General features: G+C 59.1%; 57 protein-coding genes (2 of these 57 running past the window's edge). 13 read left to right on the top strand and 44 right to left on the bottom strand.

The genetic code is table 11. The features are described 5' to 3' along the window. The 3 genes from AB3G35_RS07755 to cmoB all read left to right on the top strand — a co-directional run. On the top strand, positions 1-404 hold the 3' portion of the coding sequence (locus AB3G35_RS07755; protein WP_106116239.1) for a lysoplasmalogenase. 232 nt of this gene lie to the left of the window's left edge; only the last 404 of its 636 coding nucleotides appear in the window; the start codon falls outside the window, past its left edge; its stop codon occupies positions 402-404. A gap of 84 nt (positions 405-488) precedes the next feature. Next, positions 489-1,232 carry a carboxy-S-adenosyl-L-methionine synthase CmoA gene (cmoA, locus tag AB3G35_RS07750; protein ID WP_016779647.1) on the top strand — a complete coding sequence of 248 codons (744 nt, stop codon included), beginning with the start codon at positions 489-491 and terminating at the stop codon, positions 1,230-1,232. After that, entirely contained in the window at positions 1,229-2,185 is a 957-nt protein-coding gene (gene cmoB / locus AB3G35_RS07745; protein WP_016779646.1) for a tRNA 5-methoxyuridine(34)/uridine 5-oxyacetic acid(34) synthase CmoB, read from the top strand. Before cmoA ends, cmoB begins: the two co-directional genes overlap by 4 nt. A 107-nt stretch (positions 2,186-2,292) precedes the next feature. Here cmoB and tadA read toward each other — a convergent pair whose 3' ends face one another. From tadA to treP, 7 genes are all read right to left on the bottom strand, one after another. Then, complete coding sequence (gene tadA, locus AB3G35_RS07740) at positions 2,293-2,781, bottom strand: tRNA adenosine(34) deaminase TadA (RefSeq protein WP_203304641.1); 489 nt, start codon at positions 2,779-2,781, stop codon at positions 2,293-2,295. Beyond that, on the bottom strand, positions 2,781-4,157 hold the full coding sequence (locus tag AB3G35_RS07735; protein ID WP_106116241.1) for a multicopper oxidase family protein: 1,377 nt from the start codon (positions 4,155-4,157) through the stop codon (positions 2,781-2,783). The genes tadA and AB3G35_RS07735 overlap by 1 nt, the downstream gene beginning before the upstream one ends. 235 nt (positions 4,158-4,392) lie before the next feature. Further along, positions 4,393-4,668 (bottom strand): PTS transporter subunit EIIB, encoded by a 276-nt coding sequence (locus AB3G35_RS07730; RefSeq protein WP_016779643.1) that lies wholly within the window; start codon positions 4,666-4,668, stop codon positions 4,393-4,395. 2 nt (positions 4,669-4,670) lie between these two features. Next, a complete protein-coding gene (ptsP, locus tag AB3G35_RS07725; RefSeq protein WP_106116242.1) occupies positions 4,671-7,196 on the bottom strand; it encodes a phosphoenolpyruvate--protein phosphotransferase in 2,526 nt (841 codons plus the stop codon). Positions 7,197-7,255: 59 nt separating this feature from the next. Then, entirely contained in the window at positions 7,256-8,479 is a 1,224-nt protein-coding gene (locus AB3G35_RS07720) for a carbohydrate porin (protein WP_016779641.1), read from the bottom strand. A gap of 142 nt (positions 8,480-8,621) precedes the next feature. Next, the gene (treC, locus tag AB3G35_RS07715; protein WP_106116243.1) at positions 8,622-10,268 is read right to left on the bottom strand and encodes an alpha,alpha-phosphotrehalase; all 1,647 of its coding nucleotides are present in this window, start codon (positions 10,266-10,268) and stop codon (positions 8,622-8,624) included. Positions 10,269-10,332: 64 nt separating this feature from the next. Further along, positions 10,333-11,775: a PTS system trehalose-specific EIIBC component gene (treP, locus tag AB3G35_RS07710; protein ID WP_016779639.1), complete on the bottom strand. Its 1,443-nt coding sequence runs from the start codon at positions 11,773-11,775 to the stop codon at positions 10,333-10,335. A gap of 197 nt (positions 11,776-11,972) precedes the next feature. On the opposite strand from treP, the gene treR reads away from it, so the two are divergent. Next, entirely contained in the window at positions 11,973-12,677 is a 705-nt protein-coding gene (treR, locus tag AB3G35_RS07705; protein WP_106116244.1) for a trehalose operon repressor, read from the top strand. Between the two features lie 123 nt (positions 12,678-12,800). On the opposite strand, the gene AB3G35_RS07700 is transcribed toward treR, so the two are convergent. Together AB3G35_RS07700 and AB3G35_RS07695 are read right to left on the bottom strand one after the other, a co-directional pair. After that, positions 12,801-13,457, bottom strand: a complete 657-nt coding sequence (locus AB3G35_RS07700) for a trypsin-like peptidase domain-containing protein (RefSeq protein ID WP_106116245.1) — start codon at positions 13,455-13,457, stop codon at positions 12,801-12,803. A 302-nt stretch (positions 13,458-13,759) separates the two neighbouring features. Then, a complete protein-coding gene (locus AB3G35_RS07695) occupies positions 13,760-14,317 on the bottom strand; it encodes a hypothetical protein (protein WP_203304639.1) in 558 nt (185 codons plus the stop codon). Positions 14,318-14,433: 116 nt separating this feature from the next. Between AB3G35_RS07695 and AB3G35_RS07690 the strand changes: the two genes are divergently transcribed. The 4 genes from AB3G35_RS07690 (at position 14,434) to AB3G35_RS07675 (ending at position 16,081) form a co-directional block, all read left to right on the top strand. Further along, complete coding sequence (locus AB3G35_RS07690) at positions 14,434-14,745, top strand: hypothetical protein (protein WP_106116247.1); 312 nt, start codon at positions 14,434-14,436, stop codon at positions 14,743-14,745. 105 nt (positions 14,746-14,850) lie between these two features. Continuing rightward, the gene (locus tag AB3G35_RS07685) at positions 14,851-15,162 is read left to right on the top strand and encodes a hypothetical protein (protein WP_106116248.1); all 312 of its coding nucleotides are present in this window, start codon (positions 14,851-14,853) and stop codon (positions 15,160-15,162) included. 24 nt (positions 15,163-15,186) lie between these two features. Then, positions 15,187-15,513: a hypothetical protein gene (locus AB3G35_RS07680; RefSeq protein ID WP_016779633.1), complete on the top strand. Its 327-nt coding sequence runs from the start codon at positions 15,187-15,189 to the stop codon at positions 15,511-15,513. A 25-nt stretch (positions 15,514-15,538) separates the two neighbouring features. Then, the gene (locus tag AB3G35_RS07675) at positions 15,539-16,081 is read left to right on the top strand and encodes a hypothetical protein (protein WP_106116249.1); all 543 of its coding nucleotides are present in this window, start codon (positions 15,539-15,541) and stop codon (positions 16,079-16,081) included. Positions 16,082-16,241: 160 nt separating this feature from the next. On the opposite strand, the gene guaA is transcribed toward AB3G35_RS07675, so the two are convergent. The 4 genes from guaA to AB3G35_RS07655 form a co-directional block, all read right to left on the bottom strand. Further along, positions 16,242-17,819: a glutamine-hydrolyzing GMP synthase gene (gene guaA, locus AB3G35_RS07670; protein WP_016779631.1), complete on the bottom strand. Its 1,578-nt coding sequence runs from the start codon at positions 17,817-17,819 to the stop codon at positions 16,242-16,244. Positions 17,820-17,922: 103 nt separating this feature from the next. Beyond that, a complete protein-coding gene (guaB, locus tag AB3G35_RS07665; RefSeq protein WP_016779630.1) occupies positions 17,923-19,392 on the bottom strand; it encodes an IMP dehydrogenase in 1,470 nt (489 codons plus the stop codon). A 294-nt stretch (positions 19,393-19,686) separates the two neighbouring features. Further along, positions 19,687-20,235: a sugar ABC transporter ATPase gene (locus tag AB3G35_RS07660; protein ID WP_083369794.1), complete on the bottom strand. Its 549-nt coding sequence runs from the start codon at positions 20,233-20,235 to the stop codon at positions 19,687-19,689. 94 nt (positions 20,236-20,329) lie between these two features. Beyond that, positions 20,330-21,076: a sulfite exporter TauE/SafE family protein gene (locus AB3G35_RS07655; protein ID WP_016779628.1), complete on the bottom strand. Its 747-nt coding sequence runs from the start codon at positions 21,074-21,076 to the stop codon at positions 20,330-20,332. Positions 21,077-21,156: 80 nt separating this feature from the next. Between AB3G35_RS07655 and xseA the strand changes: the two genes are divergently transcribed. Then, positions 21,157-22,536 (top strand): exodeoxyribonuclease VII large subunit, encoded by a 1,380-nt coding sequence (gene xseA / locus AB3G35_RS07650; RefSeq protein ID WP_167380444.1) that lies wholly within the window; start codon positions 21,157-21,159, stop codon positions 22,534-22,536. Between the two features lie 3 nt (positions 22,537-22,539). Next, positions 22,540-23,364 (top strand): peptidoglycan DD-metalloendopeptidase family protein, encoded by an 825-nt coding sequence (locus AB3G35_RS07645; RefSeq protein ID WP_369782458.1) that lies wholly within the window; start codon positions 22,540-22,542, stop codon positions 23,362-23,364. Here the strand turns inward: AB3G35_RS07645 and AB3G35_RS07640 are convergent. The 7 genes from AB3G35_RS07640 to AB3G35_RS07610 all read right to left on the bottom strand — a co-directional run bounded on the left by AB3G35_RS07640 (position 23,361) and on the right by AB3G35_RS07610 (position 31,463). After that, a complete protein-coding gene (locus AB3G35_RS07640) occupies positions 23,361-23,882 on the bottom strand; it encodes a hypothetical protein (protein ID WP_016779625.1) in 522 nt (173 codons plus the stop codon). The genes AB3G35_RS07645 and AB3G35_RS07640 overlap by 4 nt on opposite strands. Beyond that, positions 23,882-24,700, bottom strand: coding sequence for a winged helix-turn-helix domain-containing protein (locus AB3G35_RS07635; protein WP_134049373.1), 819 nt, complete (start codon positions 24,698-24,700; stop codon positions 23,882-23,884). The genes AB3G35_RS07640 and AB3G35_RS07635 overlap by 1 nt, the downstream gene beginning before the upstream one ends. Positions 24,701-24,998: 298 nt before the next feature. Then, the gene (locus AB3G35_RS07630; RefSeq protein WP_369782457.1) at positions 24,999-26,189 is read right to left on the bottom strand and encodes a hypothetical protein; all 1,191 of its coding nucleotides are present in this window, start codon (positions 26,187-26,189) and stop codon (positions 24,999-25,001) included. Positions 26,190-26,365: 176 nt separating this feature from the next. Next, positions 26,366-27,424, bottom strand: coding sequence for a hypothetical protein (locus AB3G35_RS07625; RefSeq protein ID WP_369782456.1), 1,059 nt, complete (start codon positions 27,422-27,424; stop codon positions 26,366-26,368). Between the two features lie 304 nt (positions 27,425-27,728). Then, positions 27,729-30,236: a CS1-pili formation C-terminal domain-containing protein gene (locus AB3G35_RS07620; protein WP_369782455.1), complete on the bottom strand. Its 2,508-nt coding sequence runs from the start codon at positions 30,234-30,236 to the stop codon at positions 27,729-27,731. A gap of 145 nt (positions 30,237-30,381) precedes the next feature. Beyond that, entirely contained in the window at positions 30,382-30,912 is a 531-nt protein-coding gene (locus AB3G35_RS07615) for a CS1 type fimbrial major subunit (protein WP_369782454.1), read from the bottom strand. Between the two features lie 59 nt (positions 30,913-30,971). Continuing rightward, on the bottom strand, positions 30,972-31,463 hold the full coding sequence (locus tag AB3G35_RS07610; RefSeq protein WP_139803905.1) for a hypothetical protein: 492 nt from the start codon (positions 31,461-31,463) through the stop codon (positions 30,972-30,974). Between AB3G35_RS07610 and AB3G35_RS07605 the strand changes: the two genes are divergently transcribed. Beyond that, positions 31,445-31,543: an MYXO-CTERM sorting domain-containing protein gene (locus tag AB3G35_RS07605; RefSeq protein ID WP_081481018.1), complete on the top strand. Its 99-nt coding sequence runs from the start codon at positions 31,445-31,447 to the stop codon at positions 31,541-31,543. The two genes, AB3G35_RS07610 and AB3G35_RS07605, sit on opposite strands and share 19 nt — an antisense overlap. Before the next feature lie 757 nt (positions 31,544-32,300). Then, complete coding sequence (leuA, locus tag AB3G35_RS07600) at positions 32,301-33,980, top strand: 2-isopropylmalate synthase (RefSeq protein ID WP_016779618.1); 1,680 nt, start codon at positions 32,301-32,303, stop codon at positions 33,978-33,980. Positions 33,981-34,176: 196 nt separating this feature from the next. On the opposite strand, the gene AB3G35_RS07595 is transcribed toward leuA, so the two are convergent. The 21 genes from AB3G35_RS07595 to trmJ all read right to left on the bottom strand — a co-directional run bounded on the left by AB3G35_RS07595 (position 34,177) and on the right by trmJ (position 52,984). Beyond that, positions 34,177-34,968 carry an amidohydrolase gene (locus AB3G35_RS07595; protein WP_095039938.1) on the bottom strand — a complete coding sequence of 264 codons (792 nt, stop codon included), beginning with the start codon at positions 34,966-34,968 and terminating at the stop codon, positions 34,177-34,179. After that, the gene (locus tag AB3G35_RS07590; protein WP_369782452.1) at positions 34,956-36,104 is read right to left on the bottom strand and encodes a pyridoxal phosphate-dependent aminotransferase; all 1,149 of its coding nucleotides are present in this window, start codon (positions 36,102-36,104) and stop codon (positions 34,956-34,958) included. The genes AB3G35_RS07595 and AB3G35_RS07590 overlap by 13 nt, the downstream gene beginning before the upstream one ends. Positions 36,105-36,227: 123 nt before the next feature. Then, positions 36,228-37,697 carry a ribosome biogenesis GTPase Der gene (der, locus tag AB3G35_RS07585; RefSeq protein ID WP_016779615.1) on the bottom strand — a complete coding sequence of 490 codons (1,470 nt, stop codon included), beginning with the start codon at positions 37,695-37,697 and terminating at the stop codon, positions 36,228-36,230. 138 nt (positions 37,698-37,835) lie between these two features. Then, a complete protein-coding gene (bamB, locus tag AB3G35_RS07580) occupies positions 37,836-38,987 on the bottom strand; it encodes an outer membrane protein assembly factor BamB (RefSeq protein ID WP_106117201.1) in 1,152 nt (383 codons plus the stop codon). Continuing rightward, positions 38,980-39,621 (bottom strand): tetratricopeptide repeat protein, encoded by a 642-nt coding sequence (locus AB3G35_RS07575; protein ID WP_016779613.1) that lies wholly within the window; start codon positions 39,619-39,621, stop codon positions 38,980-38,982. The genes bamB and AB3G35_RS07575 overlap by 8 nt, the downstream gene beginning before the upstream one ends. Before the next feature lie 40 nt (positions 39,622-39,661). Next, on the bottom strand, positions 39,662-40,951 hold the full coding sequence (hisS, locus tag AB3G35_RS07570; protein WP_016779612.1) for a histidine--tRNA ligase: 1,290 nt from the start codon (positions 40,949-40,951) through the stop codon (positions 39,662-39,664). Between the two features lie 22 nt (positions 40,952-40,973). Next, entirely contained in the window at positions 40,974-42,083 is a 1,110-nt protein-coding gene (ispG, locus tag AB3G35_RS07565) for a flavodoxin-dependent (E)-4-hydroxy-3-methylbut-2-enyl-diphosphate synthase (RefSeq protein WP_086795918.1), read from the bottom strand. A gap of 3 nt (positions 42,084-42,086) precedes the next feature. Next, positions 42,087-43,076: a RodZ family helix-turn-helix domain-containing protein gene (locus AB3G35_RS07560; RefSeq protein ID WP_106117202.1), complete on the bottom strand. Its 990-nt coding sequence runs from the start codon at positions 43,074-43,076 to the stop codon at positions 42,087-42,089. Further along, complete coding sequence (pilW, locus tag AB3G35_RS07555) at positions 43,076-43,834, bottom strand: type IV pilus biogenesis/stability protein PilW (RefSeq protein WP_106117203.1); 759 nt, start codon at positions 43,832-43,834, stop codon at positions 43,076-43,078. The genes AB3G35_RS07560 and pilW overlap by 1 nt, the downstream gene beginning before the upstream one ends. Before the next feature lie 12 nt (positions 43,835-43,846). Next, positions 43,847-44,995 (bottom strand): 23S rRNA (adenine(2503)-C(2))-methyltransferase RlmN, encoded by a 1,149-nt coding sequence (gene rlmN / locus AB3G35_RS07550; protein WP_016779609.1) that lies wholly within the window; start codon positions 44,993-44,995, stop codon positions 43,847-43,849. Positions 44,996-45,023: 28 nt separating this feature from the next. Further along, positions 45,024-45,449: a nucleoside-diphosphate kinase gene (gene ndk, locus AB3G35_RS07545; protein WP_016779608.1), complete on the bottom strand. Its 426-nt coding sequence runs from the start codon at positions 45,447-45,449 to the stop codon at positions 45,024-45,026. Between the two features lie 94 nt (positions 45,450-45,543). Beyond that, complete coding sequence (gene iscX / locus AB3G35_RS07540) at positions 45,544-45,744, bottom strand: Fe-S cluster assembly protein IscX (RefSeq protein WP_016779607.1); 201 nt, start codon at positions 45,742-45,744, stop codon at positions 45,544-45,546. A 12-nt stretch (positions 45,745-45,756) separates the two neighbouring features. Next, entirely contained in the window at positions 45,757-46,098 is a 342-nt protein-coding gene (gene fdx / locus AB3G35_RS07535) for an ISC system 2Fe-2S type ferredoxin (RefSeq protein ID WP_016779606.1), read from the bottom strand. A 3-nt stretch (positions 46,099-46,101) separates the two neighbouring features. After that, a complete protein-coding gene (hscA, locus tag AB3G35_RS07530; RefSeq protein ID WP_134049361.1) occupies positions 46,102-47,964 on the bottom strand; it encodes a Fe-S protein assembly chaperone HscA in 1,863 nt (620 codons plus the stop codon). Positions 47,965-48,014: 50 nt separating this feature from the next. Next, entirely contained in the window at positions 48,015-48,536 is a 522-nt protein-coding gene (hscB, locus tag AB3G35_RS07525) for a co-chaperone HscB (protein WP_029611258.1), read from the bottom strand. A gap of 8 nt (positions 48,537-48,544) precedes the next feature. Further along, positions 48,545-48,868: an iron-sulfur cluster assembly protein IscA gene (gene iscA, locus AB3G35_RS07520; RefSeq protein ID WP_016779604.1), complete on the bottom strand. Its 324-nt coding sequence runs from the start codon at positions 48,866-48,868 to the stop codon at positions 48,545-48,547. Between the two features lie 67 nt (positions 48,869-48,935). Next, the gene (iscU, locus tag AB3G35_RS07515) at positions 48,936-49,322 is read right to left on the bottom strand and encodes a Fe-S cluster assembly scaffold IscU (protein WP_007929523.1); all 387 of its coding nucleotides are present in this window, start codon (positions 49,320-49,322) and stop codon (positions 48,936-48,938) included. 96 nt (positions 49,323-49,418) lie between these two features. Further along, positions 49,419-50,633, bottom strand: coding sequence for an IscS subfamily cysteine desulfurase (locus AB3G35_RS07510; protein WP_016779603.1), 1,215 nt, complete (start codon positions 50,631-50,633; stop codon positions 49,419-49,421). 49 nt (positions 50,634-50,682) lie between these two features. After that, positions 50,683-51,174, bottom strand: coding sequence for a Fe-S cluster assembly transcriptional regulator IscR (gene iscR / locus AB3G35_RS07505; RefSeq protein ID WP_003443378.1), 492 nt, complete (start codon positions 51,172-51,174; stop codon positions 50,683-50,685). A gap of 260 nt (positions 51,175-51,434) precedes the next feature. After that, positions 51,435-52,211 carry a serine O-acetyltransferase gene (gene cysE, locus AB3G35_RS07500; protein ID WP_369782451.1) on the bottom strand — a complete coding sequence of 259 codons (777 nt, stop codon included), beginning with the start codon at positions 52,209-52,211 and terminating at the stop codon, positions 51,435-51,437. A gap of 2 nt (positions 52,212-52,213) precedes the next feature. Further along, positions 52,214-52,984: a tRNA (cytosine(32)/uridine(32)-2'-O)-methyltransferase TrmJ gene (gene trmJ / locus AB3G35_RS07495; RefSeq protein ID WP_203304440.1), complete on the bottom strand. Its 771-nt coding sequence runs from the start codon at positions 52,982-52,984 to the stop codon at positions 52,214-52,216. Positions 52,985-53,128: 144 nt separating this feature from the next. Here trmJ and suhB point away from each other — a divergent pair, with 144 nt between their 5' ends. Continuing rightward, a complete protein-coding gene (suhB, locus tag AB3G35_RS07490; protein ID WP_016779599.1) occupies positions 53,129-53,944 on the top strand; it encodes an inositol-phosphate phosphatase in 816 nt (271 codons plus the stop codon). A gap of 156 nt (positions 53,945-54,100) precedes the next feature. Here suhB and AB3G35_RS07485 read toward each other — a convergent pair whose 3' ends face one another. The 3 genes from AB3G35_RS07485 to secD form a co-directional block, all read right to left on the bottom strand. Further along, positions 54,101-54,628 carry a glycine zipper 2TM domain-containing protein gene (locus AB3G35_RS07485; RefSeq protein ID WP_016779598.1) on the bottom strand — a complete coding sequence of 176 codons (528 nt, stop codon included), beginning with the start codon at positions 54,626-54,628 and terminating at the stop codon, positions 54,101-54,103. 122 nt (positions 54,629-54,750) lie between these two features. Beyond that, positions 54,751-55,665: a protein translocase subunit SecF gene (gene secF, locus AB3G35_RS07480; RefSeq protein WP_016779597.1), complete on the bottom strand. Its 915-nt coding sequence runs from the start codon at positions 55,663-55,665 to the stop codon at positions 54,751-54,753. 9 nt (positions 55,666-55,674) lie between these two features. Continuing rightward, positions 55,675-56,925, bottom strand: partial view of a protein translocase subunit SecD gene (gene secD / locus AB3G35_RS07475; protein ID WP_369782450.1) — the 3' portion only. The gene runs 618 nt beyond the window's last position; 1,251 of the gene's 1,869 nt are visible here — the last part of the coding sequence; the start codon falls outside the window, past its right edge; its stop codon occupies positions 55,675-55,677.

Genomic DNA, 56,925 nt, shown 5'->3' with positions numbered 1-56,925 from the left:
TTGGGGCGTTTTTGTTCGCCCACCTGGCCTATCTCAAGGCCTACCTTGTGGACTGCCGCCGCCCTGCCGTGCCGGCCCTGATCCTGGCACTGCTTGCCGGTGGCAGCTTGTTGAGCGTCATGGCCAGTCAGGGCCTGGGCGATTTGCTGGTGCCGGTGAGTGTCTATGCCCTGGCCATCAGCGCCATGCTCTGGCGCGCCCTCGCCCGCCTGGGCAGCAGCGTGGCCAAACGTTCGGCCTGGCTGGCCGCGGCAGGCGCCTTGGCATTTGTGGTCTCGGACAGCCTGATTGGCATCGACCGCTTTGTGCAGCCGTTCGCCGCCGCGCCCTACCTGATCATCCTCAGTTACTGGCTGGGCCAATGGGGTATCGCCGCCTCGACGTTCAGCCAGGGCAGGCGCTGAACGGTTTATCAGACAGACCGCGCATCCCGGCGCCAACTTGGCTAAAATGCCGCCCCTTTTAAAATTTCCAGCGCCGGAACCGTCGTGAGCAAAGAACCTGACCGTATATTCGCCCAGCCCCTGGCCCAGGTGCCGGACTTCGCCTTTAACGAAGACGTGGTGCGGGTGTTCCCGGACATGATCAAGCGCTCGGTGCCCGGCTACCCGACCATCGTCGAGAACCTCGGCGTACTCGCCGCCCAGTTCGCCCGGCCCGACAGCGTGCTGTACGACCTTGGCTGCTCACTGGGCGCGGTGACCCAGGCCCTGCGCCGCCATGTGCGCACGGACGGCTGCAAGGTGATTGCCGTGGACAACTCGGCGGCGATGGTCGAGCGCTGCCGCGAGTACCTCAACGGGCAGAACTCGATGTTTCAGGAGCTGTTGCCGGTCGAGGTGATCGAGGGCGATATCCTGGCGCTGGAATTTGAACCCGCGTCGGTGGTGGCGCTGAATTTCACCCTGCAATTTATCGCCCCTGAACAGCGCCTGGCGCTGCTGGGCCGTATCCGTCAGTCGTTGCTGCCGGGCGGCGCCCTGATCCTCTCGGAAAAGCTGCGTTTCAGTGATCCCGAAGAGCACGGTCTGCTCACCGACCTGCATGTGGCCTTCAAGCGGGCCAACGGCTATAGCGAGCTGGAAATCGCACAAAAGCGCAGCGCCATTGAAAACGTCATGAAGCCCGACAGCCTCGAAGAACACCGCGAACGCCTGCTGGCGGCCGGGTTCTCGAAAGTCGTGCCGTGGTTCCAGTGTCTTAACTTTGCCTCGTTGATTGCCTTGCCATGATTGATCTGTCCCCTCTTGCCCGGCGTCTGGCCGGCACTCCACTGGCTGAATGGGCCAATACCCTGCAAGCCCAGCTCGACGTAAAAATGGAAAAAGGCCACGGCGACCTGGAGCGCTGGCAAAGCGCGCTGGATGCCTTGCCCGACGTTAAACCGAGCGAAATCGACCTGTTGAATGGCCTGACCCTGGACACCGACTGCGACGACGCCACCCGAGCGCAGATGCGCGAGGCACTGATGGGCCTGTCGCCGTGGCGCAAAGGCCCGTTCGACCTGTTTGGCGTACACGTCGACACCGAATGGCACTCGGACTGGAAGTGGTCACGGGTCGCGCCGCATATCGACCTCAAGGGCAAGCGCATCCTCGATGTGGGTTGCGGCAACGGCTACTACATGTGGCGCATGCTCGGCGCCGGCGCCCACAGCGTGATTGGCGTGGACCCCAACTGGCTGTTCTTCTGCCAGTTCCAGGCCGTGCAGCGCTTTTTGCAACAGGAAGCGGCATGGCACCTGCCGTTCCCGTTCGAAGACCTGCCGCCGAACCTGGAAGGCTTCGACACCGTGTTTTCCATGGGCGTGTTCTACCATCGCCGATCGCCCATCGAGCATCTGCTGGCGTTGAAAGACTGCCTGGTCAAGGGCGGCGAACTGGTGCTGGAAACCTTGGTGATCGAAGGCGACGTGAACCAGGTACTGGTACCGGAAGACCGCTACGCGCAGATGCGCAACGTGTGGTTCCTGCCCTCGATCCCGGCGCTGGAACGCTGGTTGCGCCGTGCCGGTTTCAGCGATGTGCGCTGCGTGGACGTGAGCGTCACCACGGTTGAAGAGCAGCGTGCCACCGAGTGGATGAAATACCAGTCGCTGAGCGACTACCTGGACCCGAACGACCACAGCAAAACCATCGAAGGCCTGCCGGCGCCGATGCGGGCGGTGATAGTGGCGAGGAAGTAACACACACCCTTTACCCCTGTGGGAGCGGGCTTGCTCGCGATGCAGACGCCTCGATATGTCTGATACACCGAGGTGATGCTATCGCGAGCAAGCCCGCTCCCACAGGTTCAGCGAGCTCTTCTGACCTTGAAGAACTCGCTGAGGATCGCCCCGCACTCGTCAGCCAACACCCCGCCTTCATACAGCACCCGGTGATTCAGAAAGCCCTGGGTAAAAAACTGCCCCTGGCTTTGTACAATCCCGGCCTTGGGTTCCAGCGCGCCGTATACCACCCGCGCCACCCGCGAATGCACGATCAGCCCCGCACACATGCTGCACGGCTCCAGCGTCACATACAGGGTACTGCCCGGCAGCCGGTAGTTGTTGACGGCCGTGGCGGCGGCCCGAATGGCCATCATCTCGGCATGGGCGCTGGGGTCGCTGCCGCTGATCGGGCAGTTGAAGCCACGGCCAATGATTTCACCGTCCTGCACCAGCACCGCGCCCACCGGCACTTCGCCCAGTGCCGCACCCTGGGCCGCCAGGGCCAGGGCTTCACGCATAAAGTCTTGATCGCGGCTGCGGTCGATGATCCGGGGTTGACGCCCTTGTCGCATCAGGAAACCTCAATAGCGGCCATCAGGCCGGTTTCCATGTGATCAATCACATGGCAGTGGAACATCCACACGCCGGGATTATCCGCCACCAGCGCCACGCGGGCACGTTCGTTTTTGCCCAGCAGGTAGGTGTCGGTGAAATACGGGATGATCTTTTTGCGGTTGGACGCCAGCACCTTGAAGCTCATGCCGTGCAAATGGATGGGGTGCTGGTACTGGGTCATGTTCTTCAACTCGAAGATATAGCTCTGCCCCAGCTTGAGTTTGGCAATCGGCCGGTCGGCGCAGGTCTTGTCCTTGATATCCCAGGCCACGCCGTTGATCTGCCACAGGCTCGGCGGCTGATCGGGGCCCAGGTCTTCGGACACCGAACCGACCCACTCGAAGTTGAAGTTGATCTTCTCGGCATTCGCCACGTCAGGCTCGGCAATCGGGTTGGCGGGCAACGCCGGTGGCCACTCAGCTGGCGCATCGGCGCTGGCGACCGAGCGCAGGGTACCCAGACGCACCGGGCCGTCACGCAACGACAGCTCCTCGCCTGCAGCCGGGGCCTTGATCCCCAGGCAAATGCGCATGCCCGGGCCCAGCCAGTAGTCCTTGCCCAGCGGCCGTGGCACGATGGGGTTGCCGTCCAGGGCGTAGATCATCGCTTCCACGCCGGGGATATTCAGGCGATAGGTCAGGGTGTTGTCGAGGTTGAGAATGCGCACGCGGGTGATCTGCTCGGCAGGCAGGTCAATGGTCGGCACATGCACGCCATTGATCGTCGACAGCCGCCCCGCCGTACCGCCGCGGGCCGCCTCGCGGGTGATGCTGAACGGCAGGAAGGCACCCTCTTCGTCCACATGCCAGTTCTTGATGCTCAGGGTACGCTCGTGCTTGAAACCGGTGGGCTCGCGCTCTTCGACAATCAGCGGGCCGACCAGGCCACGGCCCAGTTCTTCGCTGCTGTTGACGTGGGGGTGATACCAGTAGCTGCCCGCATCGGGTACGCGGAACTTGTAATCGAAGTATTCACCCGGCAATACCGGCAATTGCGAGACGTAGGGCACGCCGTCCATTTCCAGGGGCAGGCGGATACCGTGCCAGTGGATGGTGGTCGCCACCGGCAGGTGGTTGATAAAGCGTACCCGCAGCCACTCGCCCTGGCGCACCCGCAGCTCGGTGCCGGGCGCCGAAGGGCCAAAGGCCCAGGCCTGGGTGATATGACCAGGCACCAGCTCGACGTCCAGTGGCGCGCTGATCAGCTCGTAATCGTGGCCGGCGTTCTCGGCGGCCACCTTGCCCAGCCAGTAACGCGAAGCGCCTCCTGCGCCAACACCCACCACTACCAGGCCGGCCAGACCACCGAGTATTTGTCGACGGGTAAAGGACATGGATTCAACTACCTCTCGTATCCGGCGCGGGCGTTGGGCCCGCAAAAGGCGAATACGATACACCTGCAGTTGCGAAACAGTAAGGGCGGGGTGGCGAAGGGTCACAGTCGGCAGGCAAACACCCCCCCTGTGGGAGCGGGCTTGCTCGCGATGGGATCACTGCGGTGTTACAGGTACACCGCAGCGCTGTTATCGCGAGCAAGCCCGCTCCCACCCAAGGGCCGTTGGACTGGGTCTACACCCCCACCACCAGATGCACCACCCCGCCCGGCAGGCTCAAGATGCCCGGCACCCCCGCCACACGCAGGGCTTGCGGATCCAGACGGGTGATATCGGCCAGCTCCACACGGATCCGGGTCAAGGCCACCCGCTGTTCGGTCTTGATATTGCCGGCACCGCCCAGCGCGGCCAGCACTGTTTTATCCAGGGTCGACGCCGGTTTGCCCGGCTCATCCGCCACCAGATCGGGGGTCAGGGCCTTCCAGAAAGCTTTGAGCACTTTATCGAACATGTTCAATACTCCAACTCGGTCATGGGTTGCACCATTGACTGCAATGCAGCCCGCACCTGCCCTGCACACTCCAGGCCGAGCACGCGCTGCGTCAGGGCCTGGCATTCGGCATAATCCAGCTGCCGAACCCGCGCCTTGATACTCGGGACCAAGGGCACGCTCACCGATAACTCATCCACCCCCAGCCCCAGCAACACTGGCACCGCCAGCGTCTCGGAGGCCAGCGCGCCACATACCCCCACCCATTTGCCGTGGGCATGGGCGGCCTTGACGGTGCTGGCGATCAGGCGTAACACCGCCGGGTGCAAGCTATCGGCCTGGCTGGCCAGACGCGGATGGTCACGGTCCATCGCCAGGGTGTACTGGGTCAGGTCGTTGGTACCAATGGAGAAAAAGTCGACCTCGGGGGCAAACAGGTCCGCCATCAACGCCGCTGCCGGTACTTCGATCATGATCCCCAGCTTGGGCAGGGTCGTGATCCCCAGCACCAGCGTCTGCTCTTCGAGCAACTGGCGGGCCATGCGCAACTCGGACAACTGCGTGACCATCGGCAACATGATATGCAGGCGAGTCAGGTCGGCGCTGGCCAGAATCGCGCTGAACTGCTCACGCAACAGTTGCGGGCGATCCAGGCACAGGCGGATCCCGCGCAGGCCCAAAAACGGGTTGGCCTCATGCTCCATCGGCACATAGGCCAGGGGTTTGTCACCGCCCACATCCAGGGTGCGCACCACCAGGTTGTGCCCGGTACCCACGGCGCGGGCGATGGCACTGTAGGTGGCAACCTGCTCGGCATGGCCGGGGGCGCTGCTGCGCTCCAGATAGAGAAACTCGGAGCGCAGTAAACCAACCCCTTCTGCGCCCAGGTTCATCGCTTGTTCGGCTTCGGCCAGGGACGCGATATTGGCGCTGACTTCGATGCGCACCCCGTCCCGGGTACAGGCCGGCAATGCCGCCTGTTGCAAATCCTGCTGCTGGCGCTGGTGCTCAAAGGCACGCCGGGCTGTGAGCTGCTGGACCCGTTGCGGATCCGGTTGCAGATGCAACTGCCCCTGATCCGCATCAAGCAACACCGCCGTACCGTTGGCCAGCGCCAGCACCTGCGGTGACATACCGCAAAGCGCCGGCAAGCCCAGCGCCCGGGCCAGAATCGCCACGTGACTGGTGGCACCGCCACCGACCGTGGCAAAGCCTGCGACCTTGCGCGTATCCAGCGTTGCGGTTTGTGACGGGGTCAGTTGTTCGGCTATCAGAATCGCCTGTTCCGGCAACTCCAGCGCGCTGTCCTGCACCCCGAGGATCAGTTTGAGCACACGCTGGCCAACATCCTCCAGATCCAGCGCCCGCTCGGCCAACAGGCGGTTGCCCAGGCCCTTGAACAAGGTCGCCGTCTCATGGGTAGCGCTTTGCCAGGCGAAGGCTGCGCTCTTGCCCTGCGCGATCAACCCGAAGGCCTGTTCCAGCAAGCCCGGGTCTTCCAGCAATTCCTGGTGGGCCTTGAAAATCTCGCCTTGCGCCTTGCCCGCGGCGTTGTCACACAACACTTGCAACTGCGCCGAGGCACTTGCCAACGCCTGTTGCAACTGCTCGCGCTCGCGGGGCTGGTCGGTTGCCAGCTCGCTGATCTGCAACGCGCTTGCGGTCAGTTGCACCACATGCCCGAATGCCGAGCCAGGTGATGCACAAACCCCACGCAACTCGTCACTGGCTTCAGGTTCAGGCGCTGCCACCGGCGCGGTTTCGACCGCCACAACGGTGACCGTCTCACCGCAGCCGCTCGCCAGCAGTTCGCCCAGTACCTTGAGTGCTTGCCCGGCATCAGGGCCGGTGGCACTGAGGTGAACGCTGTCCCCGCACACCGTCTGCAGGGCCATGATCGCTACCAGCGACTTGGCATTGGCGCTCTCGCCCTGCTTGTTCAATTGGATGGTGGCCGCAAAGCCTTTCGCCGCCTGGGCCAATACTGCTGCAGGTCGGGCATGCAAGCCGTTGGGATTGGGCAGAAGCTGCGGCTGCGAGTGCTGTGCGCTGCCGGTTTGCACCTCGGCTTGCGCCCGGGCCTGCTGCAGTTGCAGGCGCAGCAGCGGCTGGCCGGTTTCGACCAGAACGTTACCCGCTGACGGGGCCACAAAGGGTTCGCCGCTCACCACCAGCATCAGGGTCAACAAACTGCGGGCATGCAGGGCGATGTAGTCTGCATCGAACTCGATCAACGCCTGCCCCGCGGTCACCTGCTGGCCCTCCTCGACCAGCGCCGTGAAGCCCTTGCCGCCCAAATTTACCGTATCCAGACCGATATGCAGCAACACCTGCACACCGTCGGCCGCCGTGATGCTGATGGCGTGGCCGGTGTGCTGCAGGTTGCTGACCACCCCGGCCAGCGGCGCGCAGAGCACCTGCGATGTCGGGTCGATACACAGGCCGTCGCCAATCAGGCGACTGGCAAACACCGGGTCGGGCACGTTATCCAGCGCCATCAACACACCGGACAACGGTGCCAGCAATTCCACTTGTGGGGATGTGACCATGACTTCACCTGCAGTTGATTCAGTTAAATGCCGATGGAGCGCGAGCCCCGACAGCTCGCTTACTTCCACCAGTACTCGACTTGCAAACCGGCGTTGGAACCGTGTCGGGCCGAGCCAAATGCACCGCTGTCGGACAGCGCCGAGCCGGCGTCGAACTCATTGGCCGCACGTTGCGCGGCAGCGTTCCAGCTGGCATAGGTGTAATACAGGCGCACTTCCGGGCGCGTCCAGAAACCCGGGCCCTTGGGGGACCAGGTGGGCGCAAAGGTGAACTTGCTCAGCTTGCGCGTACCATCTGCGGCCTTGACCTGGTCATGGCCCAGCTCGGTAACCAGCTTGAACTGCTCGCTGATCGCATAGGTGGGGCGCACGCCCAACGACAGCCACTCCTGATTGCCGCCGTCGGGGCGAAAATCCTTCTGGTACACCGCCTCGACCTGCCCGCCGAAACGCGGCGTCACTTGCCAGTCGAAAAACTCGACAATCCGGTAGCGCTTGCTGCTGTTATCCAGACGAAAGTCGCCGGTATAACCCAGGCCGGTGCCCGACCCTTCGCCGTACTGCACGGCAAATTTGTTCTTGCCCCCCAGGAACTCGCTTTGCACATGCTGCGCGGTAATGGCCCAGCCACTGTGGGCATCGGTGCGCTCGGGCTTGTCCAGATAACTGAGGCCCAACTCCAGCTGACCGCCAGGGTTGGTGTTGAAACCGGCGACGTTGAAGTCGTGACGGGTGACGTAGTTTTCCTGGTAGAGGTTGTCCTTGCGCGACAGGGCGTAGCTGTACTTGAGGCCGCCGATCAACACGTCCTCGATACCGGCACCGGTCGCACTCTGGTTCCAGTAGTAGAAGTCGGAAATATGGATATCGTTACGCTTGTAGTAACGACGTCCGGCCCACAGCGAACCGCCGTTGAGGCTCGGCAGATTGGACCATTGCGCATACAACTGCGGCAGGCGTGCCGAACCGTTGTCCCCCTGAAACGTCAGCTGGCGATCGTACTGGTTGTACAGCGAGGCCATGCCATCGACGCTCAGCACCGAGCCATCGTCGAAGCTGTAGACGTCCTGGCGCAGTTCCAGCTCGGCGTATTGTTCGCACTCGTTGCCCAACCGGTACTTGGCCTCGGCGCCGGGCAGCTTGAAGCAGGATTGCTTGCCGCCGTTGAGCGAGTTGCCCACGCCACTGCGCAGGTACCCGGCAAACTCCAGGGCGTTGACAGAAAGTGGCGCCAGCAGGCACAGGCTGGCGATACAAATGCTGTGGTTGAGTGAAGATTTCATTGCACGACCTTTTTTATTGTTATGTGATTACAGCCATATTTCTGTGGGAGCGGGCTTGCCCGCGATAGTCACACCGTGTTGATTCAGGCCTGTCGAGTTGCCTGAATCGCGAGCAAGCCCGCTCCCACAGAGGAATCCAGCTTCAGGTGTTCAGGTGCAGCACGAAAGACTCATAGGGCCGCAGCGAGATCCTGTTGCTGCGCACCGGGCAGTCGTCGTAGTTGCTGATCAGCAGCCGCTGGCTCATGTCCGCGGCAATCACCCCTTCAGGCAATTCGAAGTCGCAGGGCGTGCCGTAGAAGTTATTGATCACCAGCAGACGCTCGCCAGCGCCCTCACGCACATAGACCCACACCTGCTTGTGCTCGGGCAACAACAGACGGTATTCACCGTGTTTCAGCAACGGCTCTGCGCGACGCAAGGCGATCAAGTGACGGTAGTGATGCAGCACCGAAGCCGGGTCATTGCGCTGGTCTTCAACGTTGATAAACGCCGCGTTGGCGGGGATGCCAAGCCACGGCTCGGCGCTGCTGAAACCGGCGTTGGGCTGAGGGTCCCATTGCATCGGCGTGCGGCCGTTGTCCCGCGACTTTTGCTTGATCGCGGCCATGCACTCGTCGTGAGGCACACCTGCTTCACGCTTGAGGCGATAGATATTCAGGGTTTCGACATCGCGGTACTGCTCGATATGTTCGAACCCCGGATTGGTCATGCCGATTTCTTCGCCCTGGTAGACATAGGGCGTGCCTTGCAGAAAGTGCAACGCGGTGGCCAGCATCTTGGCCGAGACCACGCGGTGTTCGCCGTCATCACCAAAACGCGAGACCACACGGGGCTGGTCGTGGTTACACCAAAACAGCGCGTTCCAGCCGCCACCCGCCTGCATGCCGGTTTGCCAGTGCGACAGGATGCCCTTGAGCTGCAGGAAGTCGAAATCAGCCCGCTGCCACTTTTGCATGTTCGGGTAATCGACCTTCAGGTGATGAAAGTTGAAGGTCATCGACAGCTCCTCGCTGTCGGGCCGCGAATAACGGATGCAGTGCTCAAGGCTGGTGGACGACATCTCGCCGACGCTGACCAGATCGTGGCCGGCAAACACTTCGCGGTGCATTTCCTGCAAGTACTCATGCACGTTGGGGCCGTCGGTATAGAAGCGGCGGCCGTCGCTGTCGTCCTGGGGGAAGTGCGCCGGTTTCGAGATCAGGTTGATCACGTCCAGGCGGAAACCGCCCACGCCCTTGTCCCGCCAAAAACACATCAGTTTGTAGACCTCGGCACGCACCTTGGGGTTGTCCCAGTTGAGGTCGGCCTGGGTGTGGTCAAACAGGTGCAGGTAGTACTGGCCGGTTTGCGCCTCGTATTCCCAGGCCGAGCCACCGAACTTGGATTCCCAGTTGTTTGGCTGGTCGCGCCAGATATAGAAGTCGCGGTACGGGTTGTCGAGGCTGCTGCGCGCCTGCTGGAACCATTCGTGCTCGATGGAGGTGTGGTTGACCACGATATCGAGCATCAGCTTGAGGCCGCGGGCACCGGCTTCGCGGATCAGCAACTCGCAATCGGCCATGCTGCCGTAGCTCGGGTCGATGGCGTAGTAATCGCTGATGTCATAGCCGTTGTCACGCTGGGGCGAGCGTAAAAACGGCGTCAGCCACAGGTAGTCCACACCCAGCCACTGCAGGTAATCAAGCTTGTCGACCACCCCGAGCAAGTCACCGGTGGCGTTGCCCGCGTGGCTGTGAAAACTTTTGGGGTAGATCTGATAGATCACCGAGCGCTGCCAGTCTTGCATGGGGTGTTCCTTGCTTGGACGTTGTAGCCGCTGCCGAAGGCTGCGACTACAGAAAATGGATGTGCTACGCCACGCGATAGCCGGGGCGAATGATTTTCAGGCTCAGGGCACAGGTCAGGACAAACGGCACGACAATGGCCATCAGCATGCCGATCACAAACATCGGGATGTACTGCGGAATGATCGAGATAAAACCGGGCAGGCCGCCAACCCCGATGGCCGAGGCCAGCACCTTGTTCAGTGACAGAAAAATGCTGCCCAGCGCCGAACCGACCAGCGCTGCATAAAACGGAAACTTGTAGCGCAGGTTAATCCCGAACATCGCCGGTTCCGTAATACCGAAATACGCCGATACCGCAGAGGTCGAAGCCATGCTGCGCTCACGCACATTGCGGCTCATGTAGAACACGCCGAGCGCCGCGCTGCCCTGGGCCAGGTTGGACATGACGATCATTGGCCAGATAAAGGTGCCGCCGTGGTTGGCAATCAGCTGCAGGTCCACGGCAAGAAACATGTGGTGCATACCGGTGATCACCAGCGGTGCGTACAACAGCCCGAAAATCATCCCGCCAAGCACTGGGGCCACATCAAACAACAGCACCACGCCCTCGGTAATCAGGATGCCAAGGTGACGGGTCACCGGGCCGATGATCGCCAGCGCCAGCACGCCTGTAATGACGATGGTGGTGATGGGTACCACCAGCAGTTGAATGGCATTGGGCACCCGCGCCCGCAGCCATTTTTCGATCACGCTCATCACATAGGCGGCCAACAGGATCGGCAGGATCTGCCCCTGGTAGCCCACTTTCTCGATCTGGAACAGGCCCAGGATATTGAAGTACGGCAGGCTCTGGCCCTCCAGCCCGGCCACGGCCTTGCCGTAGTTCCAGGCATTGAGCAGGTCGGGGTGAACCAGCATCAGGCCCAGGACGATGCCAAGGATTTCGCTGCCACCAAAGCGCTTGGCCGCCGACCAGCCCACCAGGGCAGGCAGGAATACGAAAGAGGTGTTGGCCATCAGGTTGATCAGGCTCCATACCCCGTCCAGTTGCGGATAGGCATCGAGCAGGGTTTTGCCATCGATAAACATGCCCTTGGCGCCGAGCAGGTTGTTCACGCCCATCAGCAGGCCGGCAATGATCAGCGCCGGCAGGATGGGCATAAACACATCGGAGAACACGCGCACCAGGCGCTGCATGGCGTTGGCCTTGTCGGCGCCCTGCTGCTTGACGTCGGCGATGGTGGCAGCGGCCAGGCCGGTCTGCTCGCGCAGGGCAGCGTAGACCTTTTCGACTTCGCCGGGGCCGATCACCACCTGGTACAGGCCGCCGGTAAAGAAGGAACCTTTCACCAGATCGATCTGGTTAAGGCTGGCGCTGTCCACCAGGCTCGGGTCTTTGAGCGCCAGGCGCAAACGCGTCACACAATGCGCGGCCTGCTCAACGTTGGCGGCACCACCAAGGCTGTGCAACAGCTCGCTGGCGATCTGGGAGTAGTCGTGGCTCATGCGTGGTCTCCGCTTGAATTTTTATTATGGAGCGTCGCTGTGGCAGCACCGCCGAAGCAAAAAAATACTCGTCTGTACGAGTTAAAGCAACAACTGGTACAGACGAGTTAGTGATTTTTCTTCCGCGGGCTTGCGCTGCCTTCCCTCCAGCCCTTAAGGTTCCGGGCCCCGAGCCCAATCGGCATAGAGCCTTCGTCATGACCAAATACAATCAGATCTACACCGATCTGCTTGCCAGCATTACCACTGAACGCCTGGCCCGTGGTGCCCGCCTGCCGTCCGAAACCGAATTGATGGCCAGCTACGGGGCCAGCCGCGGCACGGTGCGCAAGGCCATCGAACAACTGCAGGAGCGTGGCTTTGCCCAGAAAATCCACGGCAAGGGCACCTTTGTATTGTCATCCAGCCCGATCGAGTTCCAGCTGGGCGGTATCGTCAGTTTTCAGGAGACCTACCCGCGCCTGGGTGGCAACGTCAGTACCGAGGTGGTGGAATTCACCCGATTTCCGCTCGAAGGGGCGCTGTGCGAAAAGTTCGATGTTGAAGCGGGCAGCCTGATCACCCGGATCAAGCGGGTACGCCATATTGATGGCAAGCGCGTGATTCTGGACATCAACCATTTTCTCAGCGACCTGATCCCGGGGCTGGATCAAGCCATTGCCGAGCACTCGATCTATGCCTATATCGAGCAGACTCTCAACCTGCAGATCAGCTATGCCCAGCGCACCATCGAAGCGGTGCCGCGCAGTAAAGACGACCAGCAGCACCTGGACCTCGATGGTCAGAGCCATGTGATAGTGGTGAGCAACCAGACGTTCTTGCAGGATGGGCGCCAGTTCGAGTACACCGAGTCGCGGCATACGCTGGACAAGTTTTACTTTTCGGATGTGGCGCGGCGCTGACATCAAAAGCACCCCAGCCCTCTCCCGGAGGGAGGGGGCGCCGGCTGGTGGTGCTGCACAGATCTGCTTTGGCTTTTAGCCCCCTCTCCCTCCGGGAGAGGGCTGGGGTGAGGGGCTCTTGAATTACTTGGCCACAAACTTCGAACCACGCCCTCCATCAAGCTGTGCCTGCAACATCCCCCATTCCCGCGCAATGATCGAGTACGGAATAAAGATGCTCACCCTCTGCGCGCCCTTCAACTCGGGCAAAGTAATCGCACTGTTCAGGCTGGTCGAATAAAAACCGGCATTGATCCCCACCACACAACCGTCACTGGCGATTACCGGCCCACCCGACATGCCCTTGACCAGCGGGGCATCATGGATGGCATACAGGTCACCGCTACGTTCTTCGGTATTGCTGAAGGGTGTTTTATAAACCTTGCCCTTGCCCGTTGTGGTCACAAGGTAAGGGCTCACGCCCACGGCCGTAATGCTCTCGCCCACGCGCGATGCACGCCATGCCGGATAGCGGCCGTTAGCTTTGTGCTTGATAAAGACCAGATCGCAGTGTGTGCTGCAACGGTACGCAACGTTGGGGATAAAGGGCGTGTGCCCTGTGGTGACGGCGTAATCTTCATTCCATTGCACGGCCGAGGCCATATACATGAACGGTATGGGAAATCCCGAAAAGACAGCAAAGTACGAGTCATTAACAGACGCCGACATGTCTGGCTTCACGAATCCGTTGCATCCTGCAGTGACAACTCCTATTAACAAGTAGGCCATGATCTTGATCATGATAAATCACCGACTTATAGGGAGGATGCAACTGGCTTTTATTGTCAGTATTTTGACTTCAGCAAAAACAGCACGTCTAACCAATTGTTTTGGTTGAAGCCTGTATTATTTATGGATGAGGTTTTAATAACGCGTATGAATCAATCGAACTAAGCTCAATTGCTTTTCGAGCAATAGCGACGTTCAAATAATTGGCGTCGAAAATTTGATGATTTCGAACACCGGCCACAAAAAAGGCGATCAACACCAAGAGTTGATCGCCTTTTTCACATCAAAACGGACTCATGCTCTTTTTTGCTGAGTCAGTTTGCGACGCCATTATTTTTTTGAACGCCAACGGTTTTGCGCTCACCGGTTGCGCTGACTTCATACACGTTCATGACCCAAGTGTCGGCGATCACGGTTTCAACCACGTAATTCTTCTTGGCTTGTGGCGTGAATTGCTGCGCAACAGGCTGCTCTTTGTCGAACGGCGTAGGCATTGGAATACCGTTGAAGGTGAACTGCTTGGCCTTGACCGTCCCTTCCACGTGCACCACTTTGTCTGCATCGACCAGCTTGCTGATGCTGTCAGTGCCACCGCCAATTCTCTTCAGATAGGCCGGTATGCGTTTGAAGTAAGCAGTGTCATAAACACGATCACCCGCGTCATCCATTCGACCGTCGGAATACCCGTACATGTAACTGACAGGGTGATCACCCTCCCCGCCGATGGTACGGAAGGTCAAGCTGGCTTGATGGTCACTCATGGCCAGTGGCACTACCGGCGTTGAAGTGAGATCACCCGCCTTACGGCTACTGCAACCGGTCATCACAAGGGCGAGCGTGATTGCTAACGGAACTGCCAGATATGTTTTCATTCGATCCTTGAACAGTCTATGAGAGGGATCGTATGGAACCATTGGTTGAACGAAAGTTCCCTATACGATATCGGCGCATCGCTCTCTACCCGCGTCAAATCCCAAGGAATAACGCCATGTACACCAAGAGCCTGCTGCTGAGTGTTTGCGCTGTGTTACTGGTTGGCTGCACAGGCAGAGGCTTTCAACCGCCACCAGGGGACTACACACAGTGGTACAAAAAGGGGGTCACCCAATCAGGCGTCGACAACGCCATGCGTGCTTGCGGTTATACCAATCTTGATGGCGTGGGAGATACCTCGCCGATTGATGTTGTACTGACCCGGTTCTACTGCATGAAAGATGCAGGGTTCTCGCGCAGGGATAAAATCGACCTGTGCAAGCTAGGCCGTATTGGCGAATCACCCGTATGCGAAGGCCGCCGGTAATGATCGCTCACACACTCCGCGCGGGAATGCGCAGGCCTTTCTAGAAAAAGAGTCAGACTGCGGCGTGTCACAGGTTGTTCCAGTCATATCATGAGGGAGGACGCCATGTTTACCAGGAACCGGCTGTTGAGTTTTTGCGCTTTGTTACTGGTTGGCTGCACGGGAAGGGGCTTTCAACCGCCGGCTCCGGATTACACAAAATGGTACAAGGAGGGCGTATCGCAGACCGGGATCATTGCTGCGATGCGGGCGTGCGGATATACCAATGTTGATGGTGCAGGAGACAGGTCGCCAATCGATGTGAGGTTACTGAACTTCTATTGCATGAAAGACGCAGGCTACAAACGCAAAGATAATTTGGACATGTGCAAGCTCGGTCGTATTGGAGAATCGCCGGTGTGCGACGGCCGCCGTTAATCCGTCACCAAAAGGACACAGGGAATGAACAATCTACGCAACGGACTGTATGGTGCCGCATTGGCCCTGGCGGCAACAGCACTGGGCGGCTGCGCCTCCTCGACCGCGATCACCGGCGAACCCGGGGTCAACATGGGGGACAGCTATCAAAAGGTGCTTGAAGTGGTCAGCCGCAACAATACCGTGACCAAGCAGGTGGAGGGTCAAGGCTTCCGGGCCGAGGGTTACTCGGCAATGTTCAAGGACTGTCGCACCAAGTACTTCCTGTTCCAGGACGGCGATGGTTTGCAGCGCGTGTCCTATGAACCTGCACCGCACCTGTCAGTCAGCCAGAACTGCCGCCAGCCTTAACCTGCCCCTGCGAGTCGATTGCCTGATGAGACTGTTCACTGTAATCCCCGCCGTTCTGCTGGCGCTCAGCGGCTGCGGCCAAGTGGCAAACGTGCGTTCGCTGTCCACCGGCTACATCCCCCCGCAGAGCGGCGAGACCGCCCGTATTCGCCTGCTCACCGACGGCCTGGTGCGCGCCGTGCCGGGGCGTGACTGCCTGGACTGGAATGTGCCGGGTGCGGGGGTGATGGCGTCGGCGAAATCCGGTTTCCCCGACCATAACGGCGAAAACCTCGGCATTGCCGGGCCTATCTATTCGTTGGCTGGTGCAGTCTCGTCAGAGCTGGTAGTGCCGGCGAACAAACCGATTGCGCTCCATTACCTGGGGCGCCTGCAATATGCCCGGCAGTGCGCCAGGACCATGACCTTCGTACCTCGGCCCGGGGTGGATTACCAGGTGCAGGCATCGATGTCGGCAGACTGTTCATTCCTGCTGGATCAGCTTTCAGCTGACGGCATGCAATGGGTAGCTGTCGAGCCGAAGCCTGATGGCAAGGTGCCGATGTGTCACGCGATGGATAACTTCTAGCCCGTAATCAGCGCGGCTCCATGACTAAGCCACCTGAACACGCTGCCTGGCGATGCCCAAAGTCGCCAGGATTTGCCAGGCCCAAAAAGCCAAAAGCCCGCAATTAAGCGGGCTTCAGGGTGTTCTTGCTAACGGATTCCGGACTATGCCGGACGCCCGATTATTCCCACTCGATCGTTGCCGGCGGCTTGCTCGACACGTCATAAGTTACGCGGGAGATGCCTTCGATTTCGTTGATGATCCGGCCGCTCACGGTTTCCAGCAGCTCGTAAGGCAGGTGCGCCCAACGTGCGGTCATGAAGTCGATGGTTTCTACGGCACGCAGGGCAACAACCCAAGCGTAACGACGGCCATCGCCTACAACACCAACCGATTTGACCGGCTGGAACACCACGAATGCCTGGCTGACTTTGTGATACCAGTCGGCCTTGCGCAGTTCTTCGATAAAGATATGGTCAGCACGACGCAGGATGTCGGCGTATTCCTTTTTCACTTCACCCAGGATGCGCACGCCCAGGCCCGGGCCCGGGAACGGGTGACGGTAGACCATGTCGTACGGCAGGCCCAGTTCCAGACCCAGACGACGGACTTCGTCCTTGAACAGCTCACGCAGCGGTTCAACCAGCTTGAGGTTCATTTCATCCGGCAGGCCGCCCACGTTGTGGTGCGACTTGATGACGTGAGCCTTGCCGCTCTTGGCGCCAGCCGACTCGATCACGTCCGGGTAGATGGTGCCCTGGGCCAGGTACTTGATGTTTTCCAGCTTGCAGGATTCGGCATCGAACACGTCGATAAAGGTACGGCCGATGATCTTGCGCTTTTTCTCCGGGTCGCTTTCGCCAGCCAGGTTGTTCAGGAACTGGTCGGCAGCGTTGGCGCGGATCACCTTGACGCCCATGTTCTCAGCGAACATGGCCATCACTTGCTCACCTTCGTGCAGGCGCAGCAGGCCGTTGTCCACGAATACGCAGGTCAACTGGTCGCCGATGGCCTTGTGCAGCAAAGCTGCCACCACCGAGGAGTCAACGCCGCCGGACAAGCCCAGCAGTACGTTGTCGGTACCGACCTGGGCACGGATGTTGGCAATGGCGTCTTCGGCGATTTTCGACGGCGTCCACAGGGCTTCACAGCCGCAGATGTCGAGGATAAAGCGCGACAGGATACGACCGCCCTGCTTGGTGTGGGTCACTTCCGGGTGGAACTGCACGCCGTAGTAGCCGCGCTCGTCGTTGAACATGCCAGCAATCGGGCAGCTTGGGGTGCTGGCCAGAATGTGGAAGTCGGACGGCATCTTGGTGACCTTGTCACCGTGGCTCATCCACACATCCAGGCCGAACAGGCCGTCGGCGTCGATATGGTCTTCGATGCCGTCCAGCAGGCGGCTTTTGCCAACCACGTCGACGCGGGCATAACCGAACTCGCGCAGCTCGGAACCTTCAACCTTGCCGCCCAGTTGCTCGGCCATGGTCTGCATGCCGTAGCAGATACCGAAAACCGGTACGCCCAGGTCAAATACAGCTTGTGGGGCGCGCGGGCTGCCGGCTTCGTGTACCGACTCCGGGCCACCGGCCAGGATGATGCCTTTAGGGGCGAATTCGCGGATCGCTGCGTCGTCCATGTCGAACGGGTGCAGTTCGCAGTAAACGCCGATTTCGCGCACGCGGCGGGCGATCAGCTGGGTGTACTGGGAACCGAAGTCCAGGATCAGGATGCGGTGAGCGTGAATGTCGAGGGCCATGACAAAATCTCGATTAATTTCAGAAACGACACGGGGCTGAATCAAACAGCCCCGGTGATTTAATTCGTATCGCACCCGGGCGTGAACCCGGGCGCGACCACTATCAACCTACGCGATAGTTGGGTGCTTCCTTGGTGATCTGCACGTCGTGGACGTGGGATTCAGCCATGCCAGCGCCGGTGATACGCACGAACTCAGGCTTGGTACGCATTTGCTCGATGTCGGCACAGCCGGTGTAACCCATCGAGGAACGCAGACCGCCCATCAGTTGGTGAATGATCGCCGTCAGCGAGCCTTTGTACGCCACGCGACCTTCGATACCTTCCGGCACCAGCTTCTCGGCACCCGCGGAGGAGTCCTGGAAGTAACGGTCAGAGGAGCCCTGGGACTGCGACATTGCACCCAGCGAACCCATGCCACGGTAAGCCTTGTACGAACGGCCCTGGTACAGCTCGATTTCGCCTGGTGCTTCTTCAGTACCGGCAAACATCGACCCCATCATCACGCAGGACGCACCGGCAACGATGGCCTTGGACAGGTCACCCGAGAAACGGATGCCGCCGTCGGCGATCAACGGTACGCCAGTGCCTTCAAGGGCAGCGGCCACATTGGCAATTGCGCTGATTTGCGGAACGCCAACACCGGCAACGATGCGGGTGGTGCAGATCGAGCCAGGGCCGATACCGACCTTGACTGCGTCAGCGCCGGCTTCAGCCAGGGCCAGGGCAGCAGCGCCAGTGGCGATGTTGCCGCCAATGACCTGAACTTCAGGGAAGTTCTGCTTGACCCAACGTACGCGGTCGATCACGCCTTTGGAGTGACCGTGGGCGGTGTCGACTACTACCACGTCAACGCCGGCAGCCACGAGGGCGGCCACGCGATCAGCGGTGTCCTTGCCGGTGCCGACCGCAGCGCCCACGCGCAGACGACCCTGGTCGTCCTTGCTGGCCAACGGGTAAGCCTTGGCTTTTTCGATGTCGTTAACGGTCATCATGCCTTTGAGGGCAAAGTTGTCGTCGACGATCAGCACGCGCTCGATGCGGTGCTTGTGCAACAGTTCGCGGGCTTCTTCCTTGTCGGCGCCTTCCTTGACCGTGACCAGACGCTCTTTTGGCGTCATCACGTCACGAACGGTAGCTTCCAGACGGTTTTCAAAGCGTACGTCACGGGACGTCACGATGCCGACCAGGTCGCCATTGTGCAGTACCGGAACGCCGGAAATGTTGTGCTGGCGGGTCAGTTCAAGCAGTTCACGTACCGTGGCATCCGCCTCGATAGTGATCGGCTCTTTAACCACGCCGGCTTCGAAACGCTTGACCTTGCGAACTTCGTGAGCTTGCTGCTCGATGGTCATGTTCTTGTGGATGATACCGATACCGCCTTCCTGAGCCATGGCGATTGCCAGACGGGCTTCAGTTACGGTGTCCATTGCAGCGGAAACCAGCGGAATATTCAGTTCAATGCCACGGGTCAAACGAGTCTTTAGATTGACTTCGTTCGGGAGAACCTCGGAATAACCGGGGACGAGAAGGATGTCATCGAATGTGAGTGCTTCTTGGCTGATACGCAGCATCGCTGGGGCTCCCGAGCGGGAAAATGGAAGCGCGCCATTGTACTCAAAACACCCGGCTCTCTCAACGGAAACCTTTAGAGAGTTTTGCGCTAAGGGCCAATGATTTATTGACTCTCAGGACAGCAAGTGGGCAAAAAACCCTCTGTGGGAGCGCAATACAGTTCACTTAAGAGGAACGCAGTTCAAGTGTGGGAGCGGGCTTGCTCGCGATGGTCTTCAGAGCACCGCATTTACTCAGTAAATACGCGTCATCGTTAACGACCATCGCGAGCAAGCCCGCTCCCACACCATCGGTCACAGTTCGACCTTCACCCACGCCACCGGCTGGTCGAGCCAGTCGGCGAACTCGTCGAGAAAGCTTTGCTTGAAGCCCGCTTCGGCCCAGTTGTTGAAAATAAAACCCAAATTGGAGAACGCACACGCCTGCAAAAACAGAAAACCGTTGATGTCGTCTTCATGGGCGCACAACGGGCAGATGAAATTGTCGGTACGCCCCGGCATCCAGTCTTCGAGGCTGTCGAACAGCGCCTCGCCCACTTCCTTGCGGCACTCGGCGCAACCGGCTTCTTCAAGAAAGCCTTTGGCCGGCGTATAGATGCAACGCTTGGTGATGATCTCCAGGCCATTGACCGGCTCACCGAATGGCAGCGCCTCGGGGTGCAACACCACCTCACGGGCACCGGGCGCGATGGCATAGGCCATGCCATTGCCCGTACGGCCGCAGGTGGTGAGCTCTTCTTCGATGATGTTCTTGCGCACCAGCCAGCGCACGATGGCCCGGGCACGCGGCTCATGCACCGGCAAGGTGGAGATTTTGGGAACGATGATGCTTTGCGAATTCATGGGGACGGCACATGTACGTGAGATAAGGGCAACACACTGGATCTGTGGGAGCGGGCAGGATCAGGCGCGCAGCTTAAAGCCTCGCCCCGCAAGGTCAAGCGCTCAGGTAACGCGCGATCAGCGCAATACCGCTGGCCAGCACCAGCCACGTTACCAGCCGCACAAACGCCTCGCGGGACAATTTGCGCGTCAGCCGTCGGCCAATCCACAGCCCCAGTGCCATCGCCGGCAACAGGCAGGCGCCCAGCAACAGCAACGCGCCGTCGGCATATACGCCCGCAAGTACAAACAGCGTCAGGCGCACCATGGTGCTGCAACTGATCAACGCACTCTGGGTGGCGCGGGCTGCGTCCTTGGGCAAGCGTGCATTCAGATAAAGCGCATACAAAAAACCGCCACTGCCAAACAACGCCCCAAACAATCCACCCGTGATCCCCGTGGGGATGGCCCAGCCAGCAGCGACCTGTGTCGGTTTCACCTTAACGGCCAGGCTGTACAAGGCGTAAGCCGTGATAAAAAGTCCCATCAACAGCAGCAACAGGTCGGACTTGAGGTTCAGCAAAAACCCTACGCCGATCACACAACCAATCGCCATGCACGGCAGCAAGCGCAGCAACTCGGGCCGCGCCACATCCCGACGCGACGGCAGCCAGTTGCCAAATGCCGCGACAAAATCCAGCAGCACCAGCAGCGGGATGATTTTCGACAGCGGCAGGCACAGGATCAGCAGTGGCCCGGCCACCAGCGCCGTGCCGAACCCGGCCACACCAAAGACGATATAGGCCAGGGCAATGGCCAGTTCCAGCAACACCCACTCACCACCACTGAACGGCAACTCCATTGCTCTGCTTCCTTGTTTTAAGTGCGCAGACTTCTATCAGACAGGTGCAGTGATAACAATCCGCCCTTATGATGGCCCGCATGATTAAAGACCCCTTTGCAAGACTCAATCTCGACCGGGAAGTCCTGACCGTCAGCCAGCTCAATGGCCGGGCGCGGGTGCTGCTCGAAGACGTATTCAGCAATATCTGGGTAGAAGGCGAAATCTCCAACCTCGCCCGCCCGGCCTCTGGCCACGTGTACTTCACCCTCAAGGACAGCGGTGCCCAGGTGCGTTGCGCACTATTTCGCAACAACGCAGCACGGGTGCGTCAGGCACTCAAGGACGGCCTGGCGGTCAAGGTACGCGGCAAAGTCTCGCTATTTGAAGGCCGTGGCGATTACCAGTTGATCCTCGACACCGTGGAACCCGCTGGCGACGGCGCGCTGCGCCTGGCCTTCGATGCGCTGAAGGAAAAACTCAGCGCCGAAGGCCTGTTCAGCCCCGAGCGCAAGGTCGCCCTGCCCGCTCACCCGCAGCGCATCGGCATTGTCAGCTCGCCCACCGGGGCCGTGATTCGCGACATCATCAGCGTGTTCCGCCGCCGGGCGCCGCAAGTCGAACTGACCCTGATCCCCACCGCCGTACAAGGCCGCGAAGCCACGGCGCAGATCGTCCGGGCGCTCAAACTGGCCGATGCACGGGGCTTTGATGCACTGATCCTGGCCCGCGGCGGCGGCTCGCTGGAAGACCTGTGGTGCTTCAACGAAGAAGCCGTGGCCCGCGCCATCGATGCCTGCGTCACGCCCATCGTCAGCGCTGTCGGCCATGAAACCGACGTGTCGATCGCCGACTTTGTCGCGGATGTACGCGCCCCTACCCCGTCAGCCGCAGCCGAGTTGCTGGCCCCGGACTCCAGCGACCTGCAACGGCGTATCGACAGCCTGCACCGCCGGCTGGTGATGCGTATCCGCGACCGCCTGATGCGCGACCGCTTGCGCCTCGACGGCCTGGCGCGACGCCTGCGCCACCCCGGCGAACGTCTGCGCCAGCAAGCCCAGCGCCTGGATGACCTGGACATGCGTATGCGCCGGGCTTTCGAGCGCAGCCTCAACACCCGCCGCGAACGCCTGATCCGCCTGGAAACCCGCTTGGCCGCACAGCATCCGGGCCGCCAGCTGGCCATGCTGCGCCAGCGCCTGGACAGCCTCGCCGAGCGCTTGCCCCGAGCCATGCGTGAAGGCCTCAAGGCGCGCCGCATGCAGCTGCACAGCCAGATGCAGACCCTGCATGTGGTCAGCCCGCTGGCCACCCTGGGTCGTGGCTACAGCATTCTGCTCGATGAAAAGGGCAATGCCATCCGCAGCGCCGCGCAAACTCAAAACGGTCAACGCTTGAAGGCCAGGCTGGGCGAAGGCGAACTGCAAGTGCGCGTCGAGGACAATCACCTCACGCCCGTCACCCTTTCTTTACTGGATTAACTGATGCCGCGTTTTCTCTCTGCTGCGCTGTTGCTGTGCCTGACCCTCAATGCTCAGGCGGCTGACAGCTATATCACCCGCCTGCTGAACAAACCGGTACCCGGCGGCGTCGCCGTGATCGAACTGGGCACCGGCGCCCAGGCGCCCAAGGCCAGCTATGACGGCAAGCCGGTCATGGTCATCAAGGAACAGGACACTTGGCGGGCCATTGTCGGTATTCCGCTGACGGTCAAGCCGGGCACCCAACGGATCAGTTCTGGTGGGCGCGACCTGAGCTTCGCCGTGGGCAGCAAGAAATACCCCGAGCAACGCATCACCCTGAAAAACAAGCGTCAGGTTAACCCCGACCCGGCCGATATCAAGCGCATCGACAACGAACTGGCCATCCAGATCAAAGCCTACCGCACCTTCAGCCCCAACACGCCGAGCAACCTGTTGCTGGACAAGCCGGTCAACGGGCCGCTGTCGAGCAAGTTCGGCGTGCGCCGCTTCTTCAATGGCGAAGAGCGCAACCCTCACGCCGGTCTCGACTTCGCAGTGCCTGCTGGTACACCGATCAAGACCCCCGCAGCGGGCAAGGTGATCCTGGTCGGCAATTACTTCTTCAATGGCAATACCGTGTTTGTCGACCACGGCCAGGGCTTTATCAGCATGTTCTGCCATATGTCGAAAATCGACACCCGAGTGGGCCAGCAACTGGCCCGCGGTGATGTGGTGGGCAAGGTTGGCTCGACGGGCCGTGCCACAGGCCCGCACATGCACTGGAACGTCAGCCTCAATGATGCGCGGGTTGACCCGGCGATCTTTATCGGCGCGTTCCAGCCCTAGCGCAAACGCGGCATCAGCCACCCCTGGCGGCCCTGGCAAATCTGCAAGGGCATGCCCAGCCGTCCGAACGAATAGGTACTTGGGCCCAGTTTCAATACCTGAACATAAACGTCCTCCCCCGGGGCGTTCATAAAGGCCAGGTCCTGGTCATCATCCAGGGTGTCGCCCTTCTTGCGCGTGATTTTGGTGACGGTATTTTTCAGGTAGGGCCCAGCCTGTACATACTTGAAGTCGACAAAGCGGTGGAAGTTGTACACATGGGTATCGCCGCCCTTCGCTACCTGCACCTTGCGGCCGCCGATTCGTGAAAAACCCAGGTCATTGCCGCGAAAGAACTGACTGTACGAACCCAGGGTGCGCTCAGCCGTGTGGTCCGCTGAAATGGCCAGCATTTCAAAGTCCAGATGGCATTCCCACACGACCCGGTCAGCCGAGTACAACCACGAGGCCGCCAGCCAGGGCAAAACCACCAACAGGGCTACAATCAGACCGCGGGCGCTCCATTTTGCCGCCACCATTACTCGGACTCATCCAGGACAAAATAGGAAATACATCCCGAGACACTGACTTCAATCGGGTCGCGGCATAAGAAGTAGCCATACGCGTTATCCCTTAGCGCACCATTCAAATACACATACGCATAACTCGCCAGGGCCGTAAACGCAGGCGGTTTATTCTTCAACTTCAACATATGGGCATTGATTCGCTCAGGCGTGATGTTTAAACCCGGCGCCGAAAACAGATGTTGTTTATAGGTATCGGGCAGCGGCGAGTAGTGCAGTTCTATTGCCGACGCCAGCGGCGAGCTCAATTGCGCGGCCTGCCAGGCAAAGGCCAGAAAGCCGTTGAGCAATAAAACCCCGGCCATTACGGTCAGATAGCGCCGGCAACGGCTCACCTTGGTCGAAACCAGTGCAACGTCATCGTTGAGCGTGATCGGCAACGGCGCGACATTTCGCCCTCCTCCCAAACCCTCGCCTCCTGGCGGCAAGGCACTGTCGCCCAGCCGTTCAATCGACAGGGCATCGCTGATTTTGTAGCCAATGCGCGGCACTGTAACCACATAGTCACAATGCCCTACGGTAGACAGGCAACGACGGATCTGGGCGATGGATTGATTGACACTGTTGGCAGATACTTGCTGCCCATAACGCTCCCAACCCGCATGCAATAGTTGCTTTTTGGTGACAATGGCACCCTGGGCTTCAAGCAATGTCGAAAAGCAGCGACTGGCTGCCGCTCCCAGCACCACCGGGGCGACAGCAGTGTCCAGCCCTGAAACTTCATACAACTCATCATCAAATAACATCACGCCAGCTATCAAGTAACGGGCCATCGTATTACAGCCTTATAAAACGAGTAGATGAAGTGCCATCTTCCGTCATTCCAAACACCGATTTAAATAAACAATGCACCTCGCTTAGTCATGGTTGCATGCGCTCATAACCGCGTATGACGCACGGTTTAAACACATGTATTCCTACGATTATTAAACACTGGCACAACGGTTTCACACCTTGAACAGTTGCGTTAATGCAGGCGTTGTCGGAGTGCAGAATGCCGGGTGAATGGCGGGCAGGAATCACCTGATCAATATAAATTTGCTTGCAGGTAACCCCCCGCAAGCAAAGTACTTAAATATTGGCATCAAAAATGATTGTGGCATTGCCCGTGAATGTACTGCCGGGGTACTTGACCATCTGTTCGGTGGAGGCACTTTGCACCCTGTAGTGCAGGGTAGCCTTGCGATCAAACTGGCTGCTCAGGGTCTTGAACACCACGGCGTTGTGCGCCCCGGCCTGCAGCGGAATCCGCCGTGCAGGCTGGCCACTGGCCTCGAGCGCAATGCCGGCGGGCAGGGACAATTGAATATCAACCCCCGCCGTCAGCTGTTGCTGGGCTGACGCACGAATACCGCAGGTCTGCGCAAAGACGTACTGGCACTCCAGGTAGACCTTGAAGCGCCCGGAGCTGGAAATCTTGAAATCATGGTCGGCAACCAGCGCAGGTGCTGTTCGACCGCTGGCTAGCCAGCCTTGCCAGCCCTGCGCGGGTTGCAGCACGGCTCGCTGCGCACCGGGGGCAAAATCAAGGCTGAGCAGGTGGTTGACCGTGAGCTTGAACGTGAACGTGATGCGGTCATCGCTGGCCACCATGCGGTCGCCGAAATCAAAGTCCTGGCCGGGGCCGATGCCATAGGTGATGCTGCCCGAATAGGTGCCCATCTCCATGCTCAGGGGGTTGGGGGTATGCAGTTCGTAGCTGATGTTCATGTTGCGGTATCGAAACGGTGTCGGGATCTGCACCTTGGGCAGTTTTACGCAGGCCGTTGTCGCACTCTGCGGCACTTTCCAGAAGTAGTCGTAAAACGTGGCGTTGCCACTGCCCACCCCGCCATAAGTGCAGGGGCTGGGCGCCGTGACCCAGGAGGAGCCCCACAGGTGACCATGCCAGGTGCCACTACTGAGGATATACCGCCCGCCAAACCCGGAAATCCGCCACTGCACCTGTGCGCTCTGCCCGGTTTGATCGTGGGTGATGGTCACATTGCGAAAGTTCGACGGCACCCGCATATAAGCCGCTTTACGCCTGTCAGCCAGCGCCTCCTGCGGGTCGAGTTCTTGCGCGGCATCAAAATCCACCGGGAAATTGACACTGGAAAAACCATTGGCGGCGCATTGGCCGGGCAAGATAAGGCAATACCCGGCGACCGGAGTGGTGTTGATAAACCGGTTGTGGGAAGGGTTGTGATGATCGGGGCTAAACACGGCGGTAATCAATTGCTCCGCCGCCGCCAAAGGCGTACCCGCAAACAGTAGTTGCACGCACACACTGGTAACCGTTGTAAAAAAAAAGGCCGGCAACTTAAAAAAAATCAACGCTCGCACGGTGTGCGTTCTCCCATGGCGAATAACGATAAATGCCCTGCGCTCAACGCCAGGGCGACACGGCCGCTGCAACGGTGCAATTGCAGCGGCCGACGTGCAAGACCAATGCGGCCTCAGGTATTGGCATCAAATACAATCGTGACGACGCCGCTGTAAGTACTGCCGGGGTTTTCAACCATCAACGCCGTCACCTCAGGTGTGATTTCATAGTTCAGCATGGCCCGCTGCGACATTTGCACGCCATCGACCGCAAAGCTCACCGCATTGTGGATGCCCTGCGCCAAGGGCACCTTGAACGCCGGTTGCTTGCCCGGCATCAGGGTGATGCCGGCCGGAAAACTCACCGTGGTATTGACCGCCACCTTGGTATTTTGCGTGGCCGATTCGGCGTAAATGCCGCAGTCGGTCCCTATCAAGTACTGACAGTCCAGGTACATCCTGAAGTTACTGGACGCCGACAACCTGAAGTCTTGCAAGGCACTCAAGGCTGGCGGCCGTCGCCCCGAGTTCAGCCAGCCCTGCCAGCCTTCGCGCGGTTGCAGAACTGCCCGTTGCGCACCCGGGGGGAAGTCCACCGTCAACGCACTGTGCACCACAAACTTGAAGTTGAGCGCGATCTGGTTGTCGGAGGGCAGCATCAGGTCGCCCATATCAAAATCCTGGCCCGGCCCCAGGCTGTATAGCGTGGTGGCCGTATACTCACCGGGCTCCATCTCCAGCGGGTTGGGCATTGCAAACTCAAAACCGGTTTCGGCCCGGTTATAAATAAAAGGCCCGGGGATATCGAACAGCGCTTTTTTAGTGCAGGTATCATTACTGGAATAACGCCAGAAAAACTCATGCACTTTGGCAACCAGATACCACAGTCGGGACGAATAGCATGGGTGCACGGACTCATGCCAGGTACCGCCCTGCCACAGCAGGCCGTGCCCCAGATAAGGCGCGGTAGGGCCACCGGGGGACAATTCGGCTGCCGGCTTGATCAATACATAGCGGGCACCAAATGCCATCGCACGCACTTTCAACTCTGCCTGCGAGCCCGTCCGGGTGTTGGTAAGCATGACGCTGCGCCAACTCAGGGGGATCTTTAAATAGGCTCCCTGCCTTGGGTTGAGCGCGTTGGTTGACGCATCAATCCCCGCCGCAGACTCAAACACAATGGGTAAACTCACGCCCAGGGCTCCAGGGCAAGGCGTAGGCCGCCCTCCGCAATGGCCTTCCCCAGGCGTGACGATGACAAAGGTTTTTTGGCCAGGGTTGTTCGGGTCGGGCTTGTACACCGCCTCGATGGTTTTATCGTAGCCTGAAGCCTGTAACGCGTGGCCCATCAACAGCAGCGCCAGTGCGTAGTACAGGAGGCGTGTTGATTCAAACAGTCGTGACATCCGCATTATGATTACTCGTCTCGAAAATAATAATCACACCCTCCTTGTGTTCCCGGCATCCTCCCTCGTACACAGCCCCCGGTGGCGCCCCTCATGCCCCCTTGGCAACCCCCAGTGAAGCTGCGCGGCAGACGATATCGGCCACCAGCAACACATTGTTTTCCCGCTTGTGCCGGTCGGGTTCCAGCACAACATTGCAGGCCGGTTGCCCCCGATGATGTATTTGCAGGCTGGGTGACGACTCGCTCATCTCCAGCACAAAGAACCCGTCGGCCTCGCTGACCCCGCTGCTGGCGTGATTGAGAATATGAGCGCCCGCCATCGGGCGACCCTGGGGGTCGACCACCCGGCCAAGTACCGACACGGTTTTAAGCACCCGCACCTGCTGGTACAGCACACCGCCTTTATTGAGGTGATAACGCGTCTGTGGCGGCTGGATGGACGCTGCATGGGCGTCATTGCCCGTAAAATCGAAGTGCACCGTGCCACTTTTGTAAGCCGCCACCGGCACCATGTTGCGACCGGGCTTGAGCTGGGCACCATAGCTACCGCCCATGTCATCGGCACGCAACACCAGGTTGTCGATATCCGAGTCGAGGTCGACAATCATTGCCCCGTCGCCGCCGTAAAAACTGCCGCTGGCTGCCAGGGCGCCCGCGCCAGCGGCCACGGTACTGTTGATGTTCAAGCCGCCGCTGAACTCACCGTCATAGGACGACCGCTGCGCGTAGGCATCGCCGTTGAGTACAGGGGTTTCAAACTGGGTCGAGGCATTGAGGCCCACGCCATAACTGTCGGCGGTAAGGCCGGTGGAATAGCTTTTGAAGAAGTCGCCTTCAAGGGTCTTGTTGTAGCCCAGCGAGCCATTGAGTTCGCGTGCGCCATCACGCGCAGTACGGCTGCCGATACTGGCCGACAGGCTGCCGGCCGGCTTGCCCAGCGCCAGGTTGATGCTCAGGTCGATGCCGCGGTTACGCTGGTTCCCGGTGCTGAGGGTGGCCGGGCGGTCGAACAGCGATACCTGCCAGTGCACATCACTGCCAAACAACTTGCTGCTGCGGATCCAGCTCAGATCAACGCCGGTACCGTTGGTGTTGCCACTGCTGTGGCTGACCCGGCCGGTCAGGCTGCTGCTCGCGCTCAGGCGCTGGGTCAAGGACACCGCCGTGTTTTGCGTACGACCGTTGTAGCGGCTCCTGGGGCGAACAGCGACGGTGTCCAGGTAATCAATATCGTTGCGCGTATCCAGCCAGGACCGCGAGTGAGAAAACATCGCACTGCCGCCGTGATATTGGTAACGCGCCTGCAGGTCCATGCCTGTGCCGTAGCCAGCCGTTTGATACACATTGCTGTAGAGGCTGAAATGGTCTGACAGGCCCCAGTCGAGCGAGCTGCCGTATTGCATTTTTTGCGCTACGCGCTGGGCATCAACCCCCAGAATCACTCGCGGGTGCAGCAGGTAATTGATCAGGGCGCCGTAAGTCAGCCCCTGATCGTATTGCACGTCATCACCCCAGTTGTTCCACATCTGGCGGCGTTTCCCGGCAAAAACGCTGTAACGCCAGGGTTGATCGGCATTACGCCAGTTGGTGGGTTTGTAGATCATTTCTTCGGTCGTGGACGTCACTTGGCCATCCTCGACCAGACGCACCTGCACCGGGTAGATACCACCGGGCAAACGCCGGGTGTCCAAGGTCTGCAAGCCGCTGGCAACCGCCTGGCTGTAAATCAGCACGCCGTCGCGGTACACCTCGACCAGGCCCTGCCGGCTTGGCGTGACATAAATGGGGTAGGTACTGGGGCTGGCGTTGCTGACCGCCAGGCTGTCGCTGGTGCCATACATGAAACCCAGCGTGGTGTCCGGGCTGGCGCCAAAGTTGCGCGGCCGGCGGTACACACCCAGTGCGTCGGGGGTGAAATAGCCCAGGCGGAAAAAGTTGCCGGCGAACTCGCGCTGGCCGTAAAGCTGGTTCAGGGAGTGATAGATAGGGGCGCCGGGTTCACCGGTTCGCGCCAGTTCGGCCGAAGCCACCTGGGTCCAGTTGCCGAGGCTGCTCGAGGCCTGGACGTTATAGCGTGCTGCCGTGCCGGCCTGGGAGCTGCCACTGCGGGCGATGTTCAACTGATTGTGCAAAATCAGGCCATCACTGCCGTCTTCGGGCAGGGCATGGTACTGGGCGGGTGCGCGCTCACGCTCTACCGCATCGGTCAAAATCGAGAACTGCGAGTCCTGCAGGTTGTAATGCAAGGCCACCAGGCCATTGCCACAGTTCGCGGTGCAACTGCCCAGAGCCGTCGGCGTGGACAATTGCGCCAGCCACTGGGCACGATCGGCCTCGGGCAAGGCACTGGCCTGGGTATCGGTAAAGCTAAGCAGGCGGATGGTTTCATCGCGACCGAGCACCACCAGTGCATCCCCGAGCAACTGTGCGTTGACATCGACACGCACCGCCAGAGGCACATCAAAGAAGTGTTCCTGAAAGCCGGCCGGCAACTGTTCTGCCTGACTTAACACTCCCAGGGTTGACGGCGCTTTAACTTCAGCCATAACGCCGCCCGCCATTAATATCGAGCAGCACACTATCAGGGCACGAGCCATTGCAGAGTTCAATTGTAGTTATCCAAACGAACGGACATCGTTTATATAAAACTGCACACCTCTGTTTCCAGGCAGGCGCAAGCGTCAAGCGCCAGTCGACTGCCTGAAAAGAGAGCGTTAGAACGTGTCAGTGAGCAGAGACGTTTTAAATGGCCGCAGGGGCAACTGCATCAAACGTCATATTAACGATACCGGTATATTCGCCGGGCGGGATTGCACTGCCGGTATAAACCGTTGCGATGGTCAGATCCACACGCTTACCAGCCGCGGCTTCAGTGGCGCTGACAACTTCCTGATTAGCGGTGGTGCTAAGTTCCATATTATTGAATCTAACTTCCAGGGGCACCATGCCATTACCGGAAGACAAATAAGCCCCGGCGCTGTCGGTCAACCGGGCGGCAATGGCCCCCGAGCTGTTTTTCACATCAAAGGCTTTACGCAGGGCGCTCAACTTGCCGCCACCCGGCGAAACCGGATCAGGCGTCCACTCCATGCGCTGCGGCACGCCGATCCAGCCGGTGTCGGCCGGCACCACATAAAACGAAGTCGACGGCACGCTGGCAACCAACTGGACTTGCACTTCGACAGGGTCAGCCGCCGAAACATGTGTAGCGCCCATGGTGGCAAGCAAGGCAAGAGCCAATGGACTCACAGTAGCCATAAAAGTGCGTTGCATTTTTACTTCCTTTTTTCAGGTTTATAGTTAGGGGTGAAACATTTATCGGTGATCAACTCTCAGGTCGTGCTGAACGATATCGTGCGCTCGGCACGGCCTTCTTGAAGGACAAAACTGTGGACCTTGTCAGGCTCTTTAGTGAACGTATAAGTTCTGCCCGGCAAGACATAATGTTGGGCAATGGCCGAACACTGCGTGGTTATTTCAACATGGCAGGTTTTAACGAAGTCCAGTGCAATGACACTGTTACCGGCATTGTGAACACTGTAAGTATCTTTTTCGTCTTTTAACCGCGTATCAAAAACAACCTTGTCCGGGCGAACAAACAACAGCGTGCCAAAGCCGGTTAATAACGTGACTTGCGCCGCCAGGGTGTTCTTGTAGGCCTGCTGATCATCTGCACTTTGATCAAAACTGTCGGCACTGGACGGCAGCACAGGAATAAAACGAACCCGGTAATAGCGCTCTTGTGCCCGACTGCCCATAAACAACAACCGGGTGGATTGCATACCGTTGGCTGGAATAATCATCCGTGCCGGGCTGGCCAGCAAGGTGTTCTGCTGCGCCAGGGGCGCCGCCGACAGGGCCTTGGGCGGTTGCTCTACAGGCTGGCCACTGGCGTCATAGGTGATTTCCTGAACCACCACTTTGACAAATGCGGTACTGGTTCCAGAATTGTAAATACGCTTGAGGACCGCGCTTTTGCCGTCATCCAGAAAGCCGAACATCGGCCCTGGATTGATCGCAGGTGAAGCGCTTGCCCCCCCAAGGCAACCCATCATCAGAAAGAGATAGCTATAAATACGCATCGTAATACCCGGCTGCTGATAACTGTTCTCTACAGAGCGTGTTTCGCTGCTGTGGAAGCGGGGCCAAGTATTACGACGGTTTGTATGGTGAAGTGAAAACCCTCATCAGTGCTCATGCCCAAGCACTTTAAAACAGGGCTTTTCACAGGTTTTCACGGTTTGTGACAGCAGCGGCTCACAGCTTCACCGGCGAAAAACCCTGTCGAGCTGCCAGGGGCTCTTGCTGATTGAACCTGCCCAGGCATAAATGCCATAAAGCCAACAGCACCCGACATACGCCCAGCTGTTTAGCTGCGCAATTAATGCTATGTCGCCAGCCGCAAGGCGCAATAAAAACCCAAATACGCGCCATATACGAGCAGTCCTCTCAATCTTTTTTGTTGGCTTGCCATCCTTCTCACCAATGGTTAGGGTTGAGGTCATGAACACATCACATACCCTCTTTCTGCTTCGCCAACATCGCAGCCTTTGCCTCGTCAGCGCACGACTGCAAAGCTAGTTGCGGTGCCTCGCCTTCTGCTTTGTATTTTTCCGGCTGGCCGCGTTTGAACCGTCGGCCTGCATATTAAGGATTGCCTGATGACCATGCTCAAAGACCCGTCTTCCAAATACCGCGCCTTCCCGGTCATTGATTTGCCCGACCGTACCTGGCCGTCGAAAACCATCACCAGCGCGCCGATCTGGTGCAGCTCCGACCTGCGCGACGGCAACCAGTCGCTGATCGAGCCGATGGATGCGGTGAAGAAGCTACGTTTCTGGAAGACCCTGGTCAGCGTGGGCGTTAAAGAAATCGAGGCATCGTTCCCGGCGGCATCGCAAACCGACTTCGACTTTGTGCGCACCTTGATCGAAGACGGCCATATCCCGGACGACACCACCATCCAGGTGCTCACCCAGGGCCGTGAAGACTTGATCGCGCGCACCTTCGAGTCGCTGCGCGGGGCGAAAAAAGCCATCGTTCACCTGTACAACGCCACCTGCCCTGCGTTCCGCCGCATCGTGTTCAACCAGGACAAGGACGGCATCAAGGAAATCGCGGTCAGCGCGGCCAAGCTGTTCGTCAAATACGCCGCCCAGCAGCCGGAAACCCAGTGGACGTTCGAGTACTCGCCAGAGACCTTCAGCGCCACCGAGCTGGAGTTCGCCAAAGAAGTGTGTGACGCGGTGATCGAGGTGTGGAACCCGACCCCTGAGCACAAGATGATCCTCAACCTGCCGGCCACGGTTGAGTGCGCAACACCGAACATCTATGCCGACCAGATCGAGTGGTTCGGGCGCAATATCAACCGCCGTGACAGCGTGCTGATCAGCCTGCACACCCACAACGACCGCGGCACCGGCGTGGCCGCTACCGAGCTGGGCCTGATGGCCGGCGCCGACCGCGTCGAAGGTTGCCTGTTCGGTAACGGCGAGCGCACCGGCAACGTCGACCTGGTGACCGTGGCCCTGAACATGTACACCCAGGGCCTGGACCCGCAGCTGGACTTCTCGGATATCGATGGCGTGCGCAAGGTTGTCGAAGAGTGCAACCAGATCCCGGTTCACCCGCGTCACCCGTATGTGGGCGACCTGGTGCACACCGCGTTCTCCGGCTCGCACCAGGACGCCATCCGCAAAGGCTTCGCCCAGCAAAAACCGGACGCCCTGTGGGAAGTGCCGTACTTGCCGATCGACCCGGCGGATATCGGTCGCAGCTACGAGGCCGTGATCCGGGTTAACAGCCAGTCCGGAAAAGGCGGGATTGCCTACCTGCTGGAGCAGGAATACGGCATCAGCCTGCCGCGTCGCATGCAGATCGAATTCAGCCAGGTGGTACAGCGCGAAACCGACCGCCTGGGCCTGGAAATGACTGCCCAGCAGATTCACAGTTTGCTGCGCACCGAATACTTGCAGGCCAATACCCCGTACGCGCTGGTCAGCCATCGCTTGCAGGAAGAAAACGGCCACAGTGCCGTCGAGGTGGAAGTATCAGCCAAGGGTGATGGCGAGACCAACCTGCGCTGGAGTGGCAAAGGCAATGGCGCACTGGAAGCGCTGGTGGCCGGTCTGCCGGTCAATGCCGAAATAATGGACTACAACGAGCACGCGATTGGCGCGGGCACCAACGCCAAGGCCGCTGCCTACATCGAGCTGCGGGTCAATGGCGGCCGTGCCGTACACGGCGTGGGCATTGATGAAAACATCACTACGGCAAGCTTCAAGGCCCTGTTCAGCGCCCTGAACCGCTCCCTGAGTGAAGCCGAGGCCAAGGCCGCTTAAGCAGCCTGAAACACAAAAGCCCCCAAGGTGAGAACCTTGGGGGCTTTTTATTGCCTGACCGGGAATCACTAGCCCCTGTGGGAGCGGGCTTGCTCGCGATTCAGGCGGCGCGATTTGGCAGGCAGACCGCGGTGATGCCATCGCGGGCAAGCCACGCTCCCACAGGTTTTACGTCGTTGATAAGTGCTTCCACAAATCAGCGCAGCTCAAAATCATCCGCATCCAGGTTGGCCGGGAAGCGCTCACGGTAAGCGCCAAGGTCGGCCGCGTTCAGGCTCATGGTAAACACGCCATCCGCCTCCCCTGCGCTAAGCAGCGACTCGCCCTGAAAATCGAGGATATGGCTGTCTCCGGTATACACCAGACCCTTACCGTCCGTGCCCACCCGGTTTACCGCCGCGACATAACACAGGTTTTCGATGGCCCGCGCCGGCAGCAAACGGTTCCAGTGCAACCGCCGCGCCCCCGGCCAGTTAGCGGTGTACAACAGCAAATCGGTGTCATGGGGGTCGCAGCTCCACACCGGGAAACGCAGGTCGTAGCAAATCAGCGGACGAATACGCCAGCCCTTGACCTCAAACTGCACCTGGCGCTCGCCCGGAGTGAAATGCTCATGCTCGCCAGCCATGCGGAACAGATGGCGCTTGTCGTAGTGCAGCACTTCGCCATCTGGACGCGCCCACAACAAGCGGTTGCGGTGGCTGCCATCCGCGGCGAGCACAATCACGCTGCCCGTCACCACGGCATTCAGCCTTTTGGCCTGTTTGCGCAGCCAGTCGGTCGTCGGGCCACTCTCGGGCTCAGCCAGGGTGCTGGATTCCATACTGAAGCCGGTGGTGAACATTTCCGGCAACACCACCAGGTCGGCGCCGCGAGCCTGCTCCAGCAGTTCGTCAAAATGATCGAAGTTGGCCTGACGGTCATGCCAGGCCAGCGTGGTTTGCACCAGCGCCACAGTTAAATCGGGTAATCCCTTTAGATCACGCATAGTTTTTCTGCTGCTTCACGCAGCGTCTCCTCGCGTTTGGCAAAACACAGGCGAACCAGCCGCTGCCCTGCGGGCGGGGTCTGGTAGAACACCGATACCGGAATGGTCGCCACGCCGTGCTCGCGGGTCAGCCACACAGCCATGTCGACATCATTCAGGTCCGGACGAATACGGGAGTAATCCACCAGCTGGAAATACGTCCCTGCCACCGGTTTGAAGGTAAAACGCGATGGGCTCAGCAAATCACAAAACAGGTCCCGCTTGGCCTGGTAAAACCCGGGCAACTCTTCAACATGCTCCGGGTGGGCACTCATAAAGTCAGCCAGTGCGTACTGCAGGGGCGTCACCCCGCAAAAACTGACGTACTGGTGAACCTTGCGCAATTCGGCGGTCAGCGCCGGCGGTGCCACCACATAACCGGTTTTCCAGCCCGTAACGTGGTAGGTCTTGCCGAATGAGCTGACAACGAAGGCACGATCGTACAGTTCGGGATGGGACAAAACACTGACATGGGGCACGCCATCGAACACCAGATGTTCGTACACCTCATCGCTGATGATGTAGATATCACGATCTGCAATCAGGCGGGCCAACTGGTCCAGCTCGGCACGGCTGATCAACGCACCGCTGGGGTTGTGCGGGCTGTTGAGGATAATCATGCGCGTGCGCGGACTCAGCGCATCTTCAAGTTTTTGCCAGTCGATCGAAAAGTCATCCAGCCCCAGCTGCACATGCACGCAGCGACCGCCCGCCAACTCGACCGAAGGCTCGTAGCTGTCGTAGCACGGGTCGAACACGATAACTTCATCGCCTGCATGAATCACGGCCTGGATCGCACAGAAAATGGCCTGGGTCGCACCCGGGGTGATGGTCACTTCGGTATCGGCATCGACCTGCACGCCATAACTGCGGGCGATCTTGGCCGCCACTTGCTGACGCAATGCAGGCAGGCCGGTCATGGGGGAATATTGGTTATGGCCACTGGCAATGTGCTGGCCAACTGCATCACGCAACGCCTGCGGGCCATCGAAGTCAGGGAACCCCTGAGACAGGTTGATTGCGCCGGTTTCGGCCGCGAGCTGTGACATGCGCGTGAAGATGGTGGTGCCGACGTTCGGCAACTTGCTGGTGATCATGGCCGTTCCCTGTTGAGTTCCCGGCACTGACTGCGGCACAGGACCCACCGAGGATAGCCCAAACGCCGGACACGAAAAAGGGTCCTTTCGGACCCTTTCTCATTACGCTTTGAGCCTGCGCGGTTAGCGCTTGTCTTTGCGATTTTTCTCGGCTTTCTTGTGGTGCGACATCATGCGGCGTTTCTTGTTGACCTGACGGTCGGTCAGCGAGTTCTTGTTGCCTTCGTACGGGTTCTCGCCACCTTTGAACTCGATGCGAATCGGCGTACCGACCAGCTTCAAGACACGACGGTAGGTGTTTTCGAGATAACGGACGTAAGACTTCGGCACCTTCTCAACCTGGTTACCGTGGATCACGATAATCGGCGGGTTGGCACCACCCAAGTGGGCATAACGCAGCTTGATCCGGCGGCTGTTGACCATCGGTGGCGCGTGCTCGCTGACCGCGTCTTCCAGAATCTGGGTCAGACGGTTGGTCGGCCAACGGGTGACTGCCGACTTGAAGGAGTTCTGCACCGACTGGTACAGGTTGCCCACGCCAGTGCCGTGCAGCGCCGAGATAAAGTGGATATCGGCGAAGTCGACGAAGAACAGGCGACGGGTCAGCTCGACCTTGACGAACTCGCGCTCGCTCGGGGTCATGCCGTCCCACTTGTTGATCGCGATAACCAGAGCCCGACCGGCCTCAAGGGCAAAGCCCAACAGGTTAAGGTCGTGGTCAACCACGCCTTCACGCGCGTCCATCACAAAGATCACCACGTTGGCGTCTTTGATCGCTTGCAGGGTTTTGACCACGGAGAATTTTTCAACTTCTTCGTGGATCTTGCCGCGCTTGCGCACACCAGCGGTGTCGATCAGCGTGTACTTCTCGTCGTTACGCTCGAACGGGATGTAGATACTGTCGCGAGTAGTGCCGGGCTGGTCATACACGATAACCCGGTCTTCACCGAGCATGCGGTTGACCAGTGTCGATTTGCCGACGTTCGGACGACCGATAATGGCGATCTTGATGCCGTCTTTTTCGCTAGGGCCAGGAATGCGCTTGGCTTCCTCACCTTCGAGAACGACTTCTTCTTCACCGTCTTCCGGCTCTTCTTCGTCACGCGGGAAGTTGCTCAGGGCAATTTCCAGCATCTGCGTGATACCACGGCCGTGGGCACCGGCGATCGGGATCGCGTCGCCCATGCCCAGAGGGGCGAACTCGGCGCGAGCCATGTCCGGGTCGATGTTGTCGACCTTGTTGGCCACCACGTAAGAACGCTTGTTACGTTTGCGAAGGTGTTCGCCGATCATCTGGTCAGCGGCGGTGAAGCCTGCCTTTGCATCTACCAGGAACAGAACGACGTCAGCTTCTTCGATGGCCAGCAGCGACTGCTCGGCCATCTTTTCGTCCATACCGTGCTCGTCACCGGAGATACCACCAGTGTCGACCAGAATGTAGGAACGCCCTTGCCACTTGGCCTCACCGTATTGGCGATCACGGGTCAGACCGGACAAGTCGCCAACGATGGCGTCACGAGTCCTGGTCAGGCGGTTGAACAAGGTGGACTTGCCGACGTTTGGTCGGCCCACCAGGGCGATTACGGGAACCATGCGGCTCTCCACTTCGTTATTTCAGAAAATACAAAAGCCGCTGCAAGGCAGCGGCCAGAGTTCGGAACAGCACAAATGTGCCGCAAACCTTGCCAGAGCAAGGCTGCCCGAGGCCCTGAAGCCTCAAGCATAGACGCCTTAGCGAATGGTCAGGGCTTCCAGTTTGCCGCTGTTACCAAACACGTAAATCATGTCACCGACCACCAGCGGACGTGCCCGAAGGCCATCACTGTCAACGCGGGTACGGCCCACGAAACGACCATCGACCTGGCTCAGCAGGTGCAGATAGCCTTCCATGTCACCGACCGCCACGTAGCTGGAGAAGACTTCCGGTGCCGACAGTTGGCGGCGAGCCAGAGCATCGTTGCTCCACAGTGCGGTGGTCGAACGCTCGTCAACGCCTTCTACAGTGCCCGACGCCAGGCTGACGTAGACGCTGCCAAAACCTTGAGCGACACCGGCATAGCTGGAAGCATCGCGTTGCCAGAGCACGCGACCCGATTCCATTTCCAGTGCCGCCATGCGGCCCTGATAGCTGGCGACGTACAGTGTACCGCCGGACATCAGCAGGCCACCGTCGATATCGACAATGCGTTCAAGCTCGGAGCGACCCTGCGGGATGGCAACACGTTGCTCCCACACAGGTACGCCGTTGCGTGTATCCAGGGCGACCACTTTACCAGTCGACAAACCGCCGATGGCCAGGTGATTGGTCACCAGTGGCGCCCCTGTACCACGCAGGGTCAGCACGCCCGGCGTGCTGTCATACGTCCAGCGCTGATTGCCGGTGTCAGCATCCAGGCCGATCAGGCGATCGTCCTGGGTCTGTACCACCACCACATCACCGTTGGTCGCAGGAGGTGCAAGCACTTCGCTGTTGACGCGAGCGCGCCATTTTTCTTCGCCGGTGCTGGAGTCCAGGGCAATCACGTCACCTTGCAAGGTGCCGAGCATGACCAGGCCATAGCCCAGGCCAACTGCACCGGATACCGGCAGATCGAGGTCTTTTTTCCACTCAACGTCGCCGTTCATGCGGTCCAGAGACATCACTACACCCGTTACGTCAGCGGCGTAGATGTTATTACCTTCAACCGCTGGCACCAGCATGTTGTAGGTTTTGCCCTGACCGTCACCGATCGAGCGGCTCCACTGCTTCTGCAGCACGACTTCTTCTTTGAAGTCGGTCAGCTCAGCCGGTGGCAGTTCTTTTTTGCTGTTGCTGCTGCAACCCGCGGCCAAAACGACCAGAGCCAGCAATGCCGCATGTTTCCATCGCATCACGTCACGCATCCCCTTTGGCCAGGTCATCGAGCTTGATTTGCAAGCCGCCTACTGCTGCTTCATCCGACAATCCGGCCTTGGCCTTTTCGTAGGCTGCACGAGCGTCGTCAGTACGGCCCTGCTGCACCAGCAGGTCACCCTTGAGTTCTTCACGGCTGGCCTGGAATGCCTTGTCCGAATCACCTTCCAGCAGCTTCAGGGCATCGTCAACCTTGCCCTGTGCCGCCAGCACCTGAGCCAGACGCTGACGCGCCACTTCGCCCAGGGTGGCATTGGCCGGCTTGTCGACAATGGCTTTCAACTCGACAGCTGCGTCATCGAGCTTGCCGTTGTCCACCGCCACCTTGGCCACGAACAGGCCGCCAAATTGCGAGTAGGCAGTGCCTGCGTATTCGCTTTTCAGCTTGTTGGCCAGATCCGCCACACGGGCCACATCAGGCTTGCCGTCAGGGGTGAGCGTGGTTTCCAGCAGTTGTTGGTAGAGAACCGACGCACCTTGCGACTGATTCGTCTGATATTTGTGCCAGAGCTGCCAGCCGGACACCACAACCAGCGCAAGCAAGCCGCCAGTCAGCAGGGGTTTGCCGTTGCGCTGCCACCAGTCTTTCAACTCGCCCAGCTGATCATCTTCGTTACTCGACACCCCAACACTCCTTATTCGCTAAATCGGCTGTTTTGCAGCTTCAACCCTGCACGATGCAGGTGGCCAAGTGCTCGGCTAGAGCATCCCAGGCAATCGTTTGTTGTTCGCCCTGGCCACGCAGGGGTTTTACACCTACCACTTGCTGGGCCAATTCGTCGTCACCCAGGATCAGCGCATACAGTGCGCCGCTCTTGTCAGCCTTTTTGAACTGGCTTTTAAAGCTGCCCGCACCGGCATTGATCTGCAGGCGCAGGTTCGGCAACTGGTCACGAACACGCTCGCTCAACGCCAGCGCTGCCAGTTCGGCGGCCTCACCGAAAGCACACAGGTAAACATCGACCTGACGTGCGATTTCTTCCGGGATCTGCTCAAGGGTTTCAAGCAGCAGGATCAGACGCTCGATGCCCATTGCAAAACCGACACCGGCGGTGGGCTTGCCGCCCATCTGCTCGACCAGACCGTCATAACGGCCGCCCGCGCACACGGTGCCCTGGGCGCCCAGTTTATCGGTCACCCATTCAAATACGGTCTTGCTGTAGTAATCCAGGCCACGAACCAGTTTCGGGTTGATCGTGTACGGGATGCCGGCGGCATCGAGGCGCGCCTTGAGGCCCTCGAAATGCACGCGGGATTCTTCGTCCAGGTAGTCCACCAGCTTCGGCGCATCGACGAGAACAGCCTGGGTATCGGCATTCTTGGTGTCGAGTACACGCAGCGGGTTGGATTTGAGACGGCGCTGGCTGTCTTCGTCAAGCTCGCTCAGACGCGAGGACAAATACTCGACCAGGGCGGCACGATAGCGCGCACGGGCTTCGCTGGTGCCCAGGCTGTTGAGTTCGAGCTTGACCGCATCGCGGATGCCCAGCTCGCCCCACAGGCGCCAGGTCAGCACGATCAGTTCGGCATCGATATCCGGACCATCAAGGTTGAACACCTCGACACCGATCTGGTGAAACTGGCGATAACGGCCTTTTTGCGGGCGCTCGTGGCGGAACATCGGGCCGATGTACCAGAGTTTTTGCACCTGGCCACCGCCGGTGATGCCGTGCTCAAGCACCGCACGCACGCACGCAGCGGTACCTTCAGGGCGCAGCGTCAGCGAATCGCCGTTGCGGTCTTCGAAGGTGTACATCTCTTTTTCGACGATATCGGTCACTTCACCGATCGAGCGCTTGAACAACTCGGTGAATTCGACGATAGGCATACGGATTTGCTTGTAACCGTAGTTATCCAGCAAACGCGAAACCTTGCTCTCGAAGTAACGCCACAGAGGCGTCTGCTCCGGCAGGATGTCGTTCATGCCACGAATGGCTTGCAAAGACTTGCTCACAATAAATCCTTTATTCGTCTGGTTAGCCGCGCGCGATAACGGCTGCGTCAGCTTCGACCTTTTCGGCCGCCTTCTGCCGGATCAGTCTTTCGAGCTCATCCACCAGGTTGTCATTCGTCAGTTTCTGCGACGGCTTGCCGTCGATGTAAATCAGGTTGGGCGTACCACCGGTGAGCCCCACATGGGCTTCCTTGGCTTCGCCCGGGCCGTTGACCACACAACCGATCACGGCAACATCCAGCGGCACCAGCAGGTCTTCGAGGCGAACTTCGAGTTCGTTCATGGTTTTCACCACGTCGAAGTTCTGCCGCGAGCAGCTTGGGCACGCGATAAAATTGATGCCGCGCGAGCGCAGGTGCAAGGACTTGAGGATGTCGTAACCGACCTTTACTTCCTCAACCGGGTCTGCCGCCAGGGAAATACGAATGGTGTCGCCAATCCCCTCGGCGAGCAGCATACCTAGGCCCACGGCAGATTTCACTGTGCCTGAGCGCAAACCACCGGCTTCAGTAATGCCCAAATGCAGCGGCTGGACAATTTCCTTGGCCAGCAGGCGATAGGCTTCAACCGCCATAAACACGTCGGAGGCCTTCACGCTGACCTTGAAGTCCTTGAAATTCAGGCGCTCAAGGTGCTCAACGTGACGCAGTGCCGATTCGACCAGAGCGGCCGGCGTCGGTTCGCCGTATTTCTTTTGCAGGTCTTTTTCCAGGGAACCGGCGTTGACGCCGATACGGATCGGGATGCCGCGATCGCGGGCGGCATCCACCACGGCGCGCACGCGGTCTTCACGACCGATGTTGCCCGGGTTGATGCGCAGGCAATCCACACCCAGTTCCGCAACGCGCAGGGCGATACGGTAATCGAAGTGGATATCGGCGACCAATGGCACCTTGACCAGTTGCTTGATCCGGCCAAACGCCTCGGCTGCGTCCATATCCGGCACGGAAACCCGCACGATATCGACGCCAGCAGCTTCCAGACGGTTGATTTGCGCAACGGTTGCAGCGACGTCATTGGTGTCACTGTTGGTCATGCTCTGTACAGCAATAGGGGCATCGCCACCTACGGGTACATTGCCGACCCAGATTTTGCGCGATTCGCGACGCTTGATTGGTGATTCGCCGTGCATGACTTATTGACCCAACTTCAGGCGAGCAGTCTCGCCACTGGTGAAAGGAGCGACATCCACAGGCTGGCCGTTGTAGCTAACCTGCGCACCGCGGGCATAACCCAGGCGCAGGCTCAGTGGAGGCTTGCCGCTCACTTCTAGATTTTCGCCCTTGCGCTTCAAGCCGCCGAACAGCACTTTGCCCGTGCCGTCGGTGACTTGAGTCCAGCAATCAGCGGTGTATTGCACGCTTACCTTGCCAGCACCGGCAACCGGGGCGCTAGCCGTGGGTGCAGGTGCGGCTGGCGTAACAGGTGCGGCTACCGGCGTAACAGGTGCAGGTGCTGCTACAGGAGCAGGCTGAGCTGCAGCGGCGGCTGGCGCCTGGGGTTCAACGATTGCAGCACCCGGCAATGCCAGTGCGGTGGTTGCGCCCTGCTCTGGCAGCGTTTCGGTCGCTGGTGGGGTTTCGCCTTCGGCCTTGGCCTCGGCGACTGCCTGATCTTCAGGCTCGTCCAGCGGATGAATGCGGGTTGTGCCGTCAGCCCCTTCGACTTCAACGTGTTCCGGGGCCAGGCCAATCAGATCCTTGGCACGCATCGACGTCTGGTCTTGCCACCAGATAAAGCCGCCACCGATTACGGCAATCAGCAGCAACAGGCTGACGATACGCAAGATGGTATGCGACACACGCACTGGCTCTTCTATGCGACCCAGGCTGTGCACGTTGCTGCCGTTGGCATCAGTGCCGGTGTACAGGTCAAACTCACGCACCAGGGCTGCCTGGTCCATGCCCAGCAATTTGGCATAGGCGCGGATGTAGCCACGGGCAAAGGTATGCCCGGGCAGCTTGTCGAACGCGCCCGTCTCAAGGTTGCTCAGGGAGCTGGCCGTGAGATTGAGTTTCAAGGCGACTTCAGCCAGCGTCCAGCCATTGTTTTCACGGGCCTGACGCAGGGTCTCACCGGGATTGACACGAGTCGCTGCTAGAACTTCGGGTTGCGCCGCTTTCATCATTGCTCCGACAGGTATTGCTGATATTCCGGCGTGCCGGGATAGAGTCGTTGTAGTTGCTGGCCATGGTTGGCAGTTGGGGTACGCTCGTCGAAAACACTCGCCAGTCGCGCACCAAGCAATAGACTACGTGCATTTTGCCCGCTAAGCAGGCTAAAACGATCGTAAAAGTCTCGCGCCGTCACATATTGCTTGTCCTGATAGGCCATCTCGGCCATTTCAAGCAGTGCACGGGGTTGCCGAGGGTTCAGGCGCAGGGCTTTTTCAAGCTGCTGGCGCCCCGTTTCACGCTGCCCCAACTCAAGGGACGTTATACCCAGATTTTCGTAGACACGGGAGCGTTCCGGGTAAAGGTTGTCTGCCGCCGCTTTTTGAAACTGCTCGCTGGCTTCCTGATAGCGCTGACGCTGAAACAGGAAACTGCCGTAATTATTGAGGATCCGGGCATCGCCAGGCCGACCGTTGAGCGCGGTACGGAAGGCCTGTTCGGCCAGGGCAAACTCCATTTCGGCCTGAAACACCAAGGCCAGTGCGGCGTTGGTGTCCGGGTCGTTCCTGTCGAGTTCAAGGGCCTTGCGCAAAGGGACTTTGGCCTGTTCGGTCAGCCCTTGCTGCAGATAGCCCAGCCCCAGTTGAACATAAGCCTGACGCGCCTCGTTACGCCCTTTGTCGCCAGCCATCGGGCTTGAATCACCCGATGACACGCAGCCAGCCAAAAAGCTGACCAAAACGACCGGAAGCGCAGCGCGCAGGATCATGGATGTCCTCTCTCAGGGCGCAGAGGCAGCGTTTTGCGCTGTATCGGCGTCGGCACTCAGCTCACGGGCCGCAATCAGGCGCGAACTGCGGCGGGTACGGTCATTGACCTGCCCTACAAGCTGCCCGCACGCCGCGTCGATGTCTTCACCACGGGTGGTGCGCACGGTCACGTTGTAGCCGGCCTGCTGCAACAGCTCCTGGAAACGGCGAATGGCGTTGTTGCTCGGGCGCTCATAGCCGGAATGCGGGAACGGGTTGAACGGGATCAGGTTGATCTTGCACGGAGTGTCTTTTAACAGCTCGATCATTTCGCGGGCGTGATCAACATGATCGTTCACGTCCTTGAGCAAGGTGTATTCCACGGTCAACACGCGCTTTTCGCCCAGGGTCGCCATGTAGCGGCGGCAGGAATCAAGCAGCATGGCCAGCGGGTACTTCTTGTTGATCGGCACCAATTGACTGCGCAATGCGTCATTGGGTGCGTGCAGCGACAACGCCAGGGAGACGTCGATGTGCTTGGCCAGCTCATCGATCATCGGCACCACGCCGGAGGTAGACAGGGTCACCCGGCGCTTGGAGATGCCATAGCCCAGGTCATCCATCATCAAGTGCATGGCAGAGATGACGTTGTCGAAGTTCAGCAGCGGCTCGCCCATGCCCATCATCACCACGTTGGTGATGGCACGGTCGATGGTTGCCGGGACGCTGCCAAAGGATTTGTTGGCAATCCACACCTGACCGATCACTTCGGCGGCGGTGAGGTTGCTGTTGAAGCCTTGCTTGCCGGTGGAGCAGAAACTGCAGTCCAGGGCACAGCCAGCCTGGGACGAAACGCACAAGGTGCCACGTTTGCCCGAGGGAATATAAACGGTCTCGACGCAGCTGCCGGACTCTACGCGCACCACCCATTTACGGGTGCCATCGCTGGAGATGTCCTCGCTGACGACTTCAGGCCCACGAACCTCAGCAATGGCCTTGAGCTTGTCGCGCAAGGCCTTGCTGACGTTAGTCATGGCGTCGAAATCATCGACGCCAAAGTGGTGAATCCACTTCATGACCTGACCGGCACGGAAACGCTTCTCCCCGATTGAGTCGAAGAATTTCTCCATTTCCGGTTGAGTCAAACCCAACAGGTTGGTTTTGCCAGTCGTTGCAATCATGTCTTCACCCTCACTCACAAGCCAATACTTAGCGAGTGGTTACTTCAGTAGCTGCGAAAAAGTACGAGATTTCGCGTGCAGCAGCGGCTTCCGAGTCGGAACCGTGAACAGCGTTAGCGTCGATGGATTCAGCGAAATCAGCGCGGATAGTGCCGGCAGCTGCTTCTTTAGGGTTGGTAGCGCCCATCAGCTCGCGGTTCAGAGCGATAGCGTTTTCGCCTTCCAGAACCTGAACAACAACAGGACCGGAGATCATGAAAGCAACCAGGTCGCCGAAGAAGCCGCGCTCGCTGTGCTCAGCGTAGAAGCCTTCAGCTTCAGCTTTGGACAGTTGCTTCAGTTTGGAAGCTACAACCTTCAGGCCAGCGTCTTCGAAACGGGTAACGATCTTGCCGATAACGTTTTTAGCAACGGCGTCAGGCTTGATGATGGAGAAAGTACGTTGAACAGCCATGGTGTAACTCCAGAAACAGTGATTTAAGCGAAAAATTAAACCCGCGAATTATACGCGGGTTCTTGGGCGTTGCATAATTACGTCGTTTACAAGCTTAGTCGGCTTCTTCGATCCACAAACCCTGGATGGCTTCGAGAACCTTCTCGCCACCCCGATCAGGGATATCGTCGAACTCCGGCAACGCCATGACCAGATTGCGCAGCGTGACGAAATTCACCGAGAGCGGATCGACATCCGGGTGAGCTTCAGCCAGCTGGATGGCGATTTCCTGCACATCAACCCATTTAAGGCTCATGCCAATTCCTTATCAGTGCGGCGCTTCGGCAGCATGGTTGAGCGAGTACTTCGGAATCTCGACAGTAAGGTCTTCAGTGCCAACGCGGGCCTGACAGCTCAGGCGCGAAGTCGCTTCCAGGCCCCAGGCTCTATCAAGATAGTCCTCTTCCAGCTCGTCAGCCTCGTTCAGCGAGTCGAAACCCTCGCGAATCACGCAGTGACAAGTGGTGCAGGCACAGACGCCACCGCAGGCACTTTCGATTTCGATGTGGTTGTCGTGGGCCACTTCGAGAATGGTCTTGCCGGTCTCAGCCTCTACAACCATACCGTCCGGGCAATGCTCGGCGTGTGGCAGAAAAATGATCTGCGGCATCAGTTATTCCTCGATTTCATTCAGGTTGCGACCCGACAGGGCGGCCTTGACGGTCAAGTCCATGCGCCGGGCAGCAAAGGCATCGGTCACTTGCGACAGACGCTTGGTCTGCTGCTCGATGGCGTAACCATCGGTGCCTTTCAACAATTCGGACAGTTCCTGCATCTGCAGCTCGATGACCATGCGCTCTTCGGCATCCAGCAAACGCTCGCCATCGACTTCGAGGGCTGCTTGCACAGCCTCGATCAGACGCTGGGCATCCACCTGCTGTTCACGCAATACGCGGGCAACTTTGTCGTCGCTGGCGTACTGGAACGAATCCTTGAGCATTTTGGCAATTTCGCCGTCGGTCAAGCCGTAGGACGGCTTGACCTGGATATTGGCTTCAACACCCGAGCCCAGCTCGCGGGCCGACACACTGAGCAGACCATCGGCATCGACCTGGAAGGTCACGCGAATTTTCGCGGCACCGGCCACCATCGGCGGAATGCCACGTAATTCAAAGCGCGCCAGGGAACGGCAATCGCTGATCAGCTCGCGCTCGCCCTGCAGCACATGAATCATCATGGCCGTCTGGCCATCTTTATAGGTGGTGAAGTCCTGCGCACGCGCCACCGGGATCGTGGTATTGCGCGGGATGACCTTTTCCATCAGGCCGCCCATGGTCTCAAGACCCAGCGACAGGGGAATCACATCAAGCAGAAGCAGCTCGCCGCCATCACGCTTGTTGCCCGCCAGGGTGTCAGCCTGGATTGCAGCACCAATGGCGACCACTTGATCAGGGTCGATATCGGTCAGCGGCTCACGGCCAAACATCTCGGCTACTGCTTCGCGCACGCGAGGTACACGGGTCGAACCGCCGACCATGACCACGGCCTGAACGTCTTCAATTTCGATATTGGCGTCGCGCACGGCACGGCGGCAGGCCTTGAGGCTGCGCGCAACCATCGGTTCGATCAGCGCATCGAAGGCTTCGCGGGTCAGCTCTGACTGCCAGTCACCAAAGGCAACGGTTACAGAGGACGCATCGGTCAGCGCTTCTTTGGCGGCGCAAGCAGCTTGCAGCAAGGTACGCTGGGTGCCCGGATCGAGGTCGGCCGACAAACCGGCCTCTGCCACCATCCAGCTGGCGATCGCATGGTCGAAGTCATCGCCACCCAGGGCACTGTCGCCGCCGGTGGCCAAGACTTCAAACACACCGCCGGTCAGGCGCAGGATCGAAATGTCGAACGTGCCCCCGCCCAGGTCATAAATGGCGACAACGCCTTCAGCAGACTGATCCAGACCATAGGCCACCGCCGCAGCGGTCGGCTCATTGAGCAGGCGCAGCACATTAAGGCCGGCAAGTTTGGCAGCGTCCTTGGTGGCCTGGCGCTGGGCATCGTCGAAATACGCAGGAACAGTAATTACCGCCCCTACCAGCTCGCCACCCAGGGTCTTTTCGGCGCGCTCACGCAGTACCTTGAGGATTTCAGCCGACACTTCAACCGGGCTTTTCGGGCCCTGCACAGTGTCGATAAACGGCATGTGCGACTCACCACCCACAAAGCGGTAAGGCAGCTGCTCGCCCAATTGCTTGACGTCGGACAGACCACGACCCATCAGGCGCTTGACCGACAGCACGGTGTTGAAAGGATCGCTGGAGGCCGCCAGACGTGCCGACTCACCTACCTCGACGCGATCAGCGTGATAGCGCACCGCAGACGGCAAAATGACATTGCCATTTGCGTCGGCCAGAGGCTCGGAAAGGCCGCTGCGCAACGCAGCGACCAGCGAATTGGTAGTGCCCAAGTCGATCCCCACAGCCAGACGACGCTGGTGCGGTTGAGGACTTTGGCCGGGTTCGGCGATCTGCAGTAGGGCCATCGTAATCAGGACTTATCTGTAATCAGGCGTGCCATCAGGGAAGCACGGAGTTAATCGTCGAGGCGCTCTTCTAGCTGGCGCACTTCGTAAGTGAGCTTGTCGAGGAACTGCATGCGCCGCATCAGGCGTTCGGCCTGTTCGCGTTGCGCAGCGTCATCCCAACAAGCAGCGAAGCTGTCGTTCAGTTGTTCCTGAGCGACTTTCAGTCGACGCTTGAATGCTGCAATACCGGCCATATCGGCGCTGTCATGCAAATCTTCAAGTTCTTCGCGCCACTGCATCTGCTGCATCAGAAACTCGGGATCGTGCACCGTAACTTCCAGCGGCAACTCGCCACCCTTCAATGCCAGCAGATAACGCGCGCGCTTGGCAGGGCTTTTGAGTGTCTGGTAGGCCTCATTGAGGCTGGCGGACTGTTCCAGCGCCAGACGTTGCTCGCGCTCGGAAGCATCGGCAAAGCGATCCGGGTGAACACCGCGCGCCAACTCTCGATAACGCACAGCCAGCTGATCGAGGTCCAGATTGAAACCCGGTTGCAGCTCAAACAAAGCAAAATGACAAGGAGTACCCACGACTAGCCTCAGATGTTGAAGCTTTCGCCGCAGCCACATTCACCGCGCACGTTAGGGTTATTGAACTTGAAGCCTTCGTTCAGGCCTTCCTTGACAAAATCCAGCTCGGTGCCGTCAAGGTAGGTCAGGCTTTTTGGATCAATGATCACTTTTTCGCCATGGGTTTCGAAGACCTGGTCTTCTTCGCCCACTTCATCGACAAACTCCAGCACATAGGCAAGACCGGAACAGCCCGTGGTGCGAACACCCAGACGAATCCCCTCACCTTTGCCGCGCCCATCAAGGGAGCGGCGAATGTGTCGCGCAGCCGCTTCTGTCATGCTGATAGCCATCGTGACTCCTTACCTTTTGCCAGTTTCTTCACCTTGCCTGCGCCATCAAGGGCACAGGCAGCACGGATCAGATCAAACCTTTCTTCTGCTTGTAATCGCGAACGGCGGCCTTGATGGCGTCTTCAGCGAGTACCGAGCAGTGAATTTTTACCGGTGGCAAAGCCAGTTCTTCGGCCAACTGAGTGTTCTTGATGGTCTCTGCTTCATCCAGAGTCTTGCCTTTCATCCACTCGGTAGCCAGGGAGCTGGAAGCGATTGCCGAACCGCAACCATAGGTCTTGAACTTGGCATCTTCAATGATGCCCTGCTCGTTAACCTTGATCTGCAGGCGCATTACGTCGCCGCACGCTGGGGCGCCGACCATGCCGGTGCCGACATCCGGGTCTTCCGCGTTCATCTTGCCGACGTTGCGCGGGTTTTCGTAGTGGTCGATGACCTTTTCGCTGTAAGCCATGGTACTAATCCTCACTCATCAGAGAGTTGCTCTTGAGACGCTGTAAAAGCTGCTGTTCGCTGCGCTTACAGCGTCTACTTACGGCAACTTAAATTGTTAGTGCGCCGCCCATTCGATTTTCGAGATGTCGATGCCGTCTTTGTACATGTCCCACAGCGGCGACAGAGCGCGCAGCTTGGTAACAGCCTCGCAAACCTTCTGCGCGGCGTAATCGATTTCTTCTTCGGTGGTGAAACGGCCGAAGGTGAAGCGGATGGAGCTGTGCGCCAGCTCGTCATTGCGACCCAGGGCACGCAATACGTAGGACGGCTCCAGGGAGGCCGAAGTACATGCCGAACCGGACGACACCGCCAGATCCTTGAGTGCCATGATCAGCGACTCGCCTTCAACGTAGTTGAAGCTCAGGTTCAGGTTGTGCGGTACGCGGTGGATCATGCTGCCGTTGACGTACAGTTCTTCAAGGTGTTCAACCTGCTTGAAGAAGCGATCGCTCAACGCCTTGATCCGGATGTTTTCAGCGGCCATTTCTTCTTTGGCGATCTGGAACGCTTCGCCCATGCCCACGATCTGGTGGGTGGCCAGCGTACCCGAACGCATGCCGCGCTCGTGACCACCGCCGTGCATGGCAGCTTCAATGCGCACGCGAGGCTTGCGGCTTACATACAGTGCGCCGATCCCTTTAGGGCCGTAGGTCTTGTGTGCCGAGAAGGACATCATGTCGACTTTCAGCTTGGCCAGGTCGATTTCCACCTTGCCGGTGGACTGTGCCGCATCAACATGGAACAACACGCCGCGCGAGCGAGTCAGCTCACCAATGGCAGCGATGTCGTTGATGGTGCCGATTTCGTTGTTCACATGCATGATCGAAACCAGGATGGTGTCGTCGCGCATCGCGGCTTCAACCATCGCGGGTGTTACCAGGCCATCGGTGCCCGGCTCGATGTAGGTCACTTCAAAGCCTTCACGCTCCAGCTGGCGCATGGTGTCGAGAACGGCCTTGTGTTCAATCTTGTCGGTGATCAGGTGCTTGCCTTTGGTGGCATAGAAATGCGCAGCACCCTTGATTGCCAGGTTGTTGGCTTCGGTCGCACCGGAGGTCCAGACAATTTCACGCGGGTCGGCATTGACCAGGTCAGCGACCTGACGACGACCGTTCTCGACCGCTTCTTCGGCTTTCCAGCCAAATACGTGGGAACGCGAGGCCGGGTTACCGAAGTTTCCGTCAACCAGCAAGCAGTCGCTCATTTTTTGAGCAACGCGCGGATCAACCGGGGTAGTGGCTGAGTAATCGAGGTAAATTGGCAACTTCATGGACTATCTCCTAAATCAGGCTGGCTGGCGCACCGTCGTTTTTATGCAATCACTCGACGGCGGACGCTTCGATCTTATCCAGGTGCGGCGCCTTGCCATTACAGCGGCGCTGATCCTGACGCTGGGCTACTTCTTGTACCTCACGGCGAGTGACAAGATCAGCCAAGCTGATACCGCTGAGAAAATCGTGGATTTGCAGGCTGAGGTCGCACCACAGGTGGTGGGTCAGGCAGGTGTCGCCGGCATGGCAGTCGCCAAGGCCCTGGCAACGTGTTGCGTCGACCGACTCGTTTACGGCATCGATCACCTGAGCTACCTGGATGCCCTGCATGTCGCGCGACAGCTGATAGCCGCCGCCCGGGCCACGCACACTGGAAACCAGACTGCTGCGGCGCAATTTGGCAAACAGTTGCTCAAGGTAGGAAAGCGAGATGCCTTGGCGCTCGGAAATATCGGCCAGGGACACCGGCCCGTGCTGTGCGTGCAACGCCAAATCGAGCATTGCAGTTACGGCGTAACGGCCTTTTGTAGTCAGTCTCATGGACAGGTACCACGGAATTCGGAATGAGGGCGAGTATGTTATACCCGACTAATTAAGTCAACTATTAGACCTAGTACTTTAGTCGGGATTACCCGCAAAAGAGCGCGCGCATTGTAGCAGGGTCTGCGGCGTAATGGCACATGACACATATCTTGTGGGAGCGGGCTTGCTCGCGATGGGGCCCACGCAACCCTTCAGGGGGATCGCCGTGATGCCATCGCGAGCAAGCCCGCTCCCACAGCTAATTCAGCCCACGAGCCTTACACCGCCTTGCTTTCATCCTTGTCCTTCACGCTGGCGAAGTCTTCTTCACGCAGCTCAGGCAGATCTTTCGCACAGTAAGGGCTGCCCAGGTCTTTCAGTGCACCACACATCCCGTCCAGCTTGCCGTCCACGGCCTGCAGATGGTCGAGCAACTGGCCAATAGCCCGCGCGACCGGGTCCGGCATGTCTTCGCCGACACCGTAGGCGTCAAAACCGATCTTCTCGGCCATTGCCTTGCGCTTGGCCTCGATCTCATCGTCATTCTTGATAATGATCCGCCCCGGAATACCGACCACGGTTGCACCCGGCGGCACGGCCTTGGTCACCACCGCATTGGAGCCGACCTTGGCCCCCGCCCCCACCGTGAACGGGCCCAGCACTTTGGCACCCGCACCGACAACAACGCCATTTTCCAGAGTGGGATGGCGCTTGCCCTTGTTCCAACTGGTGCCGCCCAGGGTCACGCCCTGGTACAAGGTCACGTCATCACCGATTTCAGCGGTTTCGCCAATCACGATACCCATGCCGTGATCGATAAAGAAGCGACGCCCCACCTTGGCCCCCGGGTGAATCTCAATCCCGGTCAGCCAGCGCCCAAAGTTGGACACCAGGCGCGCCAGCCACTTCCAGCCGGCATGCCACAACAGCGCCGACAAGCGGTGAATCCAGATCGCATGCATCCCCGGATAACACGTCAGCACCTCAAAAGCATTGCGCGCAGCCGGATCACGATGAAACACACTTTGGATATCTTCACGCAGACGCTCGAACATCATTAATCCTTGCGCTTGAGCAGCTCGCCACGGGCTGCTTTTTGGGTTTCGGTGAGAATGCCACGCAGAATATTCATCTCGGCACGGCTGACAGCGCTGCGTCCATATAGCCGGCGCAGGCGCGCCATCAGGTGACGCGGCTTTTCCGGATCCATGAATTCAATGGCCACCAAGGTTTGTTCCAGATGCTCGTAAAAGCGCTCCAGCTCATCCATGGTCGCCAGCTCGCCACTCTTGATGGACGCCACTTCTTCTTTCTCGATCTTGCTCGGCTGCCCCTGGGCCGCCAGCCAGGCCATGCGGATTTCGTAGCTGAGCACCTGCACGGCGGCACCCAGATTCAGGGAACTAAACTCGGGATCCGAAGGGATATGCACATGGAAGTGGCAACGCTGCAACTCGTCATTGGTCAGGCCGGAATCTTCACGACCGAACACCAACGCGATTTCAGCACCCTGGGCCGCCTCTGCAACCACTTTTTGCCCGCACTCGCGCGGGTCCAGCAGCGGCCAGGGGATACGGCGGTCGCGAGCACTGGTGCCGAGCACCAGATTGCAGCCCACCAGGGCATCTTCAAGGCTGGCGACAACCTCTGCGTTTTCCAGAATATCGCCGGCACCCGAGGCCCGCGCATCGGCTTCATGGTGCGGGAACACCCTTGGCTCAACCAGAACCAGCCGCGACAACCCCATGTTCTTCATGGCACGCGCAGCACCGCCGATGTTCCCGGGATGGCTGGTATTGACCAGAACGACACGAATATTAGGCAGCAATGGAAGCGCTCACAGACCAGCAAAAGGGAGCAAATCTTACCTAAGCAAAACGTCATAAGCTACGAAAGCTAACGCAAACCTTCATCTACCAAAGTTTTCTGATAGAATATTCGGCTTTCTTTAACAACCTTAGGTGAAACGTCCATGCAGCCCATGCTGAATATCGCGCTGCGCGCCGCCCGCAGCGCCAGTGAATTGATTTTCCGCTCCATCGAGCGCCTGGATACCATCAAGGTTGACGAAAAAGACGCCAAGGATTACGTCTCTGAAGTCGATCGTGCTGCTGAACAGAAAATCATCGACGCCCTGCGCAAGGCTTACCCGACGCACGGCATCCTCGGTGAAGAAACCGGCATGCACCCAGGCAGCGGTGAAGGTGAAGACTACCTGTGGATCATCGACCCACTGGATGGCACCACCAACTTCCTGCGCGGCGTTCCACATTTCGCCGTCAGCATCGCTTGCAAATACCGTGGCCGTCTTGAGCACGCAGTGGTACTCGACCCGGTTCGCCAGGAAGAATTCACTGCCAGCCGTGGCCGTGGCGCACAACTGAACGGTCGCCGCCTGCGTGTAAGCGGTCGCACCAGCCTCGAAGGCGCCCTGCTGGGCACGGGCTTCCCGTTCCGCGACAACCAGATGGACAACCTGGACAACTACCTGGGCATGTTCCGCAGCCTGGTTGGCCAGACTGCCGGTATCCGCCGTGCAGGCGCTGCCAGCCTGGATCTGGCCTATGTGGCTGCAGGTCGTTTCGACGCATTCTGGGAGTCGGGCCTGTCCGAGTGGGACATGGCTGCAGGCGCACTGCTGATTCAAGAAGCAGGCGGCCTGGTCAGCGACTTTACCGGTAGCCACGATTTCCTTGAAAAAGGTCATATCGTTGCCGGTAACACCAAGTGCTTCAAAGCCGTTCTGACTGCAATCCAGCCACACCTGCCAACCTCGCTGAAACGCTAAGCGAATACCGCAGACAAAAAAAGCACCCTTCGGGGTGCTTTTTTTTGGCCTTGAATTCAACCCACTGTGGGAGCGGGCTTGCCCGCGATAGCATCACCGCGATTTGCCTGACAGACCGCGCTGCCTGCATCGCGGGCAAGCCCGCTCCCACAAGACTTAATTCAGGATCAGCTTGCCTTCCTTGTCCACGGCAATTTCATTGCCCGGCTCATGGTCCATGCGCACCTTGCCTTCCTTGCCATTCAACGAATAGCGCACGTCGTAGCCAACGACCTTGCTGCTGATGTCATTGACGGTGTTACAGCGCGTCTGGGTCGTGGTGTAGGTATCACGCTCCTGCATGCCTTCCTGCACCTTGTTACCGGCATAACCGCCACCCACCGCACCGGCAACCGTGGCAATCTTTTTGCCGTTACCGCCACCCACCTGATTACCCAGCAAACCGCCAGCCACTGCGCCAATCACGCTGCCGACGATCTGATGTTGATCCTTGACCGGCGCCTGGCGCGTCACTGTCACGTCCTTGCACACCTCACGCGGCGTTTTGACCTGCTGGTTAACTGGCACAACGGCCAGCACCTGCGCAGACTCAGGGCCTTTCACCAAGCTGTAAGTGGCAAAAGCACCACCGGCTGTAACACCGACAGCACCCAGTACAGCACCCACCAGCAATGACTTGTTCACGTGAACCTCCAGACCATCTTAAGTGGGAACAGTCCCACACCAATCCTGGAGTTGGAGCATAAAAAAAGGCGCGAGTTCAATAACTCGCGCCTTTTAGGTGACAGCCTGTCGATAACTATGGGTTATGGACGGTCGTCGACTTCCTTCTCGCTCGCTGCAGGCGGGATCAGATCCTCTGCACTGAGATTCAGCCAGATCAACACCACGTTGGCGATGTAGATCGACGAGTAGGTACCCGCCAATACACCCACGAACAGTGCAATCGAGAAGCCCCACAGGTTGTCGCCGCCGAAGATCAGCAGCGCGGCAATGGCCAGCAAGGTGGAGATCGAGGTCGCCATCGTGCGCAGCAGGGTTTGCGTGGTCGAGATGTTGATGTTCTCGATCAGGCTGGCCTTGCGCAGCACCCGGAAGTTCTCGCGCACCCGGTCAAAGACCACGATGGTGTCGTTGAGCGAGTAACCGATGATCGCCAGCACCGCCGCCAATACCGTCAGGTCGAAGGTAATCTGGAACCACGACAGGATACCCATCGTCACGATTACGTCGTGAACCAGGGACACGATCGCGCCGACCGCAAACTTCCACTGAAAGCGGAACGCCAGGTACAGCATGATGCCGCCCAGCGCCATCAGCATGCCGAGGCCGCCCTGGTCGCGCAGCTCTTCACCTACCTGCGGGCCCACGAACTCGACGCGCTTGATCACCGCCGGGTTGCTGGTATCTGCCTGGCCCAGCGCAGCCGCTACCTTGTTGCCCAGCAGCGGATCATCGCCGGGCATGCGCACCAGCAAGTCGGTCGTCGCACCAAAGCTCTGCACCACGGCATCGTGGAAACCGGCCGTAACCAGCTCGTTGCGCACCTTGGTCAGGTCAGCCGGCTTCTCGTAGGTCAGCTCGATCAGCGTACCGCCGGTGAAGTCCAGGCCGTAGTTCATGCCCTTGTGGAACATGCTGAACAAGGCCAGCACGGTAAGCAGTACAGTGACGCCGAACGCTACGTTGCGAACGCCCATGAAGTTGATTGTACGTAACATGGCAGCCCCTTAAATCCACAACTTCTTGAAGTCCCGACCGCCATACACCAGGTTGACCAGTGCGCGGGTGACCATAATGGCCGTGAACATCGAGGTAAAGATACCCAGCGACATGGTCACCGCGAAGCCTTTGACCGGCCCGGTACCCATGGCGAAAAGGATCCCGCCGACCAGCAGGGTTGTCAGGTTGGAGTCAACAATGGCCGTAAAGGCACGGTTGAAACCTTCATTGATCGCCCGCTGCGGTGTCATGCCATTGGCAATCTCTTCACGGATACGCGAGAAGATCAGTACGTTGGCATCGACCGCCATACCCATCGTCAACACGATACCGGCAATACCCGGCAGGGTCAGGGTTGCACCCAGCACCGACATCAGCGCCAGCAGCAAGACCATGTTGCCCGCCAGTGCCACCGTCGCGATCACACCGAAGATACGGTAGATGGCGATGATGAAGATCGACACAAACAGCATGCCCCACAAGGAAGCATCGATACCCTTGGTGATGTTGTCAGCACCCAGGCTCGGACCAATGGTGCGCTCTTCAGCGAAGTACATTGGCGCGGCCAGACCACCGGCACGCAACAGCAGGGCCAGCTCGGAAGCCTCACCCTGGCCATTCAGGCCGGTAATGCGGAACTGGCTACCCAGCGGCGACTGGATGGTCGCCAGGCTGATGATCTTCTTCTCTTCCTTGAACGACTGAACCGGTACGTCCTTCTCGACACCGTCAACCACTTGCTTGGTGTAAGTCGTCACCGGCTTCTGCTCGATGAAGATTACCGCCATGCTGCGGCCCACGTTGCTGCGGGTCGAACGGCTCATCAACTCGCCACCGTGACCATCAAGCTTGATGTTCACCTGTGGACGGCCGTGCTCGTCAAAACCTGCCTGGGCGTCGGTTACCTGGTCACCGGTGATGATCAGGCCGCGCTCGATCTGTGCAGAAGGACGGTTGCCTTCACGGAACTCGAAAGTTTCGGAAGTGGCTTTGGAAGCGCCCGGCTCTGCTGCCAGACGGAACTCAAGGTTGGCCGTCTTGCCCAGGATACGCTTGGCTTCGGCGGTGTCTTGTACGCCTGGCAGCTCAACCACGATGCGGTTGGCACCCTGACGCTGAACCAGAGGCTCGGCAACACCCAACTCGTTGACCCGGTTACGGACGGTTGTCAGGTTTTGCTTGATGGAATATTCACGGATTTCCGCCAGCTTGGCCGGGGTCATCGCCAGTCGCAGCACCGGCTGACCGTTCAGGTCTGC

Source organism: Pseudomonas sp. WC2401 (genome assembly GCF_041200115.1).
In the GTDB taxonomy this organism is placed as follows: Bacteria; Pseudomonadota; Gammaproteobacteria; order Pseudomonadales; family Pseudomonadaceae; genus Aquipseudomonas; species Aquipseudomonas fragi.
The sequence above is the reverse complement of the archived record's forward strand: the minus strand, read 5'-3'. Positions and strand labels throughout refer to the sequence as shown.

Excerpts from the sequence above, each read along its gene's own strand:
- cmoB (WP_016779646.1), top strand. The coding sequence starts at position 1,229 with ATGATTGATCTGTCCCCTCTTGCCCGGCGTCTGGCCGGCACTCCACTG.
- tadA (WP_203304641.1), bottom strand. The coding sequence starts at position 2,781 with ATGCGACAAGGGCGTCAACCCCGGATCATCGACCGCAGCCGCGATCAA.
- AB3G35_RS07735 (WP_106116241.1), bottom strand. The coding sequence starts at position 4,157 with ATGTCCTTTACCCGTCGACAAATACTCGGTGGTCTGGCCGGCCTGGTA.
- AB3G35_RS07730 (WP_016779643.1), bottom strand. The coding sequence starts at position 4,668 with ATGTTCGATAAAGTGCTCAAAGCTTTCTGGAAGGCCCTGACCCCCGAT.
- ptsP (WP_106116242.1), bottom strand. The coding sequence starts at position 7,196 with ATGGTCACATCCCCACAAGTGGAATTGCTGGCACCGTTGTCCGGTGTG.
- AB3G35_RS07720 (WP_016779641.1), bottom strand. The coding sequence starts at position 8,479 with ATGAAATCTTCACTCAACCACAGCATTTGTATCGCCAGCCTGTGCCTG.
- treC (WP_106116243.1), bottom strand. The coding sequence starts at position 10,268 with ATGCAAGACTGGCAGCGCTCGGTGATCTATCAGATCTACCCCAAAAGT.
- treP (WP_016779639.1), bottom strand. The coding sequence starts at position 11,775 with ATGAGCCACGACTACTCCCAGATCGCCAGCGAGCTGTTGCACAGCCTT.
- treR (WP_106116244.1), top strand. The coding sequence starts at position 11,973 with ATGACCAAATACAATCAGATCTACACCGATCTGCTTGCCAGCATTACC.
- AB3G35_RS07700 (WP_106116245.1), bottom strand. The coding sequence starts at position 13,457 with ATGATCAAGATCATGGCCTACTTGTTAATAGGAGTTGTCACTGCAGGA.
- AB3G35_RS07695 (WP_203304639.1), bottom strand. The coding sequence starts at position 14,317 with ATGAAAACATATCTGGCAGTTCCGTTAGCAATCACGCTCGCCCTTGTG.
- AB3G35_RS07690 (WP_106116247.1), top strand. The coding sequence starts at position 14,434 with ATGTACACCAAGAGCCTGCTGCTGAGTGTTTGCGCTGTGTTACTGGTT.
- AB3G35_RS07685 (WP_106116248.1), top strand. The coding sequence starts at position 14,851 with ATGTTTACCAGGAACCGGCTGTTGAGTTTTTGCGCTTTGTTACTGGTT.
- AB3G35_RS07680 (WP_016779633.1), top strand. The coding sequence starts at position 15,187 with ATGAACAATCTACGCAACGGACTGTATGGTGCCGCATTGGCCCTGGCG.
- AB3G35_RS07675 (WP_106116249.1), top strand. The coding sequence starts at position 15,539 with ATGAGACTGTTCACTGTAATCCCCGCCGTTCTGCTGGCGCTCAGCGGC.
- guaA (WP_016779631.1), bottom strand. The coding sequence starts at position 17,819 with ATGGCCCTCGACATTCACGCTCACCGCATCCTGATCCTGGACTTCGGT.
- guaB (WP_016779630.1), bottom strand. The coding sequence starts at position 19,392 with ATGCTGCGTATCAGCCAAGAAGCACTCACATTCGATGACATCCTTCTC.
- AB3G35_RS07660 (WP_083369794.1), bottom strand. The coding sequence starts at position 20,235 with ATGAATTCGCAAAGCATCATCGTTCCCAAAATCTCCACCTTGCCGGTG.
- AB3G35_RS07655 (WP_016779628.1), bottom strand. The coding sequence starts at position 21,076 with ATGGAGTTGCCGTTCAGTGGTGGTGAGTGGGTGTTGCTGGAACTGGCC.
- xseA (WP_167380444.1), top strand. The coding sequence starts at position 21,157 with ATGATTAAAGACCCCTTTGCAAGACTCAATCTCGACCGGGAAGTCCTG.
- AB3G35_RS07645 (WP_369782458.1), top strand. The coding sequence starts at position 22,540 with ATGCCGCGTTTTCTCTCTGCTGCGCTGTTGCTGTGCCTGACCCTCAAT.
- AB3G35_RS07640 (WP_016779625.1), bottom strand. The coding sequence starts at position 23,882 with ATGGTGGCGGCAAAATGGAGCGCCCGCGGTCTGATTGTAGCCCTGTTG.
- AB3G35_RS07635 (WP_134049373.1), bottom strand. The coding sequence starts at position 24,700 with ATGGCCCGTTACTTGATAGCTGGCGTGATGTTATTTGATGATGAGTTG.
- AB3G35_RS07620 (WP_369782455.1), bottom strand. The coding sequence starts at position 30,236 with ATGGCTCGTGCCCTGATAGTGTGCTGCTCGATATTAATGGCGGGCGGC.
- AB3G35_RS07615 (WP_369782454.1), bottom strand. The coding sequence starts at position 30,912 with ATGCAACGCACTTTTATGGCTACTGTGAGTCCATTGGCTCTTGCCTTG.
- leuA (WP_016779618.1), top strand. The coding sequence starts at position 32,301 with ATGACCATGCTCAAAGACCCGTCTTCCAAATACCGCGCCTTCCCGGTC.
- AB3G35_RS07595 (WP_095039938.1), bottom strand. The coding sequence starts at position 34,968 with ATGCGTGATCTAAAGGGATTACCCGATTTAACTGTGGCGCTGGTGCAA.
- AB3G35_RS07590 (WP_369782452.1), bottom strand. The coding sequence starts at position 36,104 with ATGATCACCAGCAAGTTGCCGAACGTCGGCACCACCATCTTCACGCGC.
- der (WP_016779615.1), bottom strand. The coding sequence starts at position 37,697 with ATGGTTCCCGTAATCGCCCTGGTGGGCCGACCAAACGTCGGCAAGTCC.
- bamB (WP_106117201.1), bottom strand. The coding sequence starts at position 38,987 with ATGCGTGACGTGATGCGATGGAAACATGCGGCATTGCTGGCTCTGGTC.
- ispG (WP_086795918.1), bottom strand. The coding sequence starts at position 42,083 with ATGCACGGCGAATCACCAATCAAGCGTCGCGAATCGCGCAAAATCTGG.
- AB3G35_RS07560 (WP_106117202.1), bottom strand. The coding sequence starts at position 43,076 with ATGAAAGCGGCGCAACCCGAAGTTCTAGCAGCGACTCGTGTCAATCCC.
- pilW (WP_106117203.1), bottom strand. The coding sequence starts at position 43,834 with ATGATCCTGCGCGCTGCGCTTCCGGTCGTTTTGGTCAGCTTTTTGGCT.
- rlmN (WP_016779609.1), bottom strand. The coding sequence starts at position 44,995 with ATGATTGCAACGACTGGCAAAACCAACCTGTTGGGTTTGACTCAACCG.
- ndk (WP_016779608.1), bottom strand. The coding sequence starts at position 45,449 with ATGGCTGTTCAACGTACTTTCTCCATCATCAAGCCTGACGCCGTTGCT.
- iscX (WP_016779607.1), bottom strand. The coding sequence starts at position 45,744 with ATGAGCCTTAAATGGGTTGATGTGCAGGAAATCGCCATCCAGCTGGCT.
- fdx (WP_016779606.1), bottom strand. The coding sequence starts at position 46,098 with ATGCCGCAGATCATTTTTCTGCCACACGCCGAGCATTGCCCGGACGGT.
- hscA (WP_134049361.1), bottom strand. The coding sequence starts at position 47,964 with ATGGCCCTACTGCAGATCGCCGAACCCGGCCAAAGTCCTCAACCGCAC.
- iscA (WP_016779604.1), bottom strand. The coding sequence starts at position 48,868 with ATGGCTATCAGCATGACAGAAGCGGCTGCGCGACACATTCGCCGCTCC.
- iscU (WP_007929523.1), bottom strand. The coding sequence starts at position 49,322 with ATGGCTTACAGCGAAAAGGTCATCGACCACTACGAAAACCCGCGCAAC.
- AB3G35_RS07510 (WP_016779603.1), bottom strand. The coding sequence starts at position 50,633 with ATGAAGTTGCCAATTTACCTCGATTACTCAGCCACTACCCCGGTTGAT.
- iscR (WP_003443378.1), bottom strand. The coding sequence starts at position 51,174 with ATGAGACTGACTACAAAAGGCCGTTACGCCGTAACTGCAATGCTCGAT.
- cysE (WP_369782451.1), bottom strand. The coding sequence starts at position 52,211 with ATGTTCGAGCGTCTGCGTGAAGATATCCAAAGTGTGTTTCATCGTGAT.
- suhB (WP_016779599.1), top strand. The coding sequence starts at position 53,129 with ATGCAGCCCATGCTGAATATCGCGCTGCGCGCCGCCCGCAGCGCCAGT.
- secF (WP_016779597.1), bottom strand. The coding sequence starts at position 55,665 with ATGTTACGTACAATCAACTTCATGGGCGTTCGCAACGTAGCGTTCGGC.